56 protein-coding genes, 2 pseudogenes and 1 riboswitch (2 of these 59 only partly in view) are annotated in these 54145 nt (G+C 66.1%); of the genes and pseudogenes, 21 read left to right on the top strand and 37 right to left on the bottom strand.

Annotated features, from left to right (window positions below; all coding sequences use genetic code 11):
• Positions 1-3549, bottom strand: the 5' portion of a protein-coding gene (locus ACUDTM_RS13405) for an ATP-binding protein (RefSeq protein ID WP_445391358.1). 51 nt of this gene lie to the left of the window's left edge; only the first 3549 of its 3600 coding nucleotides appear in the window; the start codon lies at positions 3547-3549; its stop codon lies beyond the left edge, outside the window.
• A gap of 75 nt (positions 3550-3624) precedes the next feature.
• On the opposite strand from ACUDTM_RS13405, the gene ACUDTM_RS13400 reads away from it, so the two are divergent.
• The 5 genes from ACUDTM_RS13400 to pnuC all read left to right on the top strand — a co-directional run bounded on the left by ACUDTM_RS13400 (position 3625) and on the right by pnuC (position 9426).
• The gene (locus tag ACUDTM_RS13400) at positions 3625-4263 is read left to right on the top strand and encodes a response regulator transcription factor (RefSeq protein ID WP_005420808.1); all 639 of its coding nucleotides are present in this window, start codon (positions 3625-3627) and stop codon (positions 4261-4263) included.
• A gap of 467 nt (positions 4264-4730) precedes the next feature.
• On the top strand, positions 4731-5138 hold the full coding sequence (locus tag ACUDTM_RS13395) for a glycine zipper 2TM domain-containing protein (protein WP_088496698.1): 408 nt from the start codon (positions 4731-4733) through the stop codon (positions 5136-5138).
• A 128-nt stretch (positions 5139-5266) separates the two neighbouring features.
• Entirely contained in the window at positions 5267-6391 is a 1125-nt protein-coding gene (locus ACUDTM_RS13390; RefSeq protein ID WP_072167329.1) for a phosphotransferase enzyme family protein, read from the top strand.
• Positions 6392-6489: 98 nt separating this feature from the next.
• Positions 6490-6585: riboswitch (TPP riboswitch) on the top strand.
• Positions 6586-6655: 70 nt separating this feature from the next.
• The gene (locus tag ACUDTM_RS13385) at positions 6656-8845 is read left to right on the top strand and encodes a TonB-dependent receptor (protein WP_072167330.1); all 2190 of its coding nucleotides are present in this window, start codon (positions 6656-6658) and stop codon (positions 8843-8845) included.
• Positions 8846-8853: 8 nt separating this feature from the next.
• Positions 8854-9426, top strand: coding sequence for a nicotinamide riboside transporter PnuC (gene pnuC, locus ACUDTM_RS13380; RefSeq protein ID WP_088496711.1), 573 nt, complete (start codon positions 8854-8856; stop codon positions 9424-9426).
• A 96-nt stretch (positions 9427-9522) separates the two neighbouring features.
• Here pnuC and ACUDTM_RS13375 read toward each other — a convergent pair whose 3' ends face one another.
• The 3 genes from ACUDTM_RS13375 to ACUDTM_RS13365 form a co-directional block, all read right to left on the bottom strand.
• Positions 9523-9933, bottom strand: coding sequence for a hypothetical protein (locus ACUDTM_RS13375; protein WP_088496697.1), 411 nt, complete (start codon positions 9931-9933; stop codon positions 9523-9525).
• Positions 9934-10025: 92 nt separating this feature from the next.
• Positions 10026-11000, bottom strand: coding sequence for a Dyp-type peroxidase (locus ACUDTM_RS13370; RefSeq protein ID WP_088496696.1), 975 nt, complete (start codon positions 10998-11000; stop codon positions 10026-10028).
• A gap of 266 nt (positions 11001-11266) precedes the next feature.
• Positions 11267-11842 carry an OmpO family porin gene (locus tag ACUDTM_RS13365; protein ID WP_049465985.1) on the bottom strand — a complete coding sequence of 192 codons (576 nt, stop codon included), beginning with the start codon at positions 11840-11842 and terminating at the stop codon, positions 11267-11269.
• Positions 11843-12005: 163 nt separating this feature from the next.
• On the opposite strand from ACUDTM_RS13365, the gene ACUDTM_RS13360 reads away from it, so the two are divergent.
• The 3 genes from ACUDTM_RS13360 to ACUDTM_RS13350 all read left to right on the top strand — a co-directional run bounded on the left by ACUDTM_RS13360 (position 12006) and on the right by ACUDTM_RS13350 (position 14329).
• Entirely contained in the window at positions 12006-12995 is a 990-nt protein-coding gene (locus ACUDTM_RS13360; RefSeq protein ID WP_245885034.1) for a DUF2268 domain-containing putative Zn-dependent protease, read from the top strand.
• A gap of 218 nt (positions 12996-13213) precedes the next feature.
• A complete protein-coding gene (locus ACUDTM_RS13355; RefSeq protein WP_005420910.1) occupies positions 13214-13486 on the top strand; it encodes a hypothetical protein in 273 nt (90 codons plus the stop codon).
• 156 nt (positions 13487-13642) lie between these two features.
• Positions 13643-14329: a hypothetical protein gene (locus ACUDTM_RS13350; protein WP_445391357.1), complete on the top strand. Its 687-nt coding sequence runs from the start codon at positions 13643-13645 to the stop codon at positions 14327-14329.
• 15 nt (positions 14330-14344) lie between these two features.
• Here the strand turns inward: ACUDTM_RS13350 and arsH are convergent, their stop codons facing one another.
• Positions 14345-15073 (bottom strand): arsenical resistance protein ArsH, encoded by a 729-nt coding sequence (gene arsH, locus ACUDTM_RS13345; RefSeq protein ID WP_065185559.1) that lies wholly within the window; start codon positions 15071-15073, stop codon positions 14345-14347.
• A 17-nt stretch (positions 15074-15090) separates the two neighbouring features.
• Between arsH and ACUDTM_RS13340 the strand changes: the two genes are divergently transcribed.
• The 5 genes and pseudogenes from ACUDTM_RS13340 (at position 15091) to ACUDTM_RS13320 (ending at position 18281) form a co-directional block, all read left to right on the top strand.
• Entirely contained in the window at positions 15091-15420 is a 330-nt protein-coding gene (locus ACUDTM_RS13340; RefSeq protein ID WP_065178712.1) for an ArsR/SmtB family transcription factor, read from the top strand.
• Position 15421: 1 nt separating this feature from the next.
• A pseudogene (gene arsN2 / locus ACUDTM_RS13335) lies at positions 15422-15841 on the top strand (arsenic resistance N-acetyltransferase ArsN2); the annotation flags it as partial.
• A 36-nt stretch (positions 15842-15877) separates the two neighbouring features.
• Positions 15878-16381 carry an arsenate reductase ArsC gene (locus ACUDTM_RS13330; RefSeq protein ID WP_043034987.1) on the top strand — a complete coding sequence of 168 codons (504 nt, stop codon included), beginning with the start codon at positions 15878-15880 and terminating at the stop codon, positions 16379-16381.
• A 13-nt stretch (positions 16382-16394) separates the two neighbouring features.
• Positions 16395-17426 (top strand): ACR3 family arsenite efflux transporter, encoded by a 1032-nt coding sequence (arsB, locus tag ACUDTM_RS13325; protein ID WP_088496693.1) that lies wholly within the window; start codon positions 16395-16397, stop codon positions 17424-17426.
• A gap of 480 nt (positions 17427-17906) precedes the next feature.
• The gene (locus ACUDTM_RS13320) at positions 17907-18281 is read left to right on the top strand and encodes a hypothetical protein (protein WP_053497779.1); all 375 of its coding nucleotides are present in this window, start codon (positions 17907-17909) and stop codon (positions 18279-18281) included.
• Positions 18282-18341: 60 nt separating this feature from the next.
• Here the strand turns inward: ACUDTM_RS13320 and ACUDTM_RS13315 are convergent, their stop codons facing one another.
• Positions 18342-19016 (bottom strand): Ivy family c-type lysozyme inhibitor, encoded by a 675-nt coding sequence (locus ACUDTM_RS13315; protein ID WP_088496692.1) that lies wholly within the window; start codon positions 19014-19016, stop codon positions 18342-18344.
• A gap of 135 nt (positions 19017-19151) precedes the next feature.
• On the opposite strand from ACUDTM_RS13315, the pseudogene ACUDTM_RS13310 reads away from it, so the two are divergent.
• Positions 19152-19607: pseudogene (locus tag ACUDTM_RS13310) on the top strand (YybH family protein).
• A 125-nt stretch (positions 19608-19732) separates the two neighbouring features.
• Here ACUDTM_RS13310 and ACUDTM_RS13305 read toward each other — a convergent pair.
• From ACUDTM_RS13305 to ACUDTM_RS13285, 5 genes are all read right to left on the bottom strand, one after another.
• Complete coding sequence (locus ACUDTM_RS13305) at positions 19733-20758, bottom strand: NAD(P)H-dependent glycerol-3-phosphate dehydrogenase (protein WP_049416568.1); 1026 nt, start codon at positions 20756-20758, stop codon at positions 19733-19735.
• Positions 20759-20778: 20 nt separating this feature from the next.
• Positions 20779-21297, bottom strand: coding sequence for a protein-export chaperone SecB (gene secB, locus ACUDTM_RS13300; protein WP_005407596.1), 519 nt, complete (start codon positions 21295-21297; stop codon positions 20779-20781).
• A gap of 100 nt (positions 21298-21397) precedes the next feature.
• Positions 21398-21835, bottom strand: a complete 438-nt coding sequence (locus ACUDTM_RS13295; RefSeq protein ID WP_049416566.1) for a rhodanese-like domain-containing protein — start codon at positions 21833-21835, stop codon at positions 21398-21400.
• A 57-nt stretch (positions 21836-21892) separates the two neighbouring features.
• Positions 21893-22318, bottom strand: coding sequence for a hypothetical protein (locus ACUDTM_RS13290; protein WP_061479368.1), 426 nt, complete (start codon positions 22316-22318; stop codon positions 21893-21895).
• 32 nt (positions 22319-22350) lie between these two features.
• Positions 22351-22818 (bottom strand): YiiD C-terminal domain-containing protein, encoded by a 468-nt coding sequence (locus tag ACUDTM_RS13285; protein ID WP_005407593.1) that lies wholly within the window; start codon positions 22816-22818, stop codon positions 22351-22353.
• A 35-nt stretch (positions 22819-22853) separates the two neighbouring features.
• Between ACUDTM_RS13285 and ACUDTM_RS13280 the strand changes: the two genes are divergently transcribed.
• The 3 genes from ACUDTM_RS13280 to ACUDTM_RS13270 all read left to right on the top strand — a co-directional run bounded on the left by ACUDTM_RS13280 (position 22854) and on the right by ACUDTM_RS13270 (position 26044).
• Complete coding sequence (locus tag ACUDTM_RS13280) at positions 22854-23663, top strand: uroporphyrinogen-III synthase (protein ID WP_445391356.1); 810 nt, start codon at positions 22854-22856, stop codon at positions 23661-23663.
• A 104-nt stretch (positions 23664-23767) separates the two neighbouring features.
• Positions 23768-24742, top strand: coding sequence for a uroporphyrinogen-III C-methyltransferase (locus tag ACUDTM_RS13275; protein WP_111127182.1), 975 nt, complete (start codon positions 23768-23770; stop codon positions 24740-24742).
• A 6-nt stretch (positions 24743-24748) separates the two neighbouring features.
• A complete protein-coding gene (locus ACUDTM_RS13270) occupies positions 24749-26044 on the top strand; it encodes a heme biosynthesis HemY N-terminal domain-containing protein (RefSeq protein WP_188241380.1) in 1296 nt (431 codons plus the stop codon).
• Positions 26045-26205: 161 nt separating this feature from the next.
• Here the strand turns inward: ACUDTM_RS13270 and ACUDTM_RS13265 are convergent, their stop codons facing one another.
• Positions 26206-27501: an acetyl-CoA C-acetyltransferase gene (locus ACUDTM_RS13265; RefSeq protein WP_005420942.1), complete on the bottom strand. Its 1296-nt coding sequence runs from the start codon at positions 27499-27501 to the stop codon at positions 26206-26208.
• Between the two features lie 93 nt (positions 27502-27594).
• On the opposite strand from ACUDTM_RS13265, the gene ACUDTM_RS13260 reads away from it, so the two are divergent.
• Positions 27595-28482, top strand: a complete 888-nt coding sequence (locus ACUDTM_RS13260; RefSeq protein ID WP_065178704.1) for a hypothetical protein — start codon at positions 27595-27597, stop codon at positions 28480-28482.
• Positions 28483-28603: 121 nt separating this feature from the next.
• Here the strand turns inward: ACUDTM_RS13260 and ACUDTM_RS13255 are convergent, their stop codons facing one another.
• The 22 genes from ACUDTM_RS13255 to glnA all read right to left on the bottom strand — a co-directional run bounded on the left by ACUDTM_RS13255 (position 28604) and on the right by glnA (position 47978).
• Positions 28604-29230: a superoxide dismutase family protein gene (locus ACUDTM_RS13255; RefSeq protein WP_053497798.1), complete on the bottom strand. Its 627-nt coding sequence runs from the start codon at positions 29228-29230 to the stop codon at positions 28604-28606.
• Positions 29231-29262: 32 nt separating this feature from the next.
• The gene (locus ACUDTM_RS13250; RefSeq protein ID WP_445391355.1) at positions 29263-29832 is read right to left on the bottom strand and encodes a superoxide dismutase family protein; all 570 of its coding nucleotides are present in this window, start codon (positions 29830-29832) and stop codon (positions 29263-29265) included.
• A gap of 93 nt (positions 29833-29925) precedes the next feature.
• Positions 29926-31374: a nitrogen regulation protein NR(I) gene (gene ntrC, locus ACUDTM_RS13245; protein WP_252744277.1), complete on the bottom strand. Its 1449-nt coding sequence runs from the start codon at positions 31372-31374 to the stop codon at positions 29926-29928.
• On the bottom strand, positions 31367-32428 hold the full coding sequence (locus ACUDTM_RS13240; protein WP_088496473.1) for a two-component system sensor histidine kinase NtrB: 1062 nt from the start codon (positions 32426-32428) through the stop codon (positions 31367-31369). Before ACUDTM_RS13240 ends, ntrC begins: the two co-directional genes overlap by 8 nt.
• A gap of 116 nt (positions 32429-32544) precedes the next feature.
• Positions 32545-34590, bottom strand: a complete 2046-nt coding sequence (locus ACUDTM_RS13235; RefSeq protein ID WP_445391354.1) for a TonB-dependent receptor — start codon at positions 34588-34590, stop codon at positions 32545-32547.
• A gap of 104 nt (positions 34591-34694) precedes the next feature.
• Positions 34695-35009, bottom strand: a complete 315-nt coding sequence (locus ACUDTM_RS13230; protein WP_005420957.1) for a hypothetical protein — start codon at positions 35007-35009, stop codon at positions 34695-34697.
• 107 nt (positions 35010-35116) lie between these two features.
• Complete coding sequence (mltA, locus tag ACUDTM_RS13225; RefSeq protein ID WP_072167432.1) at positions 35117-36283, bottom strand: murein transglycosylase A; 1167 nt, start codon at positions 36281-36283, stop codon at positions 35117-35119.
• A gap of 67 nt (positions 36284-36350) precedes the next feature.
• Positions 36351-37097, bottom strand: coding sequence for an N-acetylmuramoyl-L-alanine amidase (locus ACUDTM_RS13220; protein WP_072167433.1), 747 nt, complete (start codon positions 37095-37097; stop codon positions 36351-36353).
• Positions 37098-37238: 141 nt separating this feature from the next.
• Entirely contained in the window at positions 37239-37625 is a 387-nt protein-coding gene (locus ACUDTM_RS13215; protein WP_072167372.1) for a hypothetical protein, read from the bottom strand.
• A gap of 94 nt (positions 37626-37719) precedes the next feature.
• A complete protein-coding gene (locus ACUDTM_RS13210) occupies positions 37720-38241 on the bottom strand; it encodes a hypothetical protein (protein WP_141653565.1) in 522 nt (173 codons plus the stop codon).
• Between the two features lie 173 nt (positions 38242-38414).
• A complete protein-coding gene (locus ACUDTM_RS13205; protein WP_188241384.1) occupies positions 38415-38690 on the bottom strand; it encodes a DUF596 domain-containing protein in 276 nt (91 codons plus the stop codon).
• A gap of 375 nt (positions 38691-39065) precedes the next feature.
• The gene (locus ACUDTM_RS13200) at positions 39066-39611 is read right to left on the bottom strand and encodes a hypothetical protein (protein WP_141653566.1); all 546 of its coding nucleotides are present in this window, start codon (positions 39609-39611) and stop codon (positions 39066-39068) included.
• On the bottom strand, positions 39601-40644 hold the full coding sequence (locus ACUDTM_RS13195) for a VENN motif pre-toxin domain-containing protein (protein ID WP_227836874.1): 1044 nt from the start codon (positions 40642-40644) through the stop codon (positions 39601-39603). The genes ACUDTM_RS13200 and ACUDTM_RS13195 overlap by 11 nt, the downstream gene beginning before the upstream one ends.
• Positions 40645-41660: 1016 nt before the next feature.
• Complete coding sequence (locus tag ACUDTM_RS13190; RefSeq protein ID WP_141653567.1) at positions 41661-41894, bottom strand: hypothetical protein; 234 nt, start codon at positions 41892-41894, stop codon at positions 41661-41663.
• Positions 41895-42143: 249 nt separating this feature from the next.
• Entirely contained in the window at positions 42144-42350 is a 207-nt protein-coding gene (locus ACUDTM_RS13185; RefSeq protein WP_227836873.1) for a hypothetical protein, read from the bottom strand.
• A gap of 33 nt (positions 42351-42383) precedes the next feature.
• Positions 42384-42704: a hypothetical protein gene (locus ACUDTM_RS13180; RefSeq protein WP_072167376.1), complete on the bottom strand. Its 321-nt coding sequence runs from the start codon at positions 42702-42704 to the stop codon at positions 42384-42386.
• Between the two features lie 184 nt (positions 42705-42888).
• Positions 42889-43395 carry a hypothetical protein gene (locus tag ACUDTM_RS13175; protein ID WP_072167377.1) on the bottom strand — a complete coding sequence of 169 codons (507 nt, stop codon included), beginning with the start codon at positions 43393-43395 and terminating at the stop codon, positions 42889-42891.
• A 51-nt stretch (positions 43396-43446) separates the two neighbouring features.
• Positions 43447-43614, bottom strand: coding sequence for a hypothetical protein (locus tag ACUDTM_RS13170; protein WP_176698774.1), 168 nt, complete (start codon positions 43612-43614; stop codon positions 43447-43449).
• 138 nt (positions 43615-43752) lie between these two features.
• The gene (locus ACUDTM_RS13165; protein WP_072167378.1) at positions 43753-44310 is read right to left on the bottom strand and encodes a hypothetical protein; all 558 of its coding nucleotides are present in this window, start codon (positions 44308-44310) and stop codon (positions 43753-43755) included.
• A 124-nt stretch (positions 44311-44434) separates the two neighbouring features.
• On the bottom strand, positions 44435-45865 hold the full coding sequence (gene amt / locus ACUDTM_RS13160) for an ammonium transporter (protein ID WP_439426513.1): 1431 nt from the start codon (positions 45863-45865) through the stop codon (positions 44435-44437).
• Positions 45866-45887: 22 nt separating this feature from the next.
• Positions 45888-46226 (bottom strand): P-II family nitrogen regulator, encoded by a 339-nt coding sequence (locus ACUDTM_RS13155; protein WP_004134334.1) that lies wholly within the window; start codon positions 46224-46226, stop codon positions 45888-45890.
• Between the two features lie 342 nt (positions 46227-46568).
• Entirely contained in the window at positions 46569-47978 is a 1410-nt protein-coding gene (glnA, locus tag ACUDTM_RS13150; RefSeq protein ID WP_005420964.1) for a type I glutamate--ammonia ligase, read from the bottom strand.
• A gap of 223 nt (positions 47979-48201) precedes the next feature.
• Between glnA and ACUDTM_RS13145 the strand changes: the two genes are divergently transcribed.
• The 3 genes from ACUDTM_RS13145 (at position 48202) to ACUDTM_RS13135 (ending at position 50520) form a co-directional block, all read left to right on the top strand.
• Complete coding sequence (locus ACUDTM_RS13145) at positions 48202-48996, top strand: undecaprenyl-diphosphate phosphatase (RefSeq protein WP_065195965.1); 795 nt, start codon at positions 48202-48204, stop codon at positions 48994-48996.
• Between the two features lie 73 nt (positions 48997-49069).
• The gene (locus ACUDTM_RS13140; protein WP_005420968.1) at positions 49070-49894 is read left to right on the top strand and encodes an META and DUF4377 domain-containing protein; all 825 of its coding nucleotides are present in this window, start codon (positions 49070-49072) and stop codon (positions 49892-49894) included.
• A gap of 167 nt (positions 49895-50061) precedes the next feature.
• Positions 50062-50520 (top strand): META domain-containing protein, encoded by a 459-nt coding sequence (locus tag ACUDTM_RS13135; protein WP_072167381.1) that lies wholly within the window; start codon positions 50062-50064, stop codon positions 50518-50520.
• Positions 50521-50646: 126 nt separating this feature from the next.
• On the opposite strand, the gene ACUDTM_RS13130 is transcribed toward ACUDTM_RS13135, so the two are convergent.
• The 3 genes in view from ACUDTM_RS13130 to ACUDTM_RS13120 are tightly spaced (at most 56 nt apart) and all read right to left on the bottom strand, a layout consistent with a single transcriptional unit that may run on beyond the window.
• A complete protein-coding gene (locus ACUDTM_RS13130) occupies positions 50647-51258 on the bottom strand; it encodes a YbhB/YbcL family Raf kinase inhibitor-like protein (protein ID WP_088496479.1) in 612 nt (203 codons plus the stop codon).
• Positions 51259-51268: 10 nt separating this feature from the next.
• Entirely contained in the window at positions 51269-53338 is a 2070-nt protein-coding gene (locus ACUDTM_RS13125; RefSeq protein WP_072167383.1) for a tetratricopeptide repeat protein, read from the bottom strand.
• Between the two features lie 56 nt (positions 53339-53394).
• Positions 53395-54145, bottom strand: the 3' portion of a protein-coding gene (locus ACUDTM_RS13120) for a YheT family hydrolase (protein WP_050562730.1). Its footprint extends 239 nt past the window's final position; only the last 751 of its 990 coding nucleotides appear in the window; its start codon lies beyond the right edge, outside the window; the stop codon is at positions 53395-53397.

The following is a 54145-nucleotide window of genomic DNA, read 5'->3' as shown; positions in this document are numbered from 1 at the left end:
TACAGCGGCGAACACCGGTGCCGGATCGGCCTCGGTCGCATCCTGCAGGCGCTCGACCAGCGCGTTGGCCTGCCCGGCCAGTGCGCTTGCCCCGATCGCCCCCAGACCGCCCGCCTGGCGATGCAGGTGGAGCGCCGCAGTCTCGCGGTCACCGGCCCGCACGGCGCGCTGCACCGCCGCCAGATCACTTTCACTGGCCTGCAGCAGGCTGTCGCGCAGCTGCTCGGCCACGGCGCGCGAGCCATAGCGCTGCTGCAGGGTGGCCAGATCAGGCAGCACTTCAGCGTCGTCGGCGACAGTCTCCTGCACGGGCGCATCGAACGACTGACCCTGTGCCTGCGGCAGCCAGCGCAGCAGCGCGGTGCGCAGCGTGGCCAGCGACAGCGGCTTGGCCAGCACCTCGTCCATGCCGGCCTCGCGGCAGCGGCGCGCATCGTCGTCCAGCACGCTGGCGGTCAGCGCCAGCACCGTCAGCCGCGGCTGGCCGGTACGGCCCTCGCGCTCGCGCAGCAGGCGGGTGAAACCGAAGCCGTCGAGTACCGGCATGCGGCAGTCGGTAATGACCAGATCGAAGGCCTCCGATGACAAGCGGTCCAGTGCCTGCTGGCCATCGCCCAGCAGCACATGGGGTACGCCCAGCTGCTGCAGCCGCCACGCCATCATCGCCTGGTTGGTCGGGTGATCCTCGATCACCAGCACGCGTGCCTCGCGCAGCGCCGGCGGCAGCAGCGCCGCCTGCTCCTGCTCCGCAACCAGCGCTTCAACGTCACCCCTGCCTGCCTCCACCAGCGCCAGCCGCACCTCGGCGCGGGTGCCCTCGCCCAGCGTGCTGTGCAACTCCAGCTCGCCGCCCATCATCTGCACCAGGCGCTGGCAGATGCTCAGGCCGAGGCCGGTACCACCATGGTCGCGCTGGATGTAGGCACCGGCCTGGGTGAACGGCGCAAACAGGTGCCGCAGCTGTTCCGGTGCGATCCCGGTGCCGGTGTCGGTGACGCTCAGGCACAGCGGCTGGCTGCCGTCTTCGGCGGTCGGGCCCAGTACCTCCAGCTGCAGCCGCACTTCGCCGCGTGCAGTGAACTTGATGGCATTGCTGAGCAGGTTGAACACGATCTGGCGCAGGCGCACGCCATCCACTTCGTGCGCTGCCGCCAGCTGGGGGTCGATCTGCACGTGCAGCTCCAGCCCGCGTGCACTGGCCTGCGCCGACATCAACCGGCACACGCTTTCCAGCAGGGGCCGCAGCGGTTGCGGCACCGGCTCCAGGCGCAGTGCACCCGCTTCCAGCCGCGAGTAATCGAGGATGTCGTCGAGGATCTGCCGCAGCATCTGCGCCGAATCCTCGATCACGCCGAGGATGCGCTGCTGCTCGCTGTCCAGCGGTGAGTGCGCCAGCACCTCCAGCATGCCCAGCACGCCGCTCATCGGCGTACGGATCTCGTGGCTCATCGTGGCCAGGAAACGCGATTTGGCCTCAGCGGCCTGCTCGGCGTCCGCCTTCGCCGCCGCCAGTGCATCGGCCTGCATCCGGGCTTCGCTTACATCCACCCAGTACCCGCTCCAGATCACCGCGCCTTCTTCGGCGGCGTAGGGATGGGCCTGGCTGCGCACCCAGCGCACGCCTTCCCCGTCGCTGCGCAGGCGGAACTCCAGGATCAACGGCGCGAACTGGTGCGCGGCCTGCTCGATCGAATGCAGGATGCGCGCGCGGTCCTCCTGCTCGACGCGTTCCAGCAACACCCTCGCATCCTGTTCGGCCTGCTGCCGGGTGATGCCGAACAACGCAGGCAGGTCGCCGGCGATGAACGGGAAGCTCAGCGTGCCATCGGCATCGCGGCGGGCCTGGTAGACCACCGCCGGCAGGTTGTCGGTCACCTCGGCCAGGCGCTGCTCCAGCTGGCGGCGTCCTGCCACCTCACGGCGCAGCCGCCAATGGCCCACGCCATGCACCAGCAGTGCGGTCAGCAGCACCATCAGCACGGGCACGCCCCACCGCAGCAGATTGCTCCAGTCGACCCCATTGCGGTACTCCACCGCCAGCCAGGCGCTGCGCAGCGCCTCGCGCTTGCGTGGGGTCATCTGCAGCAGCAGGCGATCGAAGGTCGTGGCCAGGGCCGCATGGCGGCGATCCACTGCCAGCGCCAGCTGGTCGTTGAAACCGGCCGGAGCCGCGACCTGCATCCGCCCCGGGAAACGGCTGCGCAGCAGGTGATCGACCACGGCAAGGTTGCCGACATAGGCATCGGCTTCACCCTCAAGCAGGCGCTGCAGCGCCTGCTCGGCACTCCGCGCAGCAATGATCCGGGCCTGCGGCGCCTGTTGCTGCACATAGCCACGCACGCGCTCCGGGTCGGACAGCAGCACGCGCTTGCCCTGCAGGTCGGCCAGGCCCAGCAGCGACTCGCCATCGCTCCTGACCACAATCACGTTCGGCACGCTGATGAAGGGCTGGCTGAACACCCAGTCCGGGCCCAGGTAGCGCGAATCAACGGGTATGCCCATCACCGCCTGCAGTTCACCGCGGCGGGCCTTCTCACGCACCTCGTACCAGTCGTGGCTGTTCTCGACCTTCAGGTTGGCACCGGCCTGCATCAGGCGCTGCAGGTACTCGCTGGCCAGGCCACTGGGCCGGCCATCCTCGCCGGTGAACGACAGGGGCGCGGCATTCGGCGCGAAACCGATCATCAGCGGCTGCTCCAGCACACGCTTCTCGGCCTGGCTCAGCGCCAGCTGCGCCGATGCCGACCAGTGCGGCGGTGACAACCAGCGTTGTGCGAGGGCATCGCGCTGGGCCTGGCTGGTCGCGGCCAGCGCCAGGTCCAGGGCTTCGGCCAGGGGTTGCTTGCTGTTGGGAATGCCGAAGTGCAACCGTTCAGGGGGCAGGTCGCTTGGCCGCAACAGCGCCACGCCCTGCAGGCGCCGGCTGGCAATCAGCTCGGTGGCGACGAAGGCATTGCCGATGTAGACGTCCGCTTTGTCGTCTCTGACCATCTGCAATGCGCTCAACGTGTCGTTTGCGACAAGCTGGCGGGCACGCGGGAATCGGGCGCGCACCTGCGGACCGGTCAGGAAGTCCTGTTCGATCACCACCCTCAGCCCATCCAGATCCGGCATGTCGGAGGCACGCAGGTCATCGGGCCGGCCCACCAGTGCGAGCGGCGCCTCACTGTAGGCGGCGGTATAGACCATGCAGCGGGTGCGGTCAGCACTGAGGCCGACATTCATCACCACGTCGATCTCGCCACGACATGCCGCATCCAGCACGGATGTCCAGTCCGGATAGCGGCGCGCCTCGACCTTCACACCGAGCTGGCGAGCAAGATGCGACAGGTAGTCCGGTCCCAGCCCGACCTGCTCGCCATCACGGAGGGACTCGAAGGGCGGCCAGCCGCTGTCATACTGCCCGACAACGATGGTCGGATGCGCCACCAGGTATTCGCGCTGCAACGGGCTGAGCGGCAGCAGGCCAGGGGCCGGCTGTGCCTGGGCCACGGGCAGCGCCAGCAGCGCCAGCAGCAGGAGCAGCCCGCGAACAGCCCACCTACGCATCTGCGTCGATCTCCTAGAATCCTGCCAGGGACCGCGATGGTCGCGGTCCGGCGTGCCCGATGGCCATACTAGAGCATGAGCTTGCGCATCATCATCGCAGACGATCACCCCGTGGTCCGTATCGGTACCCGCGCCGTCATCGAGTCGAGCGGCGTCGGCCGCGTGGTCGGCGAGGCCGACAGCGCGCAGGCGCTGATGACCCTGCTCGCCAGCCAGCCCTGTGACCTGCTGGTCACCGACTACTCCATGCCGGGCAGCCCGCAGGCCGACGGCTTCGCCATGATCGGCATGATCCGCCGCCGCCATCCCGACCTGCCCGTGCTGATGCTCAGCGTCTCCAGCAACCTGGCGATCCTGCGCATGGTGCTCGACAGCGGCGTGCTCGGCCTGGTCGACAAGAGTTCGTCGATGGACGAACTGCCACAGGCCATCCAGTCGGTCTACCGCGGCCAGCCCTACATCAGCCGCAGCCTGCGCGAACGGGTGGAGGCGGCCGGCAGCTGGCGCATGCGCGAGGGCGACGGCAAGCCGCTGTCCCCGCGCGAGGTGGAGGTGCTGCGCTTGCTCGGCACCGGCATGACGGTCAAGGAGATTTCGCTGCTGCTGCACAAGAGCGTCAGCACCATCAGCCGGCAGAAGGGCGATGCGATGCTCAAGCTGGGGCTGAAGGGCGATGCCGAATTGTTCGACTATCTGCGTGACGGGAAAATTTGAGACGCGATTCACATAATCGCACCGGCAACAATGCGAGGTCGAAGGAATCGACCGGCGCATGTCCGGCCGCCAGCCGCGTCACCGTGGAGACGCGGGCCGCCAGCGGGCAGAGCCTGGCGCTTCGCCGCGGTGCGGTGCCAGAGCGCGCCTGACGTGCTGCGGCCGCAGCAGGAGACCCCGCAGGAGCAGGCGCGGCAGGCCCAGAAAGCGATGGGCGTCGGACATGCCAACGCCTTGGCAGAGAAGGGAGGGGCCACCTCCGCGGCCCTTTTCCTTTCCGCCAGCTGAGCGGCCGCAGCCGCTTTCAGCCTTGCTTCATGCCGCCTGCCGCTAGATGAATGCGCAAGCCGCTCGGTGCACCAGGCAATGTTCCGGCAATGTTGGAACGCCAGCGTGGACATCACGGCAGCCGGGGCGCCCCGCGCCCTCCCTGCCCAGCGTGGCATGCACCTCACAGGAGAACGAACATGCTCAGTACTTCCACACTCAGCTTCCGTGGTCTGGCGATGGCCCTGGCACTGGTTGCCGGTGTCGCCGTGGCCAGCGATGCCAGCGCGATGTCGAGGAAGGACAAGCGCACCCTGGTCGGCGCCGTGGTCGGTGGCGTGGCCGGCAACCTGCTCTCCAACGGCGACCCTGCGGCCACCGTCGGCGGTGCCGTGGCCGGTGGCGCAATCGGCAATCTGACCACCTCCGACCGCCGCGACCGTCGCTATTACGACAATCGCTACTACGACAACCGCTACGACCGCCGCTACGATCGTGGCTACTACCGCAGCGGCTACTACAACCGTGGCGACGACCGCCGCTGGCAGCGCGAGCGTTACTACGACAACCGCTACTACCACGACCGCGGTCGCCATCGCGGCTGGTAAGCGGCACGGTGGCGTTACCCTGCCGATGGCAGGGACGGGCGGGTCGATGACCCGCCCGTTTGCGTTGGCCGCGCGCATGGCGTTGAATGCGCAGCCTTGGATGTGACTTTCCCCTCTCGGGCTGCGGCATGACGTCTTCCTCCCACCGCGTGCAGGGCCTCAACAACGACGAGGTCGCTGCCGACTGGCCACCGATCAGCGCGGCGGACATCGCGTGGTTGCGGCAGTGCTATCCGCAGCTGCACAGCGGCAGCCAACCGCGCTGGCACAGCCCGCGGCCGTTGTCGGCTGCCGCCATCGTCGATGGCACGCGCGGCGCGGTGTTCATCAAGCGCCATCACCACAGCGTGCGCAACGCGGCCTGCCTGGAAGAAGAACACCGCTTCATCGCCCATCTCGACGCTGCTGGCGTGCCGGTGGCACAGGTGCTGGCAGCGACCGATGGTCACACCGCGGTCGAACACGGCGAATGGACGTTTGAACTGCACGACGTCGGCGTAGGCGACGACCTGTACCGCGACGCGGTGTCGTGGTCGCTGCTGACCGACGTCGCGCAGGCCCGTGAAGCCGGACGCATGCTGGCCCAGCTGCACCGTGCTGCCGACGGCTACCGCGCGCCCCAGCGCAGCACCCATCTGCTGGTCGCGCGCGATGATCTGATCCGCGCCGACGATCCGGTGGCGGCAATCAAGGCAGGGCTGCACGAGCGCCCCGGCCTGGCCCGCTATCTCGAGCGCATTCCGTGGGAAGCGCAGCTGCAGCACGACGTGCTGCCGTGGCACACGGGCCTGGCCGAGCGCCTGCGCGACGAACCACGGCTGTGGGCGCACAACGACTGGCATGTCTCCAACCTGCTGTGGCGCGACGGGCAGGTCAGCACCGTGCTGGATTTCGGCCTGGCCTCGCCCACCAGCGCACTGTTCGACCTGGCCACCGCCATCGAGCGCAACGCCGTGGCATGGCTGGAGCTGGCGCGCGGCATGGAGGCCGTGCGCGTCGATATCGCGCTGGCGTTGCTCGATGGCTACCGCGAGGTGCTGCCGTTGTCGGCGGCACGCGTGCACCTGCTGGCCGACCTGCTGCCGATGGTGCATTTCGACTTCGCACTGTCCGAAGTGGAGTATTTCGAGGGCGTCACCGGCTCGACCGCCAATGCCGACGTGGCGTGGCAGCCCTTCATGCTTGGCCATCCGGCGTGGTTCCATGCCGCCCCGGGGCAGGCACTGCTGCAGGCCCTGCACGCCGCCGCGTGATCCGGTTGACGCAGCGTTGGAGTCAGATCCCTTTCCGCAGGAAAGGGATCTGACCCTGGGTGGCGCTCGCAAATCCGTACCATTTGTAGTGAAATGGTCACCTGAAGCGGGGGTGCCTGGATCTGCCAGGCTGAGAGAGTCCCTTGGAACCTGATCCGGTTTGCACCGGCGTAGGGAGCTTTGAGCCGCAGCCACACCCCCGTCATGGGTCAGTGCACCTGCGCGCCGTCGCTTCGTCTCCCTTGTTGTCCGAAGACGAACCGAATGAACCGCTGCCTGCGCCCCACCCTGCTCTCCCTCGCCCTCTGCGCTGCGCTGCCACTGCACGCCAGCGAGGCCGAGGCATCCCCTGATGCGGCTGCCACCGGCGCCGAGCGCTCGCCGACCGAACTGGCGGCGGTGCGCGTGCAGGCCGGCAAGCCGAAGGCCGATACCTCGCGCGTGAACGCCTTCGGTGGCGGTTCTTGGAAGGACACGCCGGCTTCGGTGAACGTGCTCGAGCGCGACTATCTCGACCGCCGCCAGCTACGTTCGCTGTCCGAGCTGGCCAGCAATGATGCCTCGCTGGGTGATGCCTACGCGCCGGTGGGCTACTACCAGAACATCGCCATCCGCGGCTTCGCCCTGGACGCCGCCACCGGCTACCGCTTCAACGGCCTGTCCATCGCCGGCGAACAGCGCCTGGCGCTGGAGAACGTGCAGTCGGTGGAGATCCTCAAGGGTGAAGCCGGCCTGGCGGCAGGGGTGATGGCGCCGGGCGGCATCATCAACTACATCGGCAAGCGCCCGGCCGAAGTGCGCACCGCCACGCTCGGCACCGATTCGGAAGGCTCGCGCTACGTCGCCATCGATGTCGGCCACTGGATCACCCCGCGCTTCGGCCTGCGCCTGAATGCCGCATGGGATTCCAGCAATTCCTACGTCGAGCATGCCGATGGCCGCCGCAACTTCTACTCGCTGGCCGCCGACTGGCTAATCGGCGAGCGCGGCAAGCTGGAAGTGGATGCCAACTACCAGACCAGCGCGCAGCGCTCGGTGTCCGGCTACCAGCTGCTGGGCGCGCGTGACCTGCCGCGCGGTGTCGACCGCGAGCATCTGCTCGGCTACCAGCCGTGGCAGCGCCCGGTGGATATCGCCAGCACCAACATCACCGCGCTGCACACCTACGACTTCAATGAGGCCTGGCAGTCGCGCGTCTCGGTCGGCCACAGCCGCTCGGTGATCGACGACAACGTCGCCTTCGCCTACGGCTGCTACTACGCCGCGCAATGTGCCGATGGCAGCGTGCCGGGCAACTACTTCGCGCCCAACGGCGACTATGACATCTACGACTACCGCAGCCCGGACGACACCCGCCAGAACCAGCAGGCCCGTGCCGAACTGCGTGGCCGCTTCGAGACCGGCAGCATCGGCCACCAGCTGACCGTCGGTGCCGACTACTTCCGCCGCACCGTGGACAGGCGCCCGAGCGTCAACGAGTACGTCGGCACCAGCAACATCCACGAGGCACCGGTGCCGGTGTTCGCGCCGTCGCCGAAGATGCCGGGCCCCTCCGCACGGCGCCTGGACAGTCGCCAGACCGCGTTCTTCGCGCTGGACCGGATCAGCTTCGGTGACGACTGGCAGTGGCTGGCCGGTGGCCGCTTCGTCCGCCTGGACGAGCGCGCCTACGACAAGCGCGGCATCCCGCAGCGGCACAGCCGCCTGTCGCGCTTCCTGCCACAGACTGCGGTGGTGTGGAAAGCCACCGACCAGCTCAACGCCTACGCCAGTTACGTGCGCGGCATTTCGCTGGGCCAGGAAGCGCCGTTCTGGACCAGCAACGCCGACACCTTCCTGCCGTCGGTACAGTCGCGCCAGCTGGAAGTGGGCGTGAAGTACGTGCCGGTCGAAGCGCTGACCCTGGGTGCGGCGGTGTTCCGCATTTCGCAGCCGTACCAGTACGCCAAGCCCGACAACAGCGATGTGGGTTACACCTTCGTCGAGGAAGGCACGCAGACCCACACCGGCCTGGAGCTGACCGCCAACGGCCAGCTGACCGATGCACTGCAGATCGTGGCCAGCGCCAGCGTGCTGCAGGCGCGCGCGCGCGATACCGGCACGCCCACCTATGAAGGCCATCAGCTGGTGAACGTGCCGAAGGTGCGTGCCAGCGTGCACGTGGCCTATGCACTGCCGTTCGTGCAGGGCCTGGATGTCACTGGCGGCTGGCGCTATGCGGGTGCCAACGTGGCGCGCGCCGACGGCGCCGTGCGCGCGCCGGACTACTCGGTGTTCGATGCCGGCCTGCGTTTCCAGCATCGCCTGCACGAGCGTGCGGTGACCTGGAACCTGTCGGTGGACAACGTGTTCAACCGCTTCTATTGGCGCGATACCGGCAGCAGCGGCGGTGACTATTACCTGTTCCCCGGCGCACCGCGACAGGCGCGCCTGTCGGTGACGTTCGCGCTGTGAGCAGCGTGATGCTCGAGTGGAGCGCCGCGCTGTGCAGCGTGCTCGGCGTCTGGCTGATGGCACGGCGCCGGTTGTCTGCATGGCCGGTGGGCCTGCTGTCGGTCACGCTTTATGGCCTGGTGTTCGCCGAGGCCAAGCTGTACTCGGACACGCTGCTGCAGGTCGCCTTCGGTGGCTTCCTGGTCTACGGCTGGCTCAACTGGCGCCAGCACGCCGCCGATGAGGGCAGCATCCGCATCGTGCCACTGGCGCGAGGCAAGCTGCTGCGCGACCTGGCCTTCGGCCTGTGCGGTGGCGTGGCGCTGGGTGCGGCCATGCACACCTTCACCGATGCCGCGCTGCCGTGGCTGGACGCGATGCTGACCGCACTGAGCCTGGTCGGCCAGTGGTGGCAGGCGCGCCGCCACGTCGCCTGCTGGTGGGTATGGATCGCCGTGGACGTAGTCTATGTGGGTGCGTACCTGTTCAAGTCGCTGCACGTAACTGCCGCGCTGTACGTGTTTTTCCTGGGCTTGGCCGTGTTCGGCCTGCGTGCATGGAGCGCGGCCGCGCGCGAACCGCAGGTGGCGCCGGTTCGTTGATGCGGATGGCCGGGCTGTGCGCTGGCCATCCACAGTAGAGCCACGCCATGCGTGGCTGAAGGGTCACCGGTAGGCCCATCCACGCATGGCGTGGATCTACCGGTCAAGCACCAGACCCAATCGCAGCGGTTGGCGCATGTCGGCCGGCGGAGCCGCCTGCAACGGCGCGGCCTGCAACGTCGCGCGCAGGTCCGCATCCACCTCGCGGTCACCCAGGCTGTCGAACTCCAGCTTCGAGATGCGGCCGTCCGCCGCAATCCACAGGCTCACCGGCAGCGGCGTGGGTGTATCCGGGTGTGCACGCAACCACTCCACCACGCGCTGCGCCTGCGGGTCCTGCTCCTGCTGCAGGCGCTGCTGCAGCTGGCCACCCACGGCGGTGGCGTAGGCCATCCAGTGCGCAGGGGCTTCGTGTGCGGACGCCGCGGCACTCCCCAGTGCCAGTGCGCCGAGCACCGCAGCCAGACGCCGCCACCAGCGGCGCATGCCGGTCCTGTTTGCTGACATGACCCTCGCCTGCCTCCTGCGCTCCCATCCAGCGCGCCATGGTCGGCGCCATAGATGACAGGCAGATGGCGGGCCGTGATGGCCCGGCGCGATCACTCGCCCAGGTCGGCCAGCACCTTGCGCGAGGGCGCGAAGAAGGTCACGCCGGTGGTGGCGGTGGAGAAGTCGAGGATGCGGTCGTGCAGCGGCGCAGGATTGCCGATGAACATGCGCTCGAGCATCTTCTCGATCACCCACAGGCGGCGCGTGTAGCCGATGAAGTAGGTGCCGTACTCGCCGCGCCCCGGGTTGGCGAACGGCATGTTGTCGCGCAGGATTTCGTGCTCGCCGTCGGCGTCTTCGATGGTGCACAGCGTCTTGTGCGATTTCTGCGCATCGGCCGGCGCATCATCCAGCTCGATGTTGTCGTGCTTGGTGCGGCCGATGATCGCCTCCTGCGCCTCGGTCTTCTGCGCGCGCCAGGCATCGAGGTTGTGCAGGTACTTCTGCACCACCACGTAGCTGCCGCCGGCATGCTCCGGGTCTTCATCGCCAACAATGGTGGCTTCCGGCAGCGACAGTCCTTCCGGGTTGGCGGTGCCGTCGACGAAGTCCAGCAGATCGCGGCCATCGAAGTAGCGGAAGCCGGCCACGTCATCGACCGCTTCCACCGCATCACCGAAGGCCATCAGCAGGTTGCGCTCGAACGCCACGATCAGGTCCATGGTACGTGCGCGGATGTGGTACAGCAGGTCACCGGGCGTGGCCACAGCGGTGTGGGTCGCGCCCTTGATCTCGCGGAACGGCTTCAGCTCGCGTGGCGGCGTGGAGCCCACCAGCGGCTGCCACACGCGATGGCCGATGGCCACGTTGCAGGTGAAGGTTCGCTCGATCTCGCGGATGGCGGTGTTCTTGATCAGGTCATCGGTGCTGGCCAGCACCTCGCGTGCCTTGGCGATCGACGCCTCGTCATCCTTCACCTTCAGCACCAGAAACGCCGCCGAATGGGTAAGCGGTGCGGTGATCTGCTGCGGCTCGTTGTCGAGCGTGTGGTTGAGGGCGGTGATCGGTGCGGGCTGGGAATTCACGGCAGTTCCTGCTGGCTTGAGGCGGGTGCATCGTCAATGGCGACGTGCCGGGATCATAGCGGAACCGCCTGACCGGCGACGGAGCGTTTCTCGTTCCGTCCTGCGAGCAGCACCGTGCATTCCCGCGCTACATGGAACTGCTGCGGCCCTGCACTCTCCGGACGCACACAAAAGAAGAAGCCCGGCGCGAGGCCGGGCTTCGGTTGGCGTGTGGGAGAGAGAGAGAGTCACACGCCAGCACAACACGCTCTAACGACGGGCGTTTGTTACCAGGTGAAGCGCGGGCCCACGAACCACTCGCGGTCGCCGGCCTTGGCCAGCTTCACTTCGCCACTCAGGCCCCAGTTCTGGTTGAACTTGGCGGTGGCGCCGACGCGGCCGTAGAACTCGCCGTCCGGGTTGATGCCGTGCTTCTTGGTGTAGTCCTCGTAGCCGGCCATCACGTAGCCTTCCACGTACGGGTTGAACGCGGTGCGCACGCCGACTTCGGTGGAGTAGCCGTTGAAGTCCAGGCCGTGCTTCATGTCGAACTTCTGGTACGCGACACGGGCCACCAGGTCGGTGTTCGGTGCGATGCCGTAGTTGTAGCCGGCACCGATGCGCCACTGGTCGACGTCATTCTTGAACGTGTCGGTCTCCTGCGCGCTGTAGTCGCCGAAGATGTGGAAGTTCGGGTGCACCGCCACGGAACCCTTCACCTTCCAGCCATCGGCGTCGCCGCCCTTGGCATCGGTGTTCACGTAGCCGCCTTCAACGTAGTTGTACGACAGGCCATCGGTTGCCGATGCAGCGAACGGCAGGGCAGCCAGAAGGCCCAGGGCGAGCAGCGAATTCTTGTTCATCGGGACACACCTTTAATTATTTTGGTTTCGTCGGCCGCCTCCCGGGAGGGGGAGAGAGAGAGGAGGCGGTCGACAGGTGTGAATTATCCGTTAGGGGGTCTAATCGACCCTGAATATTGAACTGACTGGTGTATAAATAAGGCTGGCGTTCAGGGAACTCCTCATGCCGCACGCATCCACCGCGTCACTGCTGTTTCCGCTTCATGCCCGGCGCACAGTGCGGGCTTTGCTGCTCTTCGCCCTGCCGATGATGCTGCAGGTAGCCAACGCAGCCGAGCGTACCCGCCCTTCCGGGCGCGTCGTGATTCAGACCGACGATGTCTCGCGCTTCTTCAGCGTGCTGGATGCAAGCGGAGGGAAGCCGAATGCCGACGATCTGCAGCGCGGCTATCTGCATGCGGGTACGGATGCACTACGCAGCTTCACTGACAGCCGTATCGGCTCGATGGATCGTCTTGCAGATGCGATCCAGCACAAACCTGCGCTGTTTGCCAAAGCCCGTACCTGTGCGACGGCACTGCCGGAGATCCGCGAGCGGGTTGCCAAGGCACTCGATCGGTTGGGCACGCTGTTTCCCTCCGCACGTTTTCCGCCGGTCACCGTGCTGGTGGGTCGGGGAAACAGCGGCGGTGTCACCACGCCCGACGGCGTGGTGATCGGACTGGAGGCACTGTGCCACGCCGACTGGATGCAGCCCGACATCGGCGATCGATTCGTGCACCTGATCGCCCATGAGTACGTGCACGTGCAGCAGCCCGGTGCGAGCGTCGATGTCGCGCAGCCCACCCTGCTCTATCAGACGTTGCTTGAAGGCGGCGCCGAGTACGTGGGCGAACTGATCTCGGGGCAACCGGCCAACGCGCATCTGCGTCGTTGGACGCAGGGCCGCGAATGCGCCCTGGAACGCCAGTTCGCCCGGGACAGCGCTGGTACTGATCTGTCGCAATGGCTCTACAACGGAGCGGGCGACGAAACGCGCCGCGGCGATCTTGGCTACTGGATCGGCTACCGCATTGCCGCTGACTACGTTGCCCGCGCCGATGACAAAGCTGGTGCCGTCGCCACGCTGCTGACGGTGCGTCCGGAAAGTGCGCCGGCATTGTTCGCCGCAAGTGAATGGCGCCCGGCGTGTGGGCCAGTGGAAAACGGGTAGGAATGAAGCCGTCTTCAGGCTGATGAATTGGGCGATTCGAGCAACGGCAAGGCCATCGCCTCTGTGCACATCAGCTCGCCTGATCTCACTCGTTAAGCTTTGCTGATGAACATATTTCACAACCCTTCCACGTCTTCCAACTTCAGCTGAAAGCGCCTGTCAGCATGGGGAACAAACGCCGCTATATTCCAGCTTCCCCAGACGAAGGAGGGAGTGCAATGAACCTGAACCCGCAACACATGAAGACGGCCCGCGCACTTGCTGTAGCGCTCATCGCCACCGTGAGCCTTGGCGCTTGTGCCACCTACAAGGACGAGTTCGCAACCATCAACTCGCGCCTCGATCAGCTCGATGTAAAGGTGCAGGGCGCTGCACAGAGTGCCGAGTCCGCCAACCAGTCGGCACAGCAGGCCAACCAGCGCCTGGACCAGATCGAAGGCCGCGTGCAGCAGCTTGAAAGGGCACCCGTCGGACGCAAGCCGCGCGGCTGATCGCTCCCTCACCGTTTGAATTGATCCACCTCTGTATCGGGAACCAGTGGCCCTCGCCGGCCACTGGCCTCCTTCCACCAGGATTGCATTGCCAGGAGCCTTCCCATTCGTACCTCCTCCTCCCCTGCACGCCGCGCCTTCCATGCCGCTCTGGCCATGGCACTGGCCGTTGCATGCAGCGGCGCAGCCAACGCCAGGGACAAGGACGCACCCGCAGCACCGGCGGCCGCCGTTGATGAACTTCCGCCCGACCAGAGCGTCTCCGAAACAGTGATCGAGCTGGCCGGCTGGGTGGTCGCCAGCAAGGACAATCAGGGTTATCCGTTCGCGATCATGGACAAGGCCGCGGCGCAGGTCCTGGTCTTCGGCGGCGACGGCAAGCTGCGCGGCGCCGCGCCGGCGCTGTTCGGTTCGGCCATCGGCGATCATTCCGCACCCGGCGTCGCCAAGCTTGCCCTGAGCGCGATTCCCGGCCACGACCGCACCACGCCTGCGGGCCGCTTCATCGGCGCCTATGGCCCCTCCGACGATGCCGGGCGCGTGCTGTGGGTGGACTATGATTCCGCCGTGTCGATGCATCCGCTGCCGCCGGGCACCCCGAAGGAAAAGCGCGCCGAACGACTGGCGACGCCGACGCCGGACGACAACCGCGTCACCCACGGCTGCATCAACGTCTCGCCGGCGTTCTACGAGCAGATCGTGCACTCCACGTTCGAGAAGGGCGGCGTGTTCTACATCCTGCCGGACAAGGATTCGATCGCGAAGACCTTCCCGGCGTTCGCGCAGAGCCGTGGCGATGCAAAGGACGAGAACAGCATGGGCGCGCAGCGCGCGAGCAGGTAGCGCGCGTGCTGGAACTCAGGAAGCCGTAGCCCCTGCAGCCCGCGCCAATGCCGCGGCGTGCGCGTCGCCCTTCCGCTCGCTGTAGCGGTCCACCAGGTAGTCCGACCGGCCCCGCGTCAGCAGCGTGAACTTCACCAGTTCCTCCATCACGTCCACCACCCGATCGTAGTACGGCGAGGGTTTCATCCGGCCGTCGTCATCGAATTCCTGCCAGGCCTTGGCCACCGACGACTGGTTGGGGATGGTCAGCATGCGCATCCAGCGGCCGAGCACGCGCAACGTGTTGACGGTATTGAACGACTGCGAGCCGCCGCTCACCTGCATCACCGCCAGCGTCCTGCCCTGCGTGGGCCGCACGCTGCCATCTTCCAGCGGCAACCAGTCGATCTGGTTCTTGAACACGCCGGTGACCGTGCCATGCCGCTCGGGGCTGACCCAGACCTGCCCTTCCGACCACTGTGACCATTCGCGCAGTCGCTGCACTTCGGGGTGATTCCTGTCCACGCTGTCCAGCATCGGCAGCGCATGCGGATCGAACACCCGGGTTTCGCACCCCAGGTGGCGCAGCAGCCGCTCGGCTTCCAGCGCAAGCTTGCGGCTGAACGACTGGGGCCGCAGCGAGCCGTAGAGCAGGAGAATGCGTGGCGGCCCCAGATCTGCCGCGGCGAGCTGGTGATGATTGGGCTGGGGCAATGACGATTCCAGCAGGTTGGGCAGGTCCAGGCTTGTGATTGGCTCATTCATTCGACTATTCTAGAAATATGGAAACATCGAATGCAATCACCGCCCTGACCGCCCTCGGCCATGCCACCCGCCTGGCTGCCTTCCGACTGCTGGTGGAGGCGGGCCCGGCAGGGCGGATGGCGGGCGACATCGCCACGGCCCTGCAGGTACCCCCAGCCACGCTCAGCTTCCACCTGAAGGAGCTGGTGCAGGCCGGGCTGGTGGAGAGCGAAAGCCAAGGCCGCCACGTCTGCTACCGCGCCAACTTCGATGCGATGAACGGCTTGGTCCAGTACCTGACGCACAACTGCTGCGCGGGCTCCCCGGATGAGCGGTGCACGGTGAACGAACCGGCATGCAGGTGCTGAGATGAAACCCGATCCGTTGATTCGTACCGGCAAACGCGACGACCTGTCCTACATCCGGGACCTTCTGCGGCAGGCGCAGTTGCCCGTGGCCGATCTGGAAAGCAGCGAGGTGGCGTTTCTCGTCGCAGACCTCGAAGGTGTTCCCGTGGGTGCCGTTGGATTGCAGATCTTCGGCGCGTCGGCCCTGCTTCGCTCCCTGGTGGTGTCCGACGACCGACGCAATACCGGCCTTGGGCGCGCGTTGCTGTCAGCGGCCGAGGACATGGCCCGCCGCATGCAGGTCAGGGAACTGGTGCTGCTGACGACGTCGGCAGGCCCGTGGTTCGCGCGGCACGGCTATGCCGGATGCGATCGCGCGCAGATAGCGGAGGCGATCCGCAGCTCTGCCGAGTTCACTCGTCTCTGCCCGGCCAGCGCGCTGTGCATGTCCAAGCCACTCACTGACCACGGAAGCCACATGACCCGCAATGTCCTGTTCCTCTGCACCGGCAACAGCGCGCGCAGCGTGCTGGCTGAAGCCACCCTGCGCGCCTGGGGCGGCGATCACTTCAGCGCATTCAGTGCGGGCAGCCAGCCCACTGGCCAGATCAATCCCTTCGCGCTCGCCCAGCTGCAGGCCGAAGGAATGCCCGTTGAAGGGCTGCGCAGCAAGTCGTGGGATGAGTTCGTGGATGCAGCCCCGATGGATCTGGTGATCACCGTGTGTGACGCGGCCGCTGCCGAAGCCTGCCCTGTGGTGTTCGGTGACTTCATCCGCAGCCACTGGGGCCTGCCTGATCCGGCCGCCGTGGCAGGCAGCGATGCCGACAAGGCCGCGGCCTTCGCACTGGCCCATGCCATCGTGAAAACGCGCCTGCGTGCGCTGCTCGCACTGCCCGAATCGGTGTGGTCCGAACGCGAAGCGCTGCAGCACGCGCTGGACCGGATCGGCCAGCTGCTGCCGACCGACGGCGCACAATGACGGTGCCACTGCCATGAGCCTGTTCGAGCGACACCTGACGCTGTGGGTTGTGCTGTGCATTGCGATGGGCACGCTGCTGGGCCACGTCCTGCCCGATGCCTTCGCGGTGCTGGCCTCCGCCGAAGTGGCCAAAGTCAACCTGCCGGTTGCGGTGCTGATCTGGCTGATGATCATCCCGATGCTGCTGAAGGTCGACTTCACTGCGATGCGCCAGTTGCAGCAGCACTGGAAGGGCATCGGCGTGACACTGTTCATCAACTGGGCCGTGAAGCCGTTCTCGATGGCGCTGCTGGGCTGGCTGTTCCTGCGCCATGCCTTCGCGGACTGGCTGCCCGCAGCACAGATCGACAGCTACATCGCCGGTTTGATCCTGCTGGCGGCCGCGCCCTGCACCGCCATGGTGTTCGTGTGGAGCAACCTGTGCCGCGGTGATGCCAACTTCACCCTGAGCCAGGTGGCCTTGAACGACGCGATCATGGTGGTCGCGTATGCGCCGGTGGTTGCGCTGCTGCTGGGCCTGTCGGCGATCACTGTGCCCTGGGACACGCTGCTGTTGTCGGTTGGCCTCTACATCGTGGTGCCCGTGCTGGTGGCCGCGTTGCTGCGGCGCTGGATGCTTTCGCGCAGCGGCGAGGCGGGCCTGCAGCGCGCGCTTCGACGGCTGGGCCCGCTGTCCCTGTCCGCGCTGCTGCTGACGCTGGTGCTGCTGTTCGGGTTCCAGGGCCAGCAGATCGTGAAGCAACCGCTGGTGATCGCGCTGATTGCGGTGCCGATCCTGATCCAGGTCTATTTCACTTCGGGCCTGGCCTACCTTCTGAACCGCCGTCTGGGCGTGGCGCATTGCGTGGCCGGCCCGTCAGCGCTGATTGGTGCGAGCAACTTCTTCGAACTGGCTGTGGCCACAGCGGTGGGACTGTTCGGCGTGCACTCGGGAGCGGCGCTGGCCACCGTGGTGGGTGTGCTGATCGAGGTACCGGTCATGCTGTCCGTGGTGCGGATCGTGAACCGTACGCAAGCCTGGTACGAGAGACGCGAAGAGCACTGACAGATCAAAGTGTGTGGGAGTCGAATTGCGTTCTTCGCCCCGCACTGTCGTCATCGACTTGGTGGGGTGCCCGTACGCCACGTCATCAACTTCGACCCATGTCGCATATTCCCCATGCCGCTACGGCCGTTGCGGCGCCTGCGTCTGCGACAGCTTAACAGCGTGCAAAAATGCCGAAAGCGTCTTTGATCAAGCGTTGAATGCAACTGTTCTGATTGGCACCGCGCAGCAGCACGCGTACAGATGACGTGCCATCGAAAAAGGATGGCCGGGCTTCGAAAACCCGTGCGCTTGTTTAACAACGCTTGCCCGCCGGCGTCACCCCTCGTGGCGCCGGCGGGCAATCCGTCTGCCGGCTATGGCGGGCGGAGCGTGGAGGCCCTGTGCCTGCCGGTTTCAACAAGCGCCCGGTTTTCGAGCCACGTCTCCGCCCGCCACCTTTGTGTGGCGGCTGCCGTCTGTCCTGCACGGAGCATTGCCATGAGCACACCCGAATCCTCCCGACTACGCACGCAATACGTGCCCGCCAACGCGGACGCGCCTTCGGAAGCACCGCACCAGCAGGATCCTCTCGGTTTCATCGCCACCCTCGACCGCATCGGCAAGGGCGCCGCCGCCGACGGCCAACCCTGGCCCGAACGTCATCAGATGCCCGGCCGCCGCATGGCGCTGGCCGACGCGGATTGCGCATTGACCGGCCTGCGCGTGGCGCTGGAAATGCTGCTGGCTGCCGAGCGCGTGCGCCAGAACGGTCCCGACGAGGAGTACGTGGGCGACCGCGTGATGGAGGGCCTGATGATGGCCAGTCTGTCGCTGACCGCACAGGTCAGCGCACGCATGCGCCCGGAAGGGTGACACGGGGAACAACGCTCACTGCAACGCCGGGCACGGCCCGGCGCTGCGGCGCGCGCCACATCACCCGCAAAGCGCGCTGTCTTCCTTCAGCGCGGCATCCTGCAGTGGCTGGCGCTGTTCGATCTGCACACGCTGTTCCGCCGTCGGCTCGCCCAGCCACCACACACGGCAGCGCGCAGTAAGACGGCCGACCATCTTCGCCTGCGTGGGTGAGTACAGCATCGCCAACGCGGTGCCGGGGCAGTCGTGGGCCTGGCAGGCGGTGTAGAACCACCACGGCTCGCCCTGCAGCACTACCAGTTCGCCAGGACCGCTGGGCCCGCTCAACAGGCGTTCGCGCAGCGATGGAATCTCCTTGTCGGCGGATTCGGCTGCGGCCGTGTTCTTCATCAGGGCGTTGAACGCGGCCAGCACCTTCGGATCCTTGCGGCCACAGTCGTCCACGGTGTTGCCGCCCACCAGGGTGAAGAAGTGGGTCGCCAGCGGGTTGTCCGCGCAGGTCAGTTCGCCGCCGGCGCCCGGGTCTTCCGGTTCGCCTTCGTTGTCCCACACCGAGGGGGCCACGCCGTCTTCGGCGGACGGTTCCTCCTCGACCACCGTCGCCGCGGCGGCCGGTGCTTCGGTGGTCGGCGCTGGCGCCGCAGCAGGTGCAGTCCCGCCAGTCTTCTCCGGTGCCTGTCCGCAGGCTGCCAGCAGCGCGGCCATCATCGCCATCCCTGTGATTCGCATCTTCATTCCGTGTCCTTGTCTGATCTGCGCTGCGTCCGCCAAATCGGCGGCCGCGTGATTCTAACCAGCACCGCGCCAGGATGCGTTCGCAGCTTCCCGTCATCGCCTGGAGCCGGACGCATGCGCCGTACACCACTCGCCATGATCTTCTGCAGTGCCCTGCTGATGGCATCGCCGGCAAATGCCCACGATGCAGAAGGCGCGGAGCCCGCACAGCCGCTTCCCGATATCGCGCTGCCCGCACCGCTGGACCGTGTACTGCGCGACTACGAGCAGGCGTGACGCACGGGTGATGCCAAGGCACTGGCTGCGCTGTTCGCCGAGGATGGCTTTGTGCTGCAGAGCAACCAGCCGCCGGTGCGCGGCCGCAGTGCGATCGAGGCCGCGTGTGCCGGCCAGGGCGGCAGCCCGTTGCGGCTGCGTGCGCTGGCGTATTCGATGGAGGGCAACACGGGCTACATCGTCGGTGCGTACAGCTACGGCAACAACGTGGGCGATACCGGCAAGTTCACGCTCACGTTGAAGCGCGTGGACGATGGGCCGTGGTTGATCTTTTCGGACATGGACAACACCAGCGCGCCGCCGCGGGCGCGGTGATTGCTGCCGCCGGGCGCCAACCAAGGTTGGCAGCTACCAGAAGCGGGTTCGGCAGTAGATCCACGCCATGCGTGGATAGGGCACGCACATAAAAAAATCCCGGCGCGTGGCCGGGGTTTTTCGATTCACTTGAACAGCGTGTCCGGATATTCCGGTTTCTGTTCCCGCGCCAGCAGTGCGCGCAAGCCTTCTTCCGGGGTCTGCTCGCCATGCAGCACGGCACGCACACCGTCGGAGATCGGCAGGTCGATGCCATGACGGCGCGCCTGTCGCATCACTTCGTCGGCGGTCTGCACCGACTCGACCACCTGGCCGATCTCGCGCACTGCATCCTGCAGCGTCTGGCCGCGGCCCAGGGCCAGGCCCAGGCGGCGGTTGCGCGACAGGTCGCCGGTGCAGGTCAGCACCAGATCGCCCAGGCCGGCCAGGCCCATCAGCGTTTCCGGCTTGGCGCCGATCGCAGCGGCCAGGCGCAGCATCTCGTTCAGACCACGGGTGATCAGGCCGGCACGGGCGTTGAGGCCCAGCTGCATGCCATCGGCCACGCCGGTGGCCACGGCCAGCACGTTCTTCATCGCGCCGCCCAGCTCGGCACCGACCATGTCGTCGCCGGTGTAGGCGCGGAACGCCGGGCCATGCATCGCCTCGGCCACCGTCTGCGCGAACTCGGGCACGTCGCCGTGCACGGTGATCGCGGTCGGCAAGCCCTGGGTGACTTCCTTGGCGAACGACGGCCCGGTGACGACGGCCAGCGGCACATCCTCACCCAGCACTTCGCGCGCCACTTCATGCAGGAAACGGCCCGAACCGGGTTCGAAGCCCTTGGTGGCCCAGGCCACGCCGGCACCGGCCGGTCGCAGCGGCGCCAGCGCACGCACGGTCTCGCCGAACGCGTGCGACGGCGTCACCACCAGGATCCAGGCCGCGCCCTGCACCGCCGACGCCAGATCGGTGGTGGCACGCAGGCTGTCCGGCAGCGGGATGCCCGGCAGGTAGCGCGGGTTCTCGTGGCGCTGGTCGATGGCGTCGACCACGGCCGCGTCGCGCCCCCACAGCACGGTCGGGTGACCGTGCCGTGCGAGCAGGCTGGCCAGGGCGGTTCCCCAGGAACCGGCGCCGAGCACGGCGATCTTGTCAGCGGGAGTGCTCATCCGTGACGTCGCGGCAGGAATCAGGCGTTGCCGGCCGGCTCGGAGTCAGCCAGCGACGGTGCGTCGCCCTGCTCCTGGCGCTGGCGCAGGGTTTCTGCGTACAGGCCTTCGAAGTTGATCGGCTGCAGGAAGAACGGCGGGAAGCCGCCGGCCTGGATCAGGTCGCTGATCAGCTGGCGCACGTACGGGAACAGGATGTTCGGGCACTGGGTGCCGAGCAGCACGTCGATCGACTGCGGGTCCAGGCCGACCAGGCCGAACACGCCGGCCTGCTTCACTTCGGCCACGTAGGCGGTGCGCTCACCGGCCTGGCAGGTCAGGGTCACGGCCAGCACGACTTCGAAGGCGTTCTCACCCAGGCGCTGCACCTGCTGGTTCAGGTTCAGCTGCAGCTCCGGCTGCACCTGGTCATTGAAGATGGTCGGCGCGTTCGGCGACTCGAAGGAGACGTCCTTGACGTAGATCTTCTCGACGGTGAAAGCGGGGCCGGTAGCGGCATCGACCGGCGCAGCGGCGCCGTTGGTGATCTCTTCGGACATTTCCAGTAACTCCAGGTGAATGCAATGAAAACGATGGTCTAACTACTGCGATGGGGGCGGGACCCGGCCCAGACAAGGCCGGATCCGCCACCTGCGACAATCAGTTGCGGCCCTTGACCAGCGGCAGTTCGGCCTGCTGCCAGGCGGGAATGCCGCCGTCGAGCACGTAGACCTTTTCGAAGCCGGCCTTCTTCAGCGCCTTGGCGGCGGTTTCCGAGGCGTTGCCGCTGCGGCACACCAGCACCACCGGCGACTGCTTGGCGTTGGCCACCAGCTTGTTTTCCGGGCCGAAGGCACTGGCCTGGGCATTGCGGCTGCCGGCAATGTGGCCCTTCTCGAAGTCACCGCTGGCCGACAGGTCGACCACCACCGTGCCGCCCGCGTTGATCAGCTGGGTCAGTTCGGCGGGCTTGATGCCCTTGAAGCCCCGGAACAGGCGGCGGATCTCGGTGACGATGATGGCCACGGTCAGGCCGACCAGGGCCGCGGACAGCATCGGGTTTCGGCCTGCAAAGGCCAGCAACTCTTCGTAATTCACTCAGGTCACGGGTCGATTAAGCGGGCGCCGATTGTCGCACAAGCCGGACGCGGCCCGTCACTGCCCCTTCCACAGGTCCGGCAGGCCGGCGGTCTGCCACCAGCGCTTGGCCTCCGGGTCCCAGCGCCAGCGCTCGACCACGACCACGGTGCGCTCGGCCTGGGTGTTCTGGTTTATCACCCCGATTTCGACCCGGCGCTCGACCAGGCCACCGTCCAGCGAGGCGCTGCTGCGCTCGCGATAGGACGACACGCGCAGCTGCGCGTAACGGTTGAGCTCGAACTCGGTCGGCGGCTTTTCCTTGCGCAGCTTGGGGTCGAGGTAGCCGATGGCATCGTCCATGCTGCCCCAGCGGATGGTCGCCCCGTAGGCGATCTGGGTCTCTTCCAGCAGCTTGCGCTGCTTGCGGCTGAGGTCGTCGGCCGAGGCCACGGCACTGGCCAGCAGCAGGGAATACATCAGGAACTGGATGAGGCGGCGCATCGGTGGTTTCCCCAGGACGTCAGCCTGCCATCCTACCCTTTGGCGAAGGCAACAAAGCGACCGCTGAATTCGGCGGCGGGCTTGCCATCGGCACCGGGCTGGGTGGCGATGATGCTGATGCGGGCCTTGCGGCGCTGCCGGAAGGTATTCAGGAAGGCGTCCCAGCCGGTGGCTTCGGCCGCTTCGGCGTGGGCGTGCAGGTCCTCATAGACCGGCGCCAGATAGCGCAGGTTGCTGTCGGCCACATAGACCTCGGCATCGTGGCCGGCCAGGCGCAGGCGCAGGCTGACCAGCGCCCAGCCGGACAGGGTCAGCACCGAGGCCAGGCTGCCGCCGAAGGCGTTGCCCTTGTCATTGACGTTGGCCGCCAGCGGCGCGGTGATGCGCAGCACGCCATCGGCATAGCCGTCGAGCTGGATCTGCATGGCGCGCACCGCCGGCATGCAGTCCAGCACGTCCTGCAGGGCGGCCAACGAGGAAGTCAGGGCATCAACGGACATCGGAGCAGCGACCACGACAACGAAGGGCCCGCATAATGCAGGCAATGGTCGACCATACGATACCCACTGGCGCCAGCCGTTCCGGCCCACGCTGGACCCTGATCTCGCTGCGCCCGCGGGGCCAGAACGTGGCGCTGCGCCGCGCCGTTGCCGGGCTGGGCGGGAATGTCCTGGCCCTGGCGCCCTGGCGCCTGCAGCGCCTGCATGGCACGGCTGTGGTGCGCCAGCTGCAACGCACGCTGAACTGCGACCGGGTGGTGTTCACCAGCCCGGCCGCCGTTGCCGCAGCCGCGTCCCTGCTGCCGCTGGCCGGCGTGCAGCGCAGCCCGTGGCTGACCGTGGGCGAAGGCACTGCGCGCGCATTGCAGGCACATGGCATCACCGAGGTGCACGCGCCGCAGCGGATGGACAGTGAAGGCCTGCTGGCGCTGCCGGTGCTGGCCGACGTACAGGGCCTGCGCGTCGGACTGGTGACCGCGCCCGGCGGGCGTGGCCTGATTGCCGCGCAGCTGCAGGCGGCGGGCGCCACGATCGAACGTGCCGACGTCTACAAGCGTCGCCTGCTGCGACTGCCCCCGCGAACGCTGGCGCGATTGGCGCATTCAGCACAGCCGTGGGTACTGGCCGTGAGCAGTGGCGAAGCGCTGCAGCATTTCTGGCAACAGCTTCCGCCGGCCGGGCAGCAGCGCCTGCGGGCGTCTGCCCGCGTGGTGGTTGCCAGTGACCGCCTCGGCGAACAGGCGCAGGCGCTCGGCCTGCAGCGCATCACACGCAGCGCCGGCCCCACCCCTGCGCAGCTGGTGGCGGCCGCACACGCCACGCTCACCGTCCCGGCAGCGACCTGAACAGGGACGTGGGTCACGCTTGCCGCTGTCGTCGGCAACGGTGATGCTGTGCACAACGCGGCCTGCCGGCCCCCGACCGGCGACGTTGCCGACAAGGAAGCCCGATGAACGATACTCCGCCATCCCCACCCCATCGACCCGTGCGCTGGCTGCTGCCGCTGGCCGCCGTGGTCGTGCTCGGCGCGGGCGGCTATGCCGGCTGGTACGTCTGGCAGCAGCAACAGCGCGAACAGGAAGCGCAGGCACAGACCACGGCGGTACAGCTGAAGGGCCTGGAGGCCACGCTGGATGCGCTGCGCCGTGACCAGCGCGCGACCAGCCAGCGCCTGCAGGATGCGGCGACCACCAACCGCGTGCTGCGCGACGAGATGCTGGGACTCTCACAGCGCAGCGCGCTGCTGGAAGAGAACGTGGCCAAGCTGGCCGACAGTGCCAACCAGGGCCGCCAGGCGGTGCAGCGCGATGAGGCCGAGCTGCTGCTGACCCAGGCTGCGCAGCGCCTGAACTACGCCGATGACGTGGACGGCGCACGCCGCCTGTATGCACAGGCCGCCACCGCGCTGGCCGATCTGCCCGACGCCGACGGCCTGAACCTGCGCCAGGCGCTGGTGCAGGAGCGCGAGGCACTGGATGCGCTGGGCAGCGGCCCGCGCGTGCAGTCGCTGCAGCGCCTGGATGCTGTGGCCCGGGCGCTGCAGGGCCTGCCCTCGCAGATCACCGGCACGACCGGCAGCAGCACCGCCAAGCCCTGGTGGCAGGCCACGCTGGCACCGTTCGTGGACATCACCCCGAGCCGCCAGAACGGCCCGCTGACGGCCGCCGAAAAGCGCAACGCCGACGATGCACTGCAGCTGGAATTGACGTTGGCGCGCGCCGCGATCGAGCGCGGCGACCGCGCGGGCCGCAACACCGCTCTGGACCGCGTGGAGCAGTGGGCACAGCGGCGCTGGCCGGATTCACCGGCCCTGCGCGCGCAACGTGCTGAACTGAAGGCCTTGCGCGAACTGCCGCTGCAGGCCAACGACGCTGTCCTTGGCAGCACCCTGCAACAACTGCGCACCCAGACCGACCGGAGGTAAGCCCGCATGAAACCCCTGCAATCCCTGGTCGTGCTGTTGCTGGCCGTGGCCATCGGCGTGGTCGCCGCGCAATGGCTCGGCGCCGATGACCTGAACCGCTTCGGCGAAGTGACCCTGCGCTACGGCGGCTACGACTATCACAGCAACCTGCCGAAGGTAGCGCTGCTGGCGGTGATCACGGTGCTGGTGCTGTGGCTGCTGTGGAGCCTGATCGCTGCACCGTTCCGTGCCTGGGGCCGCTACCGCCGCAAGCAGGGCCGGGTGCGCCTGATCGACGGCCTGCAGGCCTACGAGCATGGCCAGTGGCAGCGTGCGGAGAAGCTGCTGGACGGCGCCGCCAAGGACCCGGAAGTGAGCGCGGTGGCACTGGCCACCGCCGTGCGCAGCGCGCAGGCACGGGCCGACGGCCCCGCCGGAGAGGCGCTGCTGCAGCGCCTGGGTGAAAGCGACGCCACCCTGCAGGCGCTGCTGCGCGCCGAACAGCTGCTGGCGCGCGATCTGCCGGTCGATGCGATCAATGCGCTGGACGTAGCGGCGATCCAGCCGCTGCCGCCGCGCGGCCTGTGGCTGCGTACCGAAGCGCTGGCACAGGCCGGCCGCGCGCACGAAGCGTATGGCCAGCTGGGTGCGCTGCGCCAGAGCAAGGTGCTGCCGGCCGACGCGAACAGCGAACTGGAGGCACGCCTGGCCGCACAGGCGCTACTGGAAGCGGCCGACGTCAACGCGCTGGCCGCACAGTGGGAGGCCACCCCGAAGGCGCTGCGCCCCACCCCGGACGTGGTGGGCGCCTATGCCAGCCGTGCGGTGGCGCTGGACTGGGATGAGCCGGCGCTGCTGGCGCTGGAACAGGCACTGGACCAGCGTTGGAATGACGATCTGGTGGCGCTGTATGGCCGCCTGCCCGCCGAGCGCCTGGCCACCCGCCAGGCCAATCTGGCGCGCTGGCGCAACGTGCATGACGGCTCGGCCGCGCTGCGCCTGGCGCAGGGCCGCGTGGCCCTGGGCCAGCAGCAATGGGATGCCGCCGATGCGTTCCTGCACGAGGCCATCGCCGCGGGCGCCGGTGCACCGGCGTGGGAAGCGCTGGGTGAAGTGTTCGCCCAGCGTGGCGAACACGCGCTGGCCGCGCAGTGCCTGGCCAATGCGCTGCGCCTGCAGCGCGGCGAGGACAGCGTGGAACTGGTGCGTGGCACCGAGACGCCGCTGCGCGCCACGGTGGAGGAGCAGCCCATCGTTGCACAGCCGCCGGTGTATGACGCCAACGAAGAGCGCGACGAATTCGGCAACCCGCGGTTGCCCTGATGGGTAGTGCCGGCCGCTGGCCGGCATCCACCGGTGAATTTGGCACCCACCAGAGCAACAATCCGAACAAAAAAAACGCCGCCCGATGGGCGGCGTTTTCAGTTCCAGGAGTGCCGGCCGGATCGTGCCGACCAACGGTCGGCACCCACCGATGGATGCGATCAGCGTTCGACGATCGCCACCACGCCCATGCCGCCAGCGGTGCAGATCGACACCAGTGCGCGGCCACCGCCGCGTTCGGCCAGCTGCTTGGCTGCCGTGGCGATCACGCGTGCGCCGGTAGCGGCGAACGGGTGGCCGGTGGCCAGCGACGAGCCCAGCAGGTTGATCTTGTCCGGGTCGATGCGGCCCAGCGGCGCGTCCAGGCCCAGGCGGTTGCGGCAGTAGTCCTCGCTCTCCCACGCACGCAGGGTGCACAACACCTGTGCGGCAAAGGCTTCGTGGATCTCGTAGATGTCGAAGTCCTGCAGGGTCAGGCCGTTGCGCTTGAGCATCTCCGGCACCGCGATGGTCGGTGCCATCAGCAGGCCTTCGCCGTGCACGAAGTCCACCGCGGCGACGTGCGCGTCACGCAGGTAAGCCTGGGGTTCATGGCCATGCGCGCGTGCCCACTCTTCGCTGGCCAGCAGCACTGCAGCGGCACCGTCGGTCAGCGGGGTGGAGTTGGCGGCGGTGAGCGTGCCACGCCCGGAAACCTTGTCGAACGCCGGCTTCAGCGTGGCCAGCTTTTCCAGCGAGGTGTCCGGGCGCAGGATGTTGTCGCGCTCGACGCCACGGAACGGTGCGATCAGGTCGTTGAAGAAGCCACGCTCGTAGGCGGCGGCCAGCTTCTTGTGCGACGACACCGCCCACTCATCCTGCGAGTCGCGCGAGATGTTCCACTCCTTCGCCATGTCCTCGCAGTGGTCGCCCATGCTCTTGCCGGTGCGCGGCTCGGCCACGCCCGGGAACTCGGGCTTGAGCTCGGAGAACTTGAAACCGGCGGTGAGCGCACGGATCTTGTCGCCGGTGCTCTTGGCGCGGTTGGCCGCCAGCAGGCGTGCACGCAGTTTCTTTCCGTAGACGATCGGCACGTCGGAGGTGGTGTCCGAACCACCGCCGATGCCCGATTCGATCTGGCCCAGCGCGATCTTGTTGGCCACGGTGATGATGCTGTCCAGCGAGGTACCGCAGGCACGCTGCAGGGTGATGCCCGGGGTCAGCGGCGACAGGCCGGACGACAGCGTGGCTTCGCGGCCCAGGTTCCAGTCGCTGGAATGCTTGATCACCGCGCCCATCGCCACTTCACCCAGCTGCTGGCCATGCAGGCCGAACCGTTCGACCAGCGCACCCAGCGTACGGACCGACATGCCGAGGTTGCCGACATCCGAATACGCGGTGTTCTGGCGGCAGAACGGAATGCGGACGCCACCGAGGATGGCGACGGGACGAGCGTTGGGCATGGAGATACCTGGCATGGATGAGGGTGTCTGCAACATGGCCTGCACGACAGAGCAGGCATAATGGAGCCAAGTGTAGCTGCCGCCCTGTGATGGGCCAACCGTGGAACCATGAGCAAACCCGACCCCGCGATGAATGCCCTTGGCGTGCTGGCCCTGGAACTGGCCGGCGGCGAAATCCCCCGCCAGGCGGTGCTCAGCGCTGAACAGGCCGGTGAACTGGCCGAACGCGTCGGCCGTGACCTGGCCAAGCTGGTGCCACAGGTGGCCGAGCTGGACCTGGTGTTCGCCGCCGCGCATTTCGACCCGGCCGAAGTGCTGCGTCCGGGCTGGCCGATCCATCGCCGCCTGGAAGAACTGCAGATGCGTGCCCCGGGCCGCAACCAGGGCCCGCGCCTGCTGGCTTTCGGTACCGATGCCGAAGGTGACGTGCCACTGCCGTTCCAGGCCGATGCCACGCTGGTGGGCGGTGGCCTGCGCGTGGTGCCGTTCCTGCTGACCGGCAGCGACGTGGCCACCACCAGCGCGGTCGCCGATGCGCTGGAAGAAACCTTGCTGGCCAACGGCATGGCGCACGCCGACACCGCGCTGATGGCGCAGAACACCTTCGGTGCCCGCATCGAGCACGCGCGCTATTTCACCGTGAACGACCTGGCCGCGATGATGTCGATGCAGTACGACAACCAGGGCCTGGCCGCACTGTGGCCGCTGATCGAGACCGCGATCATGGCGCCGGGCGAGGACGAGTGGCTCAATGCCGCGCCCGAGCCGCTGCTGCGCTATACGCATGGCGAAGCACGCATGGCGCTGTTCGACCCGGCCGGTTGGTGCGCGCACTACAGCCACAGCAAGAACGACTGCGATCGCCTGAAGGGCATCTACGAGCAGTTCCTGATGCGCCAGCGACAGATGGCCGCGGTGCTGGAAGCACATGGCGTGCCGGTACTGTTCGTGCACTGCGAGGCCGGGCAGGACGCGCGCGAACTGCTGGCGCGCTGATCCGGGTGATATGTGGGTAGTGCCGGCCGCTGGCCGGCACCCTCCGGATCTGTGATTGCCGGCCAGCGGCCGGCACTACCCATCAGGAAAAACGCCGGCTTGTGCCGGCGTTCTTTGTTTCTTACGGGGCCTTCTGGATCACCGCACAGGCCAGGCGCGCGCCGGCGTTGCCGGTCGGCTGGGTCTTGTAGTCGTCCGCGTCGGCGTGGACGATCAGGCCGCGGCCGATGATGTCGAAGTCATCACCCTTGCCGATGTTGACGTTGCTCGACACCGGGCCGTCGATGGTGGCCACGCCCTTGTCGTCGGCCTTGATGTTGGGCATGTCGCCGCCGTGGTGCGGATCGGTGGCGACGTTGCCGTGATCCTGCTTGCCCGGGTTGAAGTGGCCGCCGGCGCTCATGCCGTCCGGCGCGCTGCAGTCGCCCTTCTCGTGGATGTGGAAGCCATGTTCGCTGCCCGGCTTCAGGCCGGTGATCTGGCCGGTCACGTGGACCTTGCCATCAACCACCTTGAAGGTGACGCTGCCCTTGGTCTCGTTGCCCTGGGTCGGTGCCAGTTCGGCCGTTGCCGAAGCATCGCCCGTCGGTGCAGCCGCCGGTGCCGGCGCTGCAGCCGGTTCGGTGGTGGCGCCGTCAGCCGGCGCGGCCGGCGGGGTTTCAGTCTGCGGCGCGGCGGGCTGCTGGTTGCAGGCCGCCAGGCCCAGCGCGGCGATGGCCGCAAACAGCGAAGTGTGGATCAGACGCATTGGAATCTCTCCCTCGATGATGCCTGCAGTGATCAGCGGACGACCCGGATCACGCCACAGGCGATGCGGACGCCGGCATTGCCGGCGGGCTGGCTGCGATAGTCGTCGGCGTTGGCATGCACGACCAGTGCGCGTCCGGCGATATCGGTGGCGGCGCCTCCGCCAAGGGTAACCCCCTTGACGTGGATATCGACGTTGGCGCGGCCCTGGGCATCGGCACGCAGATTGTCCATGTCGCCCAGGTGGTGCTTGCCGGTGCCGGCGCGGCCATGCGCAGCGCCACCGGGATTGAAGTGATTGCCGGCACTGCTGGCATCCACCGCACTGCAGTCGCCGCGCTCATGGATGTGGAAGCCGGCCTGCTGCATCGGCTGCAGGCCACCGACCAGGCCGGTGATGTGGATGCCACCGGGCTCCACCATTAGCGCGATGCGGCCACTGACGATGCTGGCCGAGGCCGGCGCGAGATTGGCCTCGCCCTGCTTCGCAGCACTGACCACGGTCGGCGGTGGCGGCGTGGGTTCGGCGTTCTTCGGCGCACTGCCACAGGCAGACAGCAGCACGGCGGCGGACAACGGCAGGATGGCAAAGGACAGACGCATCGAAGACTCCTTGCAGGTGACACTACGGACGGCATCGTCCATGAACGATCAACGGTTCGGCAAGCCGGTGCGAGGATCGCGTGCAGGGACCGTTCAATGGCCCCCGCGACGGCGCCCGGCGCCCAGCTTGCGGGTAAGGGTATTGCGGCCGAGGCCGAGACGGGCAGCGGCTTCGGCGCGGCGGCCGTGGGTGATCTGCAGCGCGGCCTCCAGCAGGGCATGGTCGACCCGCTCGCGCACCTGCGCGTGCAGCCCTTCCACGCCTTCGGCCAGCTGACGGCGCGCCCATTCGGCCAGCAGCGCTTCCCACTGCCCCGGATCGGCTGCGCTGGTACTGCTGCGGCGCCCGCGCGCGCGGTTCAGCGCGGTATCGACATCGGCCACGCCGATGGTGTCGGCGGCGGCCAGCGCGGCCATCCGCCAGCACACGTTCTCCAGCTCGCGCACATTGCCCGGCCAGTCGTGCTCGCGCAGCGCCTGCAGGGCCGCGGCGGTCAGGCGCTTCGGCGGCGTATCCAGCTTGCGTGCGGCGGCAGCCAGGAAGGTGCTGGCCAATTGCGCGATGTCCTCGCGGCGCTCGCGCAGTGGCGGCAGCTGCAGGCGCACCACGTCCAGGCGGTGCAGCAGATCTGCGCGGAACTTCCCCTGCGCGACCAGTCCCTCCAGATCCTGGTGGGTGGCGGCCACCACGCGCACGTCGACGCGGATCAGTTCGCGGCCACCGACGCGGAAGAACTCGCCCTGCGCCAGCACGCGCAGCAACCGGGTCTGCAACGGCAGCGGCATGTCGCCGATCTCATCCAGGAACAGTATGCCGCCATCGGCCTGCTCGAAGCGGCCGATATGGCGGCGCTGCGCGCCGGTGAAGGCGCCGGCCTCGTGGCCGAACAACTCGCTTTCCAGCAGCTCGGACGGGATTGCAGCGGTATTGAGCGCGACGAAGGGCCCCTGCGCGCGCGGTGATTCGCGATGCAGCGCATTGGCCACCAGCTCCTTGCCGGTGCCGGTCTCGCCGGTGATCAGCACCGCCAGCGGTGCCTGCGCCAGGCGACCAATGGCGCGGAACAGCGCGCGCATCGGCGGGGTATCGCCCACCAGTTGCGGCGGTTGGTCGCTATGCGCTTCGGCCGCAGGTGTGGCCGCCGCCAATGCCGGTGCGACGGCCGGCAGCACCCGTTGCGCCAGTGCCACCGCATCGTCCAGATCGAACGGCTTGGACAGGAATTCATGCGCACCACCGCGGAACGCGCCGGCCGTGCTGGCTACATCGGTATAGGCCGACATCACCACCACCGGCAGCTGCGGCAGCGCGGCCTTGAGCTTGTCCAGCAGCACAAGGCCATCGTCGCCGGGCATGCGCACATCGGTGAACAGCAGCGCCGGTGGCGGGCCTTCGCTCAACGCCTGCAGGGCGGGTGCGGCGCTGTCGAAATCGAGGACCTGGTAGCCCGCCTCGCGTAGCGCGGTGCACAGCACGAAGCGCACGGCCCGATCGTCATCGACCACCCAGATGCGCTGCGGGGACGAAGAAGACTCAGACATCGCGCGGGGCCTCCTCGGCCGGGGCGGCGCCGTTGCCGATCGGCAACAGCAGGGTGAACACGGTATGGCCCGGGCGCGAGCGGTAGGTCAGCGTGCCGCGATGCTCGCGCGCCACCTGCTGGGCCAGCGCCAGGCCCAGGCCAGTGCCTTCGGCGCGGCCACTGACCAAGGGCAGGAACAGGTGTTCAGCCAGTTCCTCGGGAACGCCACGGCCGTCGTCGGCGATTTCCAGGCGCAACGCCAGCGTGTGCAGCTGCTCGGCAATGCGCACGCCATGCTCCACGCGGGTACGCAGGGTGATGTTGCCGGCGCCGGCCTGGATCGCGTTGCGCACCAGGTTCCAGACCGCCTGGGTGAGGCGGTCGGCGTCACCATGGAATTCGGGGATGCTGGGGTCGTAGTCACGCTGCAGGCGCACCGCCCAGCCGGCTTCGCTCTCGGCCAGGCGCAGCACGCGTTCCAGCGCGGCATGGATGTTCAGTTCGGCATGCGGCGCGGCCGGGGCCGGCGACAGCAGCTGGTCGAGCAGGCCGTTGAGGCGCTCGATCTCCGAGCCGATCAGTTCGATCAGCTCACGTTCGCTGGCATCGCGCTGGGCCGCGCGGCGGGCCAGCAGCTGGGCCGCACCCTTCAACCCGGCCAGCGGGTTGCGCAGCTCGTGGGCCAAGCCCTTCAGCGCCGCGCTGAGCGCGCTGGGCAGGGCCTGGGTCGGGTCCAGCCCGGGGAATTCGTCGACCGGATGCGCCTCCAGCAACCAGCCGCCATCGTCGCGGCGGCTCATCCAACCCTCGGCGAAGCGCGGCGCCTCGCCGGGCACCGCCAGCGCCAGCCGGTTCAGGCGCAGGCTGTCGCGCTCGTCGCGGGCCAGGAAATGGGCCAACGCCTCGCCCTGCACTTCCAAGGCGGCCAATGGCCGACCCAGCAGGCGCCGGACGCTGACGCCCAGCCAGCGGGCGAAGGCCGGATTGCAGCCGGCAATGCAGCCATCGGCCCCGGCCCAGGCCAGCGGCGTGCCCAGGGCATCGAGGGTCGGCGGCGGTGCGGGGTCGGACATTGCACCAATGTAGTGCAAAACGCGGGGTTCGGGGTCGGATCCCTTTCCGCCTGGAAAGGGCTCTGACCCCCTGCCGCAGGTCGAGCAAGCTCGACCATGACCACATGCGTGGCCGGTTACAGCTTCATGTTGAGGCCGACGAATACGCTGCGGCCCGGCGCCGGCGAGAACATCGGGCGGGCGGTGTCCCAGAAGAAGCTGTCGTACCAGGCGTAGGCGTACTCGCGGCCGGTAACGTTCTTCAGCTGCAGGTCCACGCTGAAACGCGGGGTGAGTTGGTAGGCCGCGCTGAGGTCGAGCACGGCGAAGCCTCCGAACTTGCCGGCCACGTTGCGCTCTTCCAGGTAGTAATCGCCCTGTGCACGCGCCTGCAGGCCCAGCCGCAGCGCATCCGTGGCGCGGTAGTCCACGCCCAGGTTGCTGATGTGGCGCGGGGTGGCGGCCACTTCCCGGCCCTGCAGGGAAATGCTGGCATCGCGGTCGTCGCGGGTGATCTTCGCTTCCTGGTAGGCGTGCGACGCCCATACCGTCCAGTCGTCGCCCAGCTGCAGGCTCAACTGCGCATCCACGCCGCGCCGGCGGGTCTTGCCCAGGGTGACCGTGGTGCCGGTGGCCGGCATGTTGGACACCTCGTTTTCCGCGTCCTGCTGCCACACCGCCAGGCGTGCCTGGCTGCCGGCAAGCGGCTGGAATTTCAGGCCCAGCTCCATGCCGGTGTTGGTGGACGGCTGCATCGGTGCCTGCCCTGGGGTGAGGTAGGCCGGTGCGGTGGAGCCGGTCAGTACCTGGAAGGTGCGACCCCAGTTCGCGTAGACATGGGTGGTCTGGCCCAGGCTGTGGATGACGCTCAGCTTGGGCTGGCCGATGCTGCCGTAGTCCTGCAGGCGGCCGCTGACGCCGTTCATCAGGTGCGTGCTGCCACTGAAGCGATCGATACGATAGGCCGGCACGATCTTCCAGGCCTCGACGGGCTGGTAGACGGCCTGCACGTAGGCGCCCCAGTTGTCGAAGCTGTGGCGATCATTGTTCTGCACCCGCGCTGGGGGCTGGCTGAAATCAGTGGGTTCGGCGTAGGCGTAGCGCTCGCGGAGGTAGCCGTTGTCCTGCTGCTCGTAGTTCAGGCCACCTTCGACGGTGAGCGTGGGGCTGGCCTGCCAGGTGAGCGTGCTGAGCAGGCCATGCTGCCGCTCGTCCCACACGCGGCGCTGGCGCGGCAGGTTGCCGGTGGGCAGGTTGCTGAAGGTCACGCGGCGATCGTCTTCGTAGCGGTTGTAGTACAGCCGCGTGCCAAGGGTGAGTGCGTCGGACAGTTTCATGTCCAGGTGCGCGGCAAGCTGGCGCATGTCGCGGTCATCACCATCGTTGCCGTTGCGCAGGTCGCTGCCACGGCGGTGCGTGCGCAGCTCGTCGGCGGTCATGAAGCCGGGTTCGTCGGCTTCGTGGTGGTACGCACGGGCGGTCAGGCCCACGCGCAGGCCGTCGTCCAGCGAGCCGTAGAACCACTTGCCGCCCAGCGAATATTTCTTCGAGGTGTCGTGGTCGCGGTAGCCGTCGCTGGCCTGGGTGCCAACGAAATAGTTCTGCGCGAAGCCATTGGCTTCACGGCCAACTGCCAGCTGCGCATCACGAGTGTTGTAGCTGCCGTAGGCCAGGCGCGCATCGGTGTAGCTGCCACCCTGGCGCGTACCGAAGTTCACGTTGCCGCCGATGTTGTGCAGGCCATAGCGCGGGTCGTTGGTACCACGCACCACTTCGATGTAGCTGATGTCCAGCGGGAACAGCATGTCGATGAAGCGCTGGTTGCCGCTGTTGACGTTGCTGGGGATGCCATCGATCAGCGTCTTGATGGCATTGAGGTAGCCCTCACCGTTGAAGGCGCGGAAGCTGACCTTGCCCGATTCGGCGCCCTGCCGGGTTTCGGTGAGCTGGATGCCGGGCATCTGCCCGAGCAGTTCCCAGCTGTGCGAGACGTTGCGGTTTTCGATCTGGTCTGCACCCAGGACGTCCACCGAGGTCAGTACCTGATGCGCACTGAGCTGGCCTTCGCCGTGCTGGTGCACCTGCACCTTGCCGAGAGTGAGCGCGGCGTCGGCCGACTGTGCGAAGGCTTCAGGGGCGAACGGTGCGGCCGCGAGGGCGGCCACCAGGGTGGGAGTCTTCATGGGAAGGGGCGGTTACGGTGAAATGTAATCATATAACATTTCACGCGCCCGATTTTTGCAGCGTCGAGCAAGGCTCGGCGTTACAAGGGCGGCTGCCGGGGGGATTACACCGGGTAGCCGGTGGCTTCGCGTGCCTTCTTCCAGGCGGCTTCGAATTCACGCGCGGAAATTTCGTCGTCCTCGTCGAAATCCAGGAACGACACTGGCTGGTCGGCCAGCAGGAAGCGGTCGTCGCTGTGGGCATGCTCGTCGGCCCAGACCATCTTGGTCCCGTAGATTTCCACCTGCCGCACGATCTTCTCGCCACGCGCTTCCATCAGCACGTTGCCCTTGCCCAGGCCCGATTCGGCCCAGTGCTTGTAGTACTTCTTTGCGGCAGATTTCGCGCCGGATTTTGCGGTGTGCTTTGCGTAGGTCATTGCAGGAGCCCTGGCCGCAGGCGCGGCCGGAAAGTACGGAATGGAGCCATTATCAGGCATCCGGGGTCAGAGCCCTTTCCTTTGGAAGGGATCCGACCCTTGCCGGTTCAGTTGGGCAGGGGCACGCCCTTCGGCCACAGCATCCAGATGTTGCCCTTCTGCTTCATGTCGCCAGCCAGCTTGCCGGCGGCATCGCCGCTGCCCCAGTACAGGTCCGCGCGCACTTCGCCGGCGATGGCGCCGCCGGTGTCCTGCGCGGCCACCGGGCGCACCACCGGACTGCCGTCCGGGCGCGTGGTGGACAGCCACAGCAGGCTGCCCAGCGGCACCACGGTGCGGTCCACGGCAACGCTGTAGCCGGCGGTGAGCGGGACGTTCAGTGAACCGCGCGGGCCCTCCGGGCTGTCCGGGTTGCGCACGAAGAACACGTAGCTGGGATTGCTGCGCAGCAGCTCGGGCACCCTCGCAGGATTGGCCCGGGCCCAGCTGCGGATCGCGTCCATGGTGACGTCTTCCTTCTTCAGCTGGCCCTGGTCCACCAGCCAGCGGCCGATGGCGCGGTAGGGGTGTCCGTTCTGCTCTGCGTAGGCCAGCCGAATCTGCGTGCCGTCGCCCAGGCGCACGCGGCCAGACCCCTGGATCTGCAGCAGCTGCAGGTCCATCGGGTCGGTCAGCCAGGCCAGCACCGGCGCCTTGGCGCCCTTGGCCGCGATGGTGCCGGCGTCGTCATAGGGCTTGAGCACCTTGCCTTCGACGCGACCGCGCAGGCGCTTGCCCTTCAGTTCCGGGTAGAGGCTGTCCAGTTGCACCACCACCAGATCATCCGGCGTGCCGTACACCGGCACCGTCGCTTTGTCGGTGCGGGTGAGGCTGCCGGGGTAGATCGGCTCGTAGTAGCCGGTAATCAGCCCGTCGGCCTGGTGGCCACCGGCACGCAGCGCGTAGGCATCGAGGTCGCGCTGCAGGAACTGGCGGATCGCGGCCGGGTCCTTGTCTGATACTGCGACGGCAGTGGCGCAGGGTTTGGCCCAGACCGCATCGTTCTTCAGGCGGGTGCAGCTGCTGCGCCAGGCCACGAAGCCGGCCTGCAGATCAGCGTCGGAGACTGCGGGCAGGGCTTTCCAGTCGACCTTGGCGTAGGTGGCCGCCGGCGGCGTGGGCGGCGTGGGCGCTTCGGAGCCCGTGCGGGGAGCAGTGGTGGCGCAACCGGCGAGCACCGCCGCTGCCAACAGGGTCCAGTGCTTGCGCTTGAAGAAGGTAGCGGAATCGATCATGCCGCCATGGTGGAGTGCCGGCCGCCGGGCGGCAACCCAGCGCGGGGTCAAGCGTTCATGCGCCGGATCACGGCGTCTGCAGCAGCAGCGAGTGCAGGATGCGGGCGTCTTCGGCATCCAGCGTCTTCGGCAGGTCGTCGCGACCACGGAAACGGCGGTGGAAGGCCGCAACGGTGGCCTCACGGTTGTCCAGCGGATAGCCGAAGCGGGCCAGCGCATTCCACGCATCGAAGCCTTCCGGCGCAGCACCATCGGCCGCACGCGGCCAGACGCCGAATCCGGCCTCGGCCAGCTGCTGCCATGGGAAGAACCGGCTCGGATCCTGCTTGCGCGTCGGCGCCAGGTCGGCATGGCCGATCACCTGGCGCGGCGGAATGTTCAGGCGCGTGGTGAGATCGCGCAGCAGCACGATCAGCGATTCGATCTGCGCCGCACTGAACGGGCTGCGGCCATCGTTGTCGAGCTCGATGCCGATCGAAGCCGAGTTGAGATCGGTGATGGTGCCCCAGCGCCCGGCCCCAGCGTGCCAGGCGCGGCGCTCATCGGCCACCAGCTGGTAACGATGGCCATCGGCGCCGATCAGGTAGTGCGCACTGACCGGCCCACCGCTGTTGGCCGTGCGCAACGTATGCAGGCTCTGCTGCACCGATTTCTGCTCGGTGTGGTGGATGACGATGATGACCGGCGTGCGCGCGTTCTGGTTCGGTGACGGCACCCAGGTGGCGAGCGGGTTGTGCTGTACGGGCGCGGTAGCCGTGCAGGCCGAAAGGGCCAGCGCCAGCAGTGCGGAAACCAGAAGGCGGGGGCTGATCATGGGCAGATTGTAACCATGGACTGCGGCCGTGGTTCGACGCAGCGTACCGATCGACATCGCCGGTGGCTCCGCAGTCCGCGTGCTGATGGCTGTGCCTGATCATGAAGATGTAGCGAATCACATGGAAAGAGCGAAGCGGCACTACGAGGCAGCAGGACCCGGAAAGATCAGATCCTGCCCAAATCTTGCGGCATAGATGCTCTCGAACTGGAAGGAAAGCACGAACCGCGATTCACATGCCGCAGCATAGCGCTTGATGAAACGGCAAATTTCCTCCCAAGCGCATTCAAATCCGCCTGCGCGGAAATGGAACGAACCCATCAGCGCCACACGCCACTCGGCCTCCTGCCCTTCCGCGACGACAGCCTCCGGCGGTTCAACGATACGGAAACCGAATCCCGTGTTGGACGCTGGGAGATACCGCTGTAGCTTGTCCAGATCATCGGAATATGCGAACTGGATAGAATCCAAGGCTTGTAGCACGACCTCGAGGCTGGAACCGACCTCGACTTCGAGCGAAATGCTCATCGTCGAACCTTTATAGCGGCGCCATCATCAAAGATCTTGTGCTGCGGCAGAGCGGTCTCATCCGCCTATCGGGCAATCGGACGCAATGATCCTCTTATCCGCTGATCTTACCCATGAATTCCGCAATCAACGCCCGATCCGAATCATTCTTTCCAGCCCGATCCAGAACTGGACCAATATGGTAGGCAAGAAGGTCACGATAGGCACCGGCCTCTGGAATGAAAGCATCAAGACAACTCAAGAACGATCTCACCGACATAAACGAAAGAAACACCTCGTAGGGATATGAGCTCGCAAAAGGAACACCCTGCAAATAGTAGTTTGCCAGCTTCTTCTGCTCTGCCCTTGGCCAAGAGCGGCACTTCATCAGAACAAATGCATCCCGATAATTGTCCGATTTCAATGGCGCGTAACTCATCAACCACTCTGATGCGGCCGTAGCGTCCATTGCAGACATCTCAGCGCAGAGCTTTCTAATTCTTTCATCCATAGATCTGCAGCCCGACTTGATGATTGCCTCGTTGTAGATTGCTTCATTCCCCCGCTTCGGCATCAACTGCTGTTTGTGCCCCCTCCTTTGCGAGGTCGCCCAACAGCGCATGTGGGTAGCAATCATCCTTCGACAGTAGATACATACACCACCCGGCACTTAGATCACCGCGCCATCGCGATCCGGAATCCTGAAAAGTCACTCGCAAGAGTGGACTTTGGCTTCAAAACACTACCCCGCTTTTGTTCACGCCAAGCGAGTTGATTCAAGGGCTGTACCCGATGAAGTCCACGCTCAAATCAGGTCCAGGCGTCTCCCTCAGGCGTGATCCAAACCAATCCAAACGGAGCATCCGTAAGAAACCAGAATCCATCCTCATCGAGATCTTCCTGATCTCTTGTAGCAGGCCAAGCGTGACGCATAACACACAATTGCGCATCGATTTCGCCATCGGCGAAGACACCATCCGAGGCAAGCTTCAGCTTCCCTTCCTCCATCAACATCCTAAGCATCGAGAAGAACTCTTCCGTCTGCTGCTCAAAATTCATACCGCCCCCCTCAAACTCCATATTCATATTTCTCCATAGGACTCCCATGGAGTATCCATAGGAGTAATGAAGAACATTCCTGATCGCGCCAGTCATCATTTGAACTTGATCTCCACGATTCTATTGTTGCTAATCAGAGGATGCCTGACTTCAGTAGTCCACATTGCGCCTGTCTGCTGGGCTGATGAAGAGAAGCTTCGCAGAGTAAACTTTGAACCGTCAGGCCGAGTTGCAACGTAGACACATCTGCCAGATTCCACTTCTCGTTCGGCGGCAAGCCCCTGCATCTTCTGCAGGCGACCGTCAGACTTGCGCGGCGTCGACGCTGTTGAGCAGATCGGTCAAGGGCGACTTGACCCGTGCGAAGGCGCCGAAGATAACACCGCCATCAACCATTAAAATTCAATCATTGTAGGCTGCCAGGAAAGCTCTTGCGGCCTTCTCAAGGTCGCCTCCATCCACGGCCCACGCCTGCAAATCACGAACCGAAATCAATCCCTCACCAAGATTCGATATAAACTCATGTGCTTGGATCGAATCTCTAACTGCAAGGACACCCAGCTCCTCGCAAACACTTTCAAAGCCGATCCAACGCCCCTCCAGATCCCCAAAGATGACAGGATATCCTAGGTCCATCAAATTATCTTCATAAGCATCAGCGGCCGAATCAAATGCCCGCCCGACGCAAGAATTATCAATCACCAAAACTGAATTCAAATCAGACGATCGAGAGAATTTTACAAAAATACCTGAACCAAAAGTTCTTGATGAACTTTCAATTAAATTTGACATAACGTCATCATCCAACAGAACTGGCCTCTCAAAGAACCTGAAGCGCCAGCCAGCCCCCCTAAAAACCATTTGCGGTAGATCCATTTCAAGATCAACCAGACGAGGAACGAATCCCGCCACCTTTTCTTTTATTTCAAGAAGATAATCATTTTCCATTTTCATTCCCGACGAAACCAATCTTCAGAACAGGCTGTTTCCGGTCAGAAATGGTGAGCGATGCAGATGGGACAGCATCGGAAGAGGAACTCGGATAGGTCCTGTAGATATTGTTACCTTTCTGCAAAACGACCACTGCCCCATCCTTGGAAACGGCCGTGGAATATTCATTACCATAAAGAGCTCCGATCGCATCACCAACGGAAACGTCTGTTTGCGTCTGATCCGCACTGTATCTGGACTGATCCTTTGAGAACTTGACATCGGTCAGAAGTAGATTTTCCCACAATGTCACAAGCTTGGGCTGAGGAACGCCTCGCCCCACTGCTGCCGGGTCCTTTGTCACCCCACTTCGAGAGCGTGTTGATTTCGGGCCAAGGCGACCGCAGCTCCACCACATCCCATGCAAGGGATCCAATTTGATTGGTTGCGGGAATTGTTTCCGGACTTGCCCCCCGAGCGTAGAAGCATGCTGGGCATTGCAGAGACAGGACCCAACACCGCCATTTCCAAACGATTCCTGCCTGCAAGACGCATGCCCGCTGGTATTCCGCCAGCCAAGGCACCAACCCAACAGCCCACCCGCCAGCGCACCCACCACCTGCGACAGCGCCAGCACCACCTCCTTCTGTTCCGGGCTCAGCTTGGAGGGGTCTCCGCCGGTCAACGTATTGGTCAGCACCTTCGCGGCCAACTCGCCACCGGCCGCGGACAACGCCCCGGTTCCCGCATTGCCACCATTGGCTTCCGCCAGCAGCGCACCCAAGATCGCATGCGACAGCAATTGCAGAGTCGCATTGGGATCGCTGCCGTGGTTCGGGTCCAGCTTGCTGCCGATGAAGTAAGCGGCATAGGCCGCCAGTGCATTGGACGCGACCTGACCAGCGCCCTGTCCCGCCACACCACCCACCAGCGCCGTCGTCACTGCGTTCAGTGCACGGTTGTACTCATCGAGGCGCCCCACTTCCCCGCGCCGCTGTTTGCCTGGCTGTTTGCCGCCGCCACCTTGCTGCGCACAGGCACCCGATTCCATCGCCCTCAGTCACAAGGCCGTGTTGACCTTCAACATTCGTCCAATCCGCGGCCAGATCAACATGTAGAAGGCACCCACGGCCAACCCGATGAAAAGCATGATGCCAGCGCGCCTGGGAGCCCACCCAAACCAAAAGGAAGGACTGGTCCAGACCTTTATCCAAGCGCCAGGAGAGAAGGCACCCTCGAACGCGAGCCACGCCAACAAGGCACAGATTGGTGCAGCTACAACATGACGAGCTTTGAACCGCGGAAGAAATTTATCCACAAGCATAACCCCGGGCACACCGAAGATGAGGCCCAACACGGCGGCTATGGCGCAAACCAGCGATGTGAAAATTGCAGCCTGCGAAAAGCTGCCTATCCGAGAACTCAGCGGAATGCCTATGAATAGAGCCGCTCCAAGCACGGAACTGGCAATCACAGACACAATCTTTGCCCCCAACTCACGCTCACTCACTGGCAAACCTCCACCATCTTTCCATCAGGGCCCCGGTAGCTCATGCATTTCTGCCTTGAGGGAAAAGTACTCCAAGGCCACTGCAACTTGCCAACTTCGCTACCAATATCGCGCGTATTGGGACTCCACACTTCTCTATCGGCCCACGAATTCGAGTTGCACATTGGGCGCGAGCCCGTACCCCAGCCTCTGGTTGAGACTGAGAATCCACCGAATCCATCCGGAAGCACCTGTCGGAACACAAAGCCCGGATCCAATGCATGTGCTCCAGGCACCGTGATGTTGATCAGACTGCTGGTGCTCGGATCGACGAGGCGCGTTACGTAGCCAGTAGGGTCATCCCGTCACGCTCCGGACTATTGCAAACCCTGAAGCGCTTTTGTGCGGCGATTGCCCCATAGGAAAGATCAACCCTGTAACTCAGGAGAATGTGGACACCACTCGCTGTCAGTTCCACCTTATCAACCTTGCCTTCAAGCCTGGAGAAAACCTCCTCCGGTCCGAACCCAAGCGCGTCGCTGCAAAACCGGCATCCCAGAACTGGGCAGGGTACATCGTCAGGATGTTCTTCCTCCCATCGACATCTTGACTCCAGCAGCTTTCAGATCCTCAAGTGTTGGCCCTTCTCGGCCCACACCGTCCTGATAGTCCATCGAATACATACCGCACGTGACCTTCACTCTGTACGCACCGAACGCCTCGGCAACAGAAGCGACGCCGTTCCTCAGAACGCCCGGATAGTCCAGTGCCTTGTTGCTGCTTCCGAACCCATACAGAATGATCTCGTCCAACGCAGCCACATCCGCGTACTCGCGCCCGGGCCACCTGTACCGATGATCGACAGACCTTTCAGTCCAGTCTTGATCTCATAGCTTGCCAGCAGTTCTTCTCCACGTCGGGTACAGGGGGCAGCTCGAGACCACGGAATCCCAATGGGCACTCGATTGCCGACATCCTATCCATGACATGGAGATGCCTCTCGGCAATCGAGATGGATCTGTCAGGCCGTGCCTGGAGATGGATTGCAATGCGCTCAGTACTCACTGATTCCTGATCCTTACAGAAATCACATCGTCCATACCACTTTGTCGGATGAAGTAGTGAGCTTCGGCCGCAACCTTGATGATCGGCGTGCGCGCGTTGTGGTTGGGCGATGGCACCGAGGTGGCGAGCGGGTTGTGCTGCGCGGTGGCGGTGCAGGCCGTCAGCGCCAGCAGTGCGGTAATCAGAGGGCGGGAGCTGATCATGGGCAGATTGTAACCATGGACTGCGCGACCTGGTCAGGCCGGCGCTCGGCCGGCCGGCATGCCGCTCAGCTTCTGAAGAACGACAGGTTGTACAGAAAAAAGGCCCCAGACCGCGATCGCGATCGCGAGTGGGATCTCGTAGAACGCGGAACGGTCCCGCAATGCCATCCGGATGAACATCACCACGGTCAGCATGGGCTGCCCGAAGAAGCAGCCCCAGAAGAGCGCTTCTACACCCGGAGTGGACAACTCGTAGATTCCGAGGGAGTTGTCGGTGTTCCGATTGAAAGTGACCACACCCCAAAGGGCGAGCAGGAAAAGCCGGGCCAGTGCGCTGACGCTTGATAGAAGCAAGGTCCACCTACCTGCGCTACATTCCCGTCTCCGTTCGAGTTGACTGAACCCGTACCGATCAATGACCGATGCATACGCTGCCCGGACAGATTTCCGCGATCCACGCCTCATGCCCTCCATGCCGTTCCTTCGCGCAGCGCACATGCGCGGGCGTATCAGGGTGCTGGAGCCGCATAGCTGTCATTCAGTACTCCGGCCCAGCATCCATCTCCGGGTCGAAGCAGCCCCCGGCCTGTGTGAACCATCGGATCGCCTCTTCACCCTCGGCCTCGTACTCGATGGCAAACGGCACGGGCGGACGATGCTTCTTCTGCGGATTCATGCTTCGAAACACTGCATAGCCCTCAAGCAAAGCCAATATCTGGGGTCGCGTCAACAAGACGACGTCCTGGGAGTTCCATCGCGAATACACCAGGAAGAAATCGGCTGCCCGCAGGACGGCATGCCCCTCTCCATAGTGGACGCATGCGCTGCCCTCGTCACCCTTTGTGGGCGCAGCAAAGGCACTGCGGGTCCGCAGTTCGCTGCCGCGGCCGAGATGGCCGAAGTCTCCATCCAGCCACGCTGCGATTTCACCGACACCCCGCCCCTGCCCGTGGTGGATGACCGGCGCGTCACCGATCTTCTCTTCTCCGGAAGGAACGTGGCAATCGCCGGTCCAGTAGGGGAAAAGAACTGCATGGATAGTCATTCGAAACCCATTCCCTGGTACCGCAACGGAAACCCCTGTCCCACTTCCAGTCTACCCAACCTGATCAAAGATCACGTCAATCACGCCTGCCCGCTCAAGGCGTGACTTCACTCCCTCACTGACGATCAGTGCAGCACCGAAGTTGTCCACATGATCCACATCATCCAGCACCCATTTGCTGCCAATGCCGCTGCATGGACGGAGTCTGAAATAGTTCACGCCTGCTCCTTGCGCGCTGGTCGCCGTTCGGAATCTGGGGCGACACCCGCCCCGACAACGGGACAGGTCGTCCTGATCCAGAGCATAGCTTGAAGGAAAAGGGCACCTTCTACGAGAAGCCGTTCCGCAAAAGGCGCTTCAGGCGATGGGGAACAGAGGCCCACGACTCCAGGGCACTCCGGCATCGGAGAACAGCCGTTCGATCTCATCCTGGAATCCTGGATGAAAAGTCGTCTCACCGCTCGACTGCGAACGCAGGTAACGCGAGACCAGATCCAGGCACAGCTCCGTCGCTTCCATGTAGGTATCCAGCCACAGCACCTGCCCCTCGTCGGAAAGCTGATCCGGACGGACAACCGAGAGCTTGTGGCAGAAGGCATCGATGCTGGGAAGCCCGAGCTCCGCAGGCAGGCCGTAAGTTAGCCGCCACAGACCGGCGGAAAGGCAGCGATAGATGAGCTCCACGGCGAAGCTCCAGCGCTCTGGATCTGCTGCGCCAGCCACGCCGCCCACGAATGCATGCGGACTGTAGTCGTCCAGGGTCAGCAGGTAGACATACCATTCGATGTCTTCCATCACTGCTGCGGATGTCGCCTGGATCACACCTGCTCCGTTCTGTAGTCCATCGAAGTCGTTGGAGGCGAACACGCACGCCTGCAGACAGCCATTGAAGCAGGAACGGTAGAGCCACGCCATGCGTGGCTGAGTCGCCGGCAGTGCCAAGCAAGCTTGGCACCCAGCAGAACAGTAGAAGTGCCGACCAACGGTCGGCATCCACCATGGCGGTGGCAGGCGGCCCCGCAGGGCCGCCCGTCATGCCTCAGGCCTCGTAGGCAGACTCGCCGTGCGAGGTCACATCCAGGCCGGTGCGTTCGGCCTCTTCGGTCACGCGCAGACCGACCACGACCTTGACCACCAGCAGGATGACCGCGGTCACCACCGCCGACCACAGTACGGTCAAGCCGACACTGACCACCTGCACCCACACCTGATGGGCGATATCCAGATCGGCCTTGGTACCGCCCAGCGACTGTGCACTGAACACGCCGGTGAGGATCGCGCCGACGATGCCGCCGACACCATGCACACCGAACACGTCGGCAGTGTCGTCCACTTTCAGCAGGCGCTTGAGACCGGTCACGCCCCACACGCAGACCACGCCGGCGACGAAGCCGATCACGATCGCGCCAAGCGGCCCGACGGTGCCACAGGCCGGGGTGATGCCGACCAGCCCGGCCACCGCACCCGACGCCGCACCCAGCGCCGACGGCTTGCCCTTGCCGATCGCCTCCACCAGGGTCCAGCCAAGCACGGCAGCAGCGGTGGCCAGCACGGTGTTGAGGAAGGCCAGCGAGGCCACCGTATCGGCGGCGGCGGCGGAACCGGCATTGAAGCCGAACCAGCCCACCCACAGCAGCATGGCGCCGATGTAGGTAAACGGCACGTTGTGCGGCTTCAGCGCGGTCTGGCCGTAGCCCAGGCGCTTGCCGACGAACCACGCGCCGACCAGGCCGGCCACGCCCGCATTGATGTGCACCACGGTGCCACCGGCGAAGTCGATCGCGCCCAGTTCACCCAGGTAGCCGCCGCCCCAGACGATGTGTGCCATCGGGATGTAGCTGAGGGTGAACCACAACGCCGAAAACAGCAGTACCGCGCGGAACTTGATGCGCTCAGCGAATGCGCCGACGATCAGCGCGGTGGTGATGCCGGCGAAGGTCGACTGGAAGGCGACGAACAGGTAATCCGGCAGGCCCTTGATCGGCGTGTTGCCCACCGACTCCGGGGTGAAGCCCTTGAGGAAGGCGAACTCGGTGAACGAACCGAAGAATGGATTGCCCGCACTGAACACCGCGCTGTAGCCGTAGGCCACCCACAGCAGCAGCACCAGCGAGAACACCACCAGGATCTGGCTGAGCACCGACAGCACATTCTTCGAACGCACCAGTCCGCCGTAGAACAGGGCCAGACCGGGCACCACCATCAGCAGCACCAGCAACGTGGAGGTAAGCATCCAGGCGACGTCGCCACGATCATACGCGGCGGCCGCTTCGGCCACGGCCGGCGCAGCGGCGCTGGCGGCCGGATCGTGCAACGGCTCGACCGCCACGCTTTCGCTCGGCAACGGCGAGACCTGGGCCTGGGCGTGGGCGCTGCCCGGCCAGGCACCGGCGGCCAGCGCGCTGAGCAGCATCAGCAGGCACACCAGGTGGAACCGGGCTTGCCACCCGGTGAGAAGGCGCATCTTCATGGGGGGAATCTCCGGAAGGGGGTTACAGCGCGTCGGCACCGATTTCGCCGGTGCGGATGCGGATGACCTGTTCAACGGCGGTGACGAAGATCTTGCCGTCACCGATCTTGCCGGTGCCTGCCGACGACTGGATCGCTTCGATCACCGCGTCGGCACGCTCGTCGGTGACCACCGTTTCGATCTTGATCTTGGGCAGGAAATCGACGACGTACTCGGCGCCGCGATACAGCTCGGTGTGGCCCTTCTGGCGACCGAAACCTTTCACTTCGGTCACGGTGATGCCCGACACGCCTGCATCGGACAGGGCCTCGCGGACCTCGTCGAGCTTGAACGGTCGGATGATGGCGGAGATCAGTTTCATGCGCATGTCCCGAGGGTGGATGGGGCCAGCGCGCCAGCGCGCGTTGGCATCAGGCAACCACGGGTCATCAGGGTGATGACCGTGGCTGTTGCACCGGACACGTACAGGGCCGGGACGGCCGTGCCTCTCTCCTTGCACGACCGACGCGGGAGGGAGGGCAGCCCTGGTCGCGTATCCGGTCTCTCTTGCCCCTGTTTCAGCGGACCGGCAGTCCGCTGTACTGCAGCGGGCCAGCGACCCGCTCTACAACGGCGGGCCTGCGCCCGCCTTGCGGCTCCCCAGCCGCGAGAACGGAGGCGATGGCGGCGGGTGGGAGGGGGAACCCACCGCCATCGCGCCCGGTCAGCTGGCGTAGTACAGCTGGTATTCCAGCGGGTGGGTGGCCGCGCGGAACTTGGTCACTTCCTGCATCTTCAGCGCGATGTAGCCGTCGATGAAGTCATCGCTCATCACGCCGCCGGCCTTGAGGAACTCGCGGTCCTTGTCCAGCGCTTCCAGCGCCTGGTCCAGCGAGGAGCAGACCTGCGGGATCAGCTTCTCTTCCTCCGGCGGCAGGTCGTACAGGTCCTTGTCGCTCGGTGCACCCGGGTCGATCTGGTTCTTGATGCCGTCCAGGCCGGCCATCATCAGCGCGGTGAAGGTCAGGTAGCCCGACTGGATCGGATCCGGGAAGCGCATTTCGATGCGGCGCGCCTTCGGGTTGGAGACCCACGGAATGCGGCACGACGCCGAACGGTTGCGGGCCGAATAGGCCAGCATCACCGGCGCCTCGAAGCCCGGCACCAGGCGCTTGTAGCTGTTGGTGCCCGAGTTGGCGAAGGCATTGATGGCCTTGGCATGCTTGAAGATGCCGCCGATGTACCACAGCGCCAGCTGGCTCAGGCCACCGTAGCCGTCACCGGAGAACAGGTTGGTGCCGCCCTTGGACAGCGACTGGTGCACGTGCATGCCGCTGCCGTTGTCGCCGACGATCGGCTTGGGCATGAAGGTGACGGTCTTGCCGTTGCGGTGCGCGACGTTCTTGATGACGTACTTCATGCGCAGCAGCTCGTCGGCCTTCTGCACCAGGGTGCTGAACTTGGTGCCGATCTCGCACTGGCCGGCGGTGGCCACTTCGTGGTGCTGCACTTCCACTTCGATGCCAACCTGTTCCAGGGTCTTGCACATTTCCGCGCGCAGGTCGTGCAGGGTGTCGGTCGGCGGGACGGGGAAGTAGCCGCCCTTCACGCCCGGACGGTAGCCGCTGTTGGCGCCGTCATACTTGGCGCCGCTGTTCCACGCCGCTTCTTCCGAGTCGACCTTGAAGAAGGTGTTGCCCATTTCGTTGGCGAAACGGACCGAGTCGAAGATGAAGAACTCCGGCTCCGGGCCGAAAAACGCGGTTTCGGCGATGCCGGAGGACTTCAGGTAGGCCTCGGCACGCTTGGCGATGCCGCGCGGGCAGCGGCCATAGGCCTGCATGGTGGCCGGATCGAGGATGTCGCAGCTGATCACGATGGTCGGATCGGCGTAGAACGGATCGACGTACGCGCTGGACGGGTCCGGCAGCAGCACCATGTCCGATTCGTTGATGCCCTTCCAGCCGGCGATCGAGCTGCCGTCGAACATCTTGCCTTCTTCGAACAGCGACGGTTCGACGATGCTGACCGGGAAGGTGACGTGCTGCTCGACGCCACGCATGTCCACGAAACGCAGATCGACGAACTCGATCTGGTTGTCCTTGATCAGCTTCTCAACGTTTTCCACGGACATCGGTACGACCTCGGATGGGGATGAATGCCTGCTGAGGTACAGCAATGACCGTGCCAACTTTTTGATTCCCGCAAGTTGTTGATTTCAATATGGCTGCTCCGCGCCGGTGCAGAACGGTGCGCACCAAACCGGTGCACCCGCCATCAGACGCACCCGTTTGGTGCAGCAGGGATCGTCTATCCTCTCGACCTCCTTCCTTCCGCCGCCCGTGCCCGCACCGTCCATGTCCGACCTGCTCTCCGCCCTGCTGCTGGGCATCCTCGAAGGCTTGACCGAATTCCTGCCGATCTCCAGCACCGGCCACCTGCTCATCGCCCAGCACTGGCTGGGTGCCCGCTCGGACTTCTTCAACATCGTCATCCAGGCTGGCGCGATCGTGGCCGTGGTGCTGGTGTTCCGCCAGCGCCTGCTGCAGCTGGCCACCGGCTTGAACCAACGCGAGAACCGTGAGTACGTGTTCAAGCTGGGCGCCGCCTTCCTGGTCACCGCCGTGGTCGGCCTGGTGGTGCGCAAGGCCGGCTGGTCGCTGCCGGAGACGGTCAGCCCGGTGGCCTGGGCACTGATCATCGGTGGCGTCTGGATGCTGCTGGTGGAGGCCTACACCGCGCGCCTGCCCGACCGCGACCAGGTGACCTGGACCGTGGCGATCGGCGTCGGCCTGGCGCAGGTGGTGGCGGGCGTGTTCCCCGGTACCTCGCGCTCGGCCTCGGCGATCTTCCTGGCCATGCTGCTGGGCCTGAGCCGCCGCGCCGCTGCCGCCGAGTTCGTGTTCCTGGTCGGCATTCCCACCATGTTCGCCGCCAGCGCCTACACCTTCCTGGAACTGGCCAGGGACGGGCAGCTGGGCAGCGAGAACTGGACCGAGGTGGGCGTGGCCTTCCTTGCCGCGGCCATCACCGGCTTCGTCGTAGTGAAGTGGCTGATGGGCTACATCAAGTCGCACCGGTTCACGGCCTTCGCCCTCTACCGCATCGCGCTGGGCGCGGCGCTGCTGCTGTGGTTGCCCTCCGGCAGCTGAACAGCACTGGGGCACGGTAACCCCATGGCCGGCCCCACCCCGTTTCCCCCACGGTTCCCCAAGGAGAATCACCATGAACCGCAAGCTCACCCTGCTCCTCCCGCTGGCCCTGATGGCCGCCTGCAGCCAGACCCCGGCCCCGGCCGGCAATGGCGGCGACGACGTGGCCCCGGCCGCGACCAAGGCAGCGGACCAGCAGACGCTGGCGCACCTGGATGCGCAGCGCCTGCAGAGCCAGCACTGGCTGCTGCAGCAGGCCACCGGCGCCGACGGCAAGCGCATCGACGCGCTGTTCGCCCGCGAAGACAAGCCGGTCACCCTGGACTTCGCTGATGGCCGCCTGTCGGTCAGCAACACCTGCAACCGCATGGGCGGCGGCTACACCCTGGCCGACGGCAAGCTGACGGTCAGTGCGATGGCCTCGACCATGATGGCCTGCACCGACAAGGCGCTGATGGCGCTGGACGAAGCCGTGTCGAGCCGCCTGCAGGGCGAACTGAAGGCCGAGCAGGATGCCGATGGCAAGCTGACCCTGACCAACGCCAAGGGCGACGTGCTGGTGTTCAACCCGGAACCGACCGCTGAAACCCGCTACGGCGGCGCCGGCGAAACCGTGTTCCTGGAAGTGGCCGCGAAGACCGAGAAGTGCTCGCACCCGCTGATTCCGGACTACCAGTGCCTGCAGGTGCGCGAAGTGAAGTTCGACGACAAGGGCCTGAAGCAGGGTGAGCCGGGCAAGTTCGAGAACTTCTACGGCAACATCGAGGGCTACACCCACGAAGACGGCGTGCGCAACGTAGTGCGCGTGAAGCGCTACGAAGTGAAGAACCCACCGGCCGATGCGCCGTCGCAGGCCTACGTGCTGGACATGGTGGTCGAGTCGGCCATCGAGAAGTGATGTAGAGCCGACTGTTAGTCGGCTGGCTCTTGAAGGGCGGACGCGAGGTCGCCCTTCTTCGTGGTGGGTAGAGCCGGCCGCTGGCCGGCTGCCTTGCGGAGCACCGCCAACACACGGATGTTGCCGGCCAACGGCCGGCACTACCCGCATGCATCAGGGAGATCGGCATGAAGCACGTCCCCGCCCTCATCATTGCCGCGCTGCTGGCCATGTCTACGGATGTGGCCGCTGCCAGCACGCCCACCACCGGGCAGCTCGAGGCACATCCGTGGCAACTCGCGCGCGCCACCGACGCGCAGGGCCGGCGCATTGATGCGTTGTTCGTGCGCGGTCGACCGCCCTACACGCTGCGCTTCCAACCCGGCTACATGAGCGAGTTGAACCTGTGCAACCAGTCAAGCAGCACCTATCACCTGCAAGGTGACCGGCTGCTTCTTGAGGGCGGCATCATCACCACAGCCGCTTGCATGCGGGCCGAGGTGGCCGAACAGGAACGTGTCGCCGGCACGCTGGTGAATGCACGCGCAGAGATGACGCTTGCGCTGGATGAGCGTGGCCGCCTGCTGCTGCGCAATGCGCATGGCGATGTGCTGGTGTTCGCGCCGGTAGCCGGTACGGACGAATGAAAAGGGCGGCCGCAGGGTCGCCCGTCTTCGCCAGCGGTAGAGCCGGCCGCTGGCCGGCTGCCACGGGCGAATGCAGCAACACACGGACGTGGCCGGCCAGCGGCCGGCACGACCCGTTATGCAGCCTCAGCCCAGCGCCGGATTCAACGTGTAGGTGCCGTGCAGTGCCGCTTCGGCCAGCACGTGGCCGTGCATGGCCCGGTACGCGTCGGCGGCGGTGAAGCGTGCCGGCAGCTGCAGCGATGCCACGTCCAGCGCGAACACGCGGAAGAAGTAGCGGTGCACGCGCTCGTCATTGAACGGCGGATAGGGGCCGTCGTAGCCCAGGTAGTCACCGGCCATGTCCGGGTTGCCGGCGAACCAGCCGGTGAAGTCGTTCAGGCCCTGGCGGCTGCCGGCCGGCCCGGCCGGCGTGGTCTTGCCCTTCACCACGAAGCCGTCGCTGCAGCTGCCTGCGGCAATCTCGCGCACCGAAGCCGGAATATCGGCCATCACCCAGTGCACGAAATCACAGCGGGGCTGGTCGCGTGGCACGCTCATGTCGGTGCGGCCGACCGTCTCCGGCACGGTCGGCACGTCCGGATCGACGCATACCAGCAGGAACGAACGGGTGCCATCCGGCACATCGCTCCAGGCCAGGTGCGGATTGCGGTCCGGTGCGAAGCCCGCGGCATCGCCTGCGGCGAATTCGCGGTCGATCGGTGCACCGTTGGTCAGGCTGTGGCTGCTCAGTTGCATCGGCGTGTCCTCACTCTTCCGGGTAACCCAGGCGCACCGCGATCGGGGTGAGCTTGGCGAAGGCGGCGCTCATCACGTCGCGGTAGTTGCGCCAGTGGCCCGGCGGGAAACGCGGCGCGCCCAGCTGCGCGGCCGGCGGCATCGGCCGCTCGAACAGTCGGCCCAGCAGTTCGGCCATCGCCTGCGGATCGTTGCCGATCTGGTCGATGCGCAGCAACACCTGCGGGTACAGATCGTCCTCGTGCAGGGCGGCGACCTGGGCCAGCGCGCGCGCCAGCCATTCGCTGGCTTCGGCCAGCGAGGTCATCGCCAGCGGCGCGGCCGCACCGTAGGCCACCCAGTCCAGCAGCATGTCGCGCGGATCGCGCAGCACCACCAGCAGGCGGCCCTGCGGCAACTGCGGGCGCAGCGCCCACAGCAGCGCGTTGTCCCACCACAGCAGCCAGTCGATGATCGCGTCGTCCTGCACGCCGCGCGACGGCAGCTGTTCGCGCCAGCGCTGCACCAGCCGCTCCGGCGTCAGCACGCCCGAAGCGAGGTCCTGCAGCGTGTGGTAGTTCTGGAACGCGTCGTCGGGTGCGTTGGAGGTATAGCGGTCGCTGCGCAGTACCGGGCTGGCCGCAGCCAGGCCGGTCGCCACGCGCTCCACGCCCGACCCCGGCGCACCCCACAGGAAGATCGGTGCGGAAGTGGCATCACCGTCGATCTCGCCCTTGTCCGGCCAGCTCGGCGGTGCCTTGGCCTGCGGCGGCAGCGGCAGGCGCTGCGGGGCCTGGTCGGCCTGCAGGGCAAGCCAGGTCTGCAGCGCGTCTTCGTGCTGCCCGGCGCGATCCTGGATCTCGCCCAGCCAGGTGCGCAGGTCGGCACGGTGGCCTTCCGGCGCCATGCCGATCAGCGCCTGCACGCGGGCGACGGCAGCGGCCGGATCGCGCTGGAGGAGGCCTTCGACCAGGCGGGTTTCGCCACTGACACGGCCCGGTTCGAGGCTGACGATACGCTCGGCGATCGCTTCGGCCTGCGCGTGTTCGCCCACCATGTCGTGCAGCCGCAGGCGCGCTTCCAGCGCCGGCAGGTGGCCCGGCATCGCGTCCATCCAGCGCTCGACCGTGGCGGCGGCGGTGGCACTGCCGACCTCCTCCACCGCCAGGCGTGCCAGCCACAGGTCGTGCAGCTGCGGGTGCTGCTCCAGGGCGGCATCCAGGCGTGCGCGGGCCTCGTCTTCGCGACCCAGGCGCTGCCAGGACATCAGCAGCAGCTGCAGCACGTCGCGGTCATCAGGCAGCGATTCCAGCAACGGCAGCAGGTGTTCCAGCGCCTGCAGCGGCTGGCCGCTGCGCAGTGCCAGTTCACCAGCCAGGCGGCGCATCGAAGGCGTATCCAGGCCTTCCTGCTGCAGCGCGATCTGCATCGCTTCTGCCGCAGCTTCCAGGTTGCCCTGGCGCATGGCCAGCTGCACCACCAGGCCATGCAACGAGGCGATGGTCGGGTTCAGTTCCAGCACGCGGCGGAACGCCTGCTCGGCGAAGGCCAGCATGTTCTTGCCCAGGTAGGCGAAGCCCAGTGCGTAAAGCACGCGGATGTCGTTGGGCAGGGCCTGGTTGGCGGCCGACAGCAGCGTCAGCGCGCGATCGGCATCATCGCGGCGCAGCGCGATCATGCCATCGATGGTCAGCAGCTCCGGGTGGTCCGGCTCGACACGCGAGGCCAGCGTGGACAGGCGCTGCGCTTCATCGAAATCGTTGCGACCGATCGCCAGGTGGGCCTGCATCAGGTACGCGGCGAATGCGTTCGGGTCCAGCCCGGTGGTGCGCGTCAGTGCTTCGCCGGCGCCGTCGAACTGGCGCAGGGCCAGCAGCAGGCCGGCGTGCTGCAGGTGCAGCTGGGCGTTGTCCGGGGCCAGCTGCAGCGCCTGCTGCAGGGCTTCCATCGCGTCCTCGGCCTTGCCCTGCTGCTGCAGCGCAAGCGCCAGCCAGCGGTGGGCCTCGGCCTGGCCGGGTTCATCACGGGTCCACGCCTGGGCCAGCTGCACGGCCTGGTCGGCCTCGTTCTGGCGCAACGCTTGGATGATCTGGTCTTGCATGGCGGTCCGGTTCAAGGGCAAACCCGCATTGTAGCGGCCTGCGCGCCCGTGCCGGTTCAGCCTTGCAGCACGCGCTGCAGGCGCTGCGCCACCCAGCGCTCGGAGAAGCCGTCACCGCGCCAGTTTTCCAGGAAGCCACAGTGTCCGCCCCAGCTGGCGGTTTCCAGATGCGCCTGGTGCGGCAGCTGCCAGTCGCTGAAGGTCGCGTAGGGGATCACCGGGTCGTCCTGCGCCATCAGGATGTCGGCAGGCACCTGCAACGTGGACAGCCGATCGCCGGCAATCGAGTAGCCATCGAAATAGGCCTGCAACGAACCGAAACTGGTGTGGCGCTCGACCAGCCAGGCAGTCAGCGCGCGGATGTCCAGTTTCAGTACGCGGTCGTCGCAGTCGCTCAGTTCGGGGAACAGGTCGCGCTTGCGCCGCAGCGAACCGGCCCACTTGCGGCGGAAGTACCAGTCGTACATCGCCGGGCCGTTCTCGATGCTCTCCATGGTCAGCGCCGGATCCAGCACCGGGCATACCGAGGCCACGCGCAGCAGCGGCACGCCGGCCGCTGGCGCGCGCAGGGCCAGGCGCAGCACGAAGTTGCCGCCCAGCGAGTAACCGGCGGCCACCAGCGGCAACTGCGGCCAGCGCTGGGCGATATCGCCCGCGGCATGCACCACTTCGTCGATCAGGTTGGAGTGGAAGATGCCAGGGTTGAGATGATGGGTATTGCCGTGGTCGCGGAAATTCAGCCGCACCACGTCGAAGCCCTGTTCGAGCATGCGCGCGGCCGCCATGCGCATGTAGCTGGATTCGGCG

This window comes from Stenotrophomonas maltophilia group sp. vghtpe118, assembly GCF_052605195.1.
Note: the sequence above shows the minus strand (reverse complement) of the source record. Positions and strands in the feature narration are given on the sequence as shown.

Excerpts from the sequence above, each read along its gene's own strand:
- ACUDTM_RS13290 (WP_061479368.1), bottom strand. The coding sequence starts at position 22,318 with ATGCGCCGCCTCATCCAGTTCCTGATGTATTCCCTGCTGCTGGCCAGT.
- ACUDTM_RS13200 (WP_141653566.1), bottom strand. The coding sequence starts at position 39,611 with ATGGAAAATGATTATCTTCTTGAAATAAAAGAAAAGGTGGCGGGATTC.
- ACUDTM_RS13155 (WP_004134334.1), bottom strand. The coding sequence starts at position 46,226 with ATGAAACTGATCTCCGCCATCATCCGACCGTTCAAGCTCGACGAGGTC.
- arsH (WP_065185559.1), bottom strand. The coding sequence starts at position 15,073 with ATGAATGAGCCAATCACAAGCCTGGACCTGCCCAACCTGCTGGAATCG.
- ACUDTM_RS13165 (WP_072167378.1), bottom strand. The coding sequence starts at position 44,310 with ATGGCGTGGCTCTACCGTTCCTGCTTCAATGGCTGTCTGCAGGCGTGC.
- ACUDTM_RS13375 (WP_088496697.1), bottom strand. The coding sequence starts at position 9,933 with ATGTCAGCAAACAGGACCGGCATGCGCCGCTGGTGGCGGCGTCTGGCT.
- ACUDTM_RS13390 (WP_072167329.1), top strand. The coding sequence starts at position 5,267 with ATGACGTCTTCCTCCCACCGCGTGCAGGGCCTCAACAACGACGAGGTC.
- ACUDTM_RS13205 (WP_188241384.1), bottom strand. The coding sequence starts at position 38,690 with ATGAATATGGAGTTTGAGGGGGGCGGTATGAATTTTGAGCAGCAGACG.
- ACUDTM_RS13355 (WP_005420910.1), top strand. The coding sequence starts at position 13,214 with ATGAACCTGAACCCGCAACACATGAAGACGGCCCGCGCACTTGCTGTA.
- ACUDTM_RS13400 (WP_005420808.1), top strand. The coding sequence starts at position 3,625 with ATGAGCTTGCGCATCATCATCGCAGACGATCACCCCGTGGTCCGTATC.
- ACUDTM_RS13280 (WP_445391356.1), top strand. The coding sequence starts at position 22,854 with ATGCAGGCAATGGTCGACCATACGATACCCACTGGCGCCAGCCGTTCC.
- ACUDTM_RS13240 (WP_088496473.1), bottom strand. The coding sequence starts at position 32,428 with ATGTCCGACCCCGCACCGCCGCCGACCCTCGATGCCCTGGGCACGCCG.
- ACUDTM_RS13385 (WP_072167330.1), top strand. The coding sequence starts at position 6,656 with ATGAACCGCTGCCTGCGCCCCACCCTGCTCTCCCTCGCCCTCTGCGCT.
- ACUDTM_RS13395 (WP_088496698.1), top strand. The coding sequence starts at position 4,731 with ATGCTCAGTACTTCCACACTCAGCTTCCGTGGTCTGGCGATGGCCCTG.
- ACUDTM_RS13265 (WP_005420942.1), bottom strand. The coding sequence starts at position 27,501 with ATGCCAGGTATCTCCATGCCCAACGCTCGTCCCGTCGCCATCCTCGGT.
- ACUDTM_RS13185 (WP_227836873.1), bottom strand. The coding sequence starts at position 42,350 with ATGATCAGCTCCCGCCCTCTGATTACCGCACTGCTGGCGCTGACGGCC.
- ACUDTM_RS13260 (WP_065178704.1), top strand. The coding sequence starts at position 27,595 with ATGAGCAAACCCGACCCCGCGATGAATGCCCTTGGCGTGCTGGCCCTG.
- ntrC (WP_252744277.1), bottom strand. The coding sequence starts at position 31,374 with ATGTCTGAGTCTTCTTCGTCCCCGCAGCGCATCTGGGTGGTCGATGAC.
- ACUDTM_RS13330 (WP_043034987.1), top strand. The coding sequence starts at position 15,878 with ATGACCCGCAATGTCCTGTTCCTCTGCACCGGCAACAGCGCGCGCAGC.
- amt (WP_439426513.1), bottom strand. The coding sequence starts at position 45,865 with ATGAAGATGCGCCTTCTCACCGGGTGGCAAGCCCGGTTCCACCTGGTG.
- ACUDTM_RS13320 (WP_053497779.1), top strand. The coding sequence starts at position 17,907 with ATGAGCACACCCGAATCCTCCCGACTACGCACGCAATACGTGCCCGCC.
- ACUDTM_RS13215 (WP_072167372.1), bottom strand. The coding sequence starts at position 37,625 with ATGAGCATTTCGCTCGAAGTCGAGGTCGGTTCCAGCCTCGAGGTCGTG.
- pnuC (WP_088496711.1), top strand. The coding sequence starts at position 8,854 with ATGCTCGAGTGGAGCGCCGCGCTGTGCAGCGTGCTCGGCGTCTGGCTG.
- ACUDTM_RS13230 (WP_005420957.1), bottom strand. The coding sequence starts at position 35,009 with ATGACCTACGCAAAGCACACCGCAAAATCCGGCGCGAAATCTGCCGCA.
- mltA (WP_072167432.1), bottom strand. The coding sequence starts at position 36,283 with ATGATCGATTCCGCTACCTTCTTCAAGCGCAAGCACTGGACCCTGTTG.
- ACUDTM_RS13340 (WP_065178712.1), top strand. The coding sequence starts at position 15,091 with ATGGAAACATCGAATGCAATCACCGCCCTGACCGCCCTCGGCCATGCC.
- glnA (WP_005420964.1), bottom strand. The coding sequence starts at position 47,978 with ATGTCCGTGGAAAACGTTGAGAAGCTGATCAAGGACAACCAGATCGAG.
- ACUDTM_RS13210 (WP_141653565.1), bottom strand. The coding sequence starts at position 38,241 with ATGATTGCTACCCACATGCGCTGTTGGGCGACCTCGCAAAGGAGGGGG.
- ACUDTM_RS13275 (WP_111127182.1), top strand. The coding sequence starts at position 23,768 with ATGAACGATACTCCGCCATCCCCACCCCATCGACCCGTGCGCTGGCTG.
- ACUDTM_RS13235 (WP_445391354.1), bottom strand. The coding sequence starts at position 34,590 with ATGAAGACTCCCACCCTGGTGGCCGCCCTCGCGGCCGCACCGTTCGCC.
- ACUDTM_RS13130 (WP_088496479.1), bottom strand. The coding sequence starts at position 51,258 with ATGCAACTGAGCAGCCACAGCCTGACCAACGGTGCACCGATCGACCGC.
- ACUDTM_RS13305 (WP_049416568.1), bottom strand. The coding sequence starts at position 20,758 with ATGAGCACTCCCGCTGACAAGATCGCCGTGCTCGGCGCCGGTTCCTGG.
- ACUDTM_RS13125 (WP_072167383.1), bottom strand. The coding sequence starts at position 53,338 with ATGCAAGACCAGATCATCCAAGCGTTGCGCCAGAACGAGGCCGACCAG.
- ACUDTM_RS13365 (WP_049465985.1), bottom strand. The coding sequence starts at position 11,842 with ATGAACAAGAATTCGCTGCTCGCCCTGGGCCTTCTGGCTGCCCTGCCG.
- ACUDTM_RS13360 (WP_245885034.1), top strand. The coding sequence starts at position 12,006 with ATGCCGCACGCATCCACCGCGTCACTGCTGTTTCCGCTTCATGCCCGG.
- ACUDTM_RS13175 (WP_072167377.1), bottom strand. The coding sequence starts at position 43,395 with ATGACTATCCATGCAGTTCTTTTCCCCTACTGGACCGGCGATTGCCAC.
- ACUDTM_RS13135 (WP_072167381.1), top strand. The coding sequence starts at position 50,062 with ATGAAGCACGTCCCCGCCCTCATCATTGCCGCGCTGCTGGCCATGTCT.
- ACUDTM_RS13270 (WP_188241380.1), top strand. The coding sequence starts at position 24,749 with ATGAAACCCCTGCAATCCCTGGTCGTGCTGTTGCTGGCCGTGGCCATC.
- secB (WP_005407596.1), bottom strand. The coding sequence starts at position 21,297 with ATGTCCGAAGAGATCACCAACGGCGCCGCTGCGCCGGTCGATGCCGCT.
- ACUDTM_RS13250 (WP_445391355.1), bottom strand. The coding sequence starts at position 29,832 with ATGCGTCTGTCCTTTGCCATCCTGCCGTTGTCCGCCGCCGTGCTGCTG.
- ACUDTM_RS13140 (WP_005420968.1), top strand. The coding sequence starts at position 49,070 with ATGAACCGCAAGCTCACCCTGCTCCTCCCGCTGGCCCTGATGGCCGCC.
- ACUDTM_RS13350 (WP_445391357.1), top strand. The coding sequence starts at position 13,643 with ATGGCACTGGCCGTTGCATGCAGCGGCGCAGCCAACGCCAGGGACAAG.
- ACUDTM_RS13220 (WP_072167433.1), bottom strand. The coding sequence starts at position 37,097 with ATGATCAGCCCCCGCCTTCTGGTTTCCGCACTGCTGGCGCTGGCCCTT.
- ACUDTM_RS13285 (WP_005407593.1), bottom strand. The coding sequence starts at position 22,818 with ATGTCCGTTGATGCCCTGACTTCCTCGTTGGCCGCCCTGCAGGACGTG.
- ACUDTM_RS13195 (WP_227836874.1), bottom strand. The coding sequence starts at position 40,644 with ATGGAATCGGGTGCCTGTGCGCAGCAAGGTGGCGGCGGCAAACAGCCA.
- ACUDTM_RS13255 (WP_053497798.1), bottom strand. The coding sequence starts at position 29,230 with ATGCGTCTGATCCACACTTCGCTGTTTGCGGCCATCGCCGCGCTGGGC.
- arsB (WP_088496693.1), top strand. The coding sequence starts at position 16,395 with ATGAGCCTGTTCGAGCGACACCTGACGCTGTGGGTTGTGCTGTGCATT.
- ACUDTM_RS13145 (WP_065195965.1), top strand. The coding sequence starts at position 48,202 with ATGTCCGACCTGCTCTCCGCCCTGCTGCTGGGCATCCTCGAAGGCTTG.
- ACUDTM_RS13315 (WP_088496692.1), bottom strand. The coding sequence starts at position 19,016 with ATGAAGATGCGAATCACAGGGATGGCGATGATGGCCGCGCTGCTGGCA.